47 protein-coding genes, 2 tRNA genes and 1 pseudogene (2 of these 50 running past the window's edge) are annotated in these 57671 nt (G+C 56.4%); 31 read left to right on the top strand and 19 right to left on the bottom strand.

The features are described 5' to 3' along the window. Nucleotides 1–648, bottom strand: the beginning of a protein-coding gene (fusA, locus tag ACYQ15_RS13275) for an elongation factor G (RefSeq protein ID WP_459937986.1). It extends 1416 nt beyond the left edge of the window; 648 of the gene's 2064 nt are visible here — the first part of the coding sequence; the start codon lies at nucleotides 646–648; its stop codon lies off the left edge, out of view. A 573-nt stretch (nucleotides 649–1221) separates the two neighbouring features. Here fusA and ACYQ15_RS13270 point away from each other — a divergent pair. Beyond that, nucleotides 1222–2175: a ParB/RepB/Spo0J family partition protein gene (locus ACYQ15_RS13270; RefSeq protein WP_459937985.1), complete on the top strand. Its 954-nt coding sequence runs from the start codon at nucleotides 1222–1224 to the stop codon at nucleotides 2173–2175. Nucleotides 2176–2226: 51 nt separating this feature from the next. Here ACYQ15_RS13270 and ACYQ15_RS13265 read toward each other — a convergent pair whose 3' ends face one another. After that, nucleotides 2227–2604, bottom strand: a complete 378-nt coding sequence (locus ACYQ15_RS13265) for a DVU0772 family protein (RefSeq protein WP_459937984.1) — start codon at nucleotides 2602–2604, stop codon at nucleotides 2227–2229. A gap of 395 nt (nucleotides 2605–2999) precedes the next feature. On the opposite strand from ACYQ15_RS13265, the gene ACYQ15_RS13260 reads away from it, so the two are divergent. The 5 genes from ACYQ15_RS13260 to ACYQ15_RS13240 all read left to right on the top strand — a co-directional run bounded on the left by ACYQ15_RS13260 (nucleotide 3000) and on the right by ACYQ15_RS13240 (nucleotide 8563). After that, a complete protein-coding gene (locus ACYQ15_RS13260) occupies nucleotides 3000–3533 on the top strand; it encodes a hypothetical protein (protein WP_459937983.1) in 534 nt (177 codons plus the stop codon). Between the two features lie 347 nt (nucleotides 3534–3880). Then, nucleotides 3881–4687: a patatin-like phospholipase family protein gene (locus tag ACYQ15_RS13255; RefSeq protein WP_459937982.1), complete on the top strand. Its 807-nt coding sequence runs from the start codon at nucleotides 3881–3883 to the stop codon at nucleotides 4685–4687. Nucleotides 4688–4750: 63 nt separating this feature from the next. Continuing rightward, nucleotides 4751–6607, top strand: a complete 1857-nt coding sequence (mutL, locus tag ACYQ15_RS13250; protein ID WP_459937981.1) for a DNA mismatch repair endonuclease MutL — start codon at nucleotides 4751–4753, stop codon at nucleotides 6605–6607. A gap of 4 nt (nucleotides 6608–6611) precedes the next feature. Then, nucleotides 6612–8036 carry an RtcB family protein gene (locus ACYQ15_RS13245; RefSeq protein WP_459937980.1) on the top strand — a complete coding sequence of 475 codons (1425 nt, stop codon included), beginning with the start codon at nucleotides 6612–6614 and terminating at the stop codon, nucleotides 8034–8036. A gap of 450 nt (nucleotides 8037–8486) precedes the next feature. Beyond that, a tRNA-Pro gene (locus tag ACYQ15_RS13240) sits at nucleotides 8487–8563 on the top strand. A gap of 124 nt (nucleotides 8564–8687) precedes the next feature. Here the strand turns inward: ACYQ15_RS13240 and ACYQ15_RS13235 are convergent. Then, nucleotides 8688–9170 carry a putative Ig domain-containing protein gene (locus ACYQ15_RS13235; RefSeq protein WP_459937979.1) on the bottom strand — a complete coding sequence of 161 codons (483 nt, stop codon included), beginning with the start codon at nucleotides 9168–9170 and terminating at the stop codon, nucleotides 8688–8690. Between the two features lie 60 nt (nucleotides 9171–9230). Between ACYQ15_RS13235 and ACYQ15_RS13230 the strand changes: the two genes are divergently transcribed. The 5 genes and pseudogenes from ACYQ15_RS13230 to ACYQ15_RS13210 form a co-directional block, all read left to right on the top strand. Next, nucleotides 9231–10493 carry a helix-turn-helix transcriptional regulator gene (locus ACYQ15_RS13230; RefSeq protein ID WP_459937978.1) on the top strand — a complete coding sequence of 421 codons (1263 nt, stop codon included), beginning with the start codon at nucleotides 9231–9233 and terminating at the stop codon, nucleotides 10491–10493. Between the two features lie 145 nt (nucleotides 10494–10638). Continuing rightward, nucleotides 10639–12069, top strand: a complete 1431-nt coding sequence (gene kamA, locus ACYQ15_RS13225; RefSeq protein WP_459937977.1) for a lysine 2,3-aminomutase — start codon at nucleotides 10639–10641, stop codon at nucleotides 12067–12069. Next, a complete protein-coding gene (ablB, locus tag ACYQ15_RS13220) occupies nucleotides 12059–12934 on the top strand; it encodes a putative beta-lysine N-acetyltransferase (protein WP_459937976.1) in 876 nt (291 codons plus the stop codon). The genes kamA and ablB overlap by 11 nt, the downstream gene beginning before the upstream one ends. A 49-nt stretch (nucleotides 12935–12983) precedes the next feature. Further along, nucleotides 12984–13190, top strand: coding sequence for a hypothetical protein (locus tag ACYQ15_RS13215; protein WP_459939585.1), 207 nt, complete (start codon nucleotides 12984–12986; stop codon nucleotides 13188–13190). Between the two features lie 186 nt (nucleotides 13191–13376). Further along, nucleotides 13377–13850: pseudogene (locus tag ACYQ15_RS13210) on the top strand (ATPase); the annotation flags it as partial. Nucleotides 13851–13878: 28 nt separating this feature from the next. Here ACYQ15_RS13210 and ACYQ15_RS13205 read toward each other — a convergent pair. Beyond that, nucleotides 13879–14055 carry a hypothetical protein gene (locus ACYQ15_RS13205; protein ID WP_459937975.1) on the bottom strand — a complete coding sequence of 59 codons (177 nt, stop codon included), beginning with the start codon at nucleotides 14053–14055 and terminating at the stop codon, nucleotides 13879–13881. A 31-nt stretch (nucleotides 14056–14086) separates the two neighbouring features. Here ACYQ15_RS13205 and ACYQ15_RS13200 point away from each other — a divergent pair, with 31 nt between their 5' ends. Beyond that, nucleotides 14087–14209, top strand: a complete 123-nt coding sequence (locus ACYQ15_RS13200) for a hypothetical protein (RefSeq protein ID WP_459937974.1) — start codon at nucleotides 14087–14089, stop codon at nucleotides 14207–14209. Nucleotides 14210–14789: 580 nt separating this feature from the next. On the opposite strand, the gene ACYQ15_RS13195 is transcribed toward ACYQ15_RS13200, so the two are convergent. The 3 genes from ACYQ15_RS13195 to ACYQ15_RS13185 form a co-directional block, all read right to left on the bottom strand. Then, nucleotides 14790–14882 (bottom strand) — tRNA-Ser (locus tag ACYQ15_RS13195). An 11-nt stretch (nucleotides 14883–14893) separates the two neighbouring features. After that, a complete protein-coding gene (locus tag ACYQ15_RS13190) occupies nucleotides 14894–15352 on the bottom strand; it encodes a nucleoside deaminase (protein WP_459937973.1) in 459 nt (152 codons plus the stop codon). A 116-nt stretch (nucleotides 15353–15468) separates the two neighbouring features. Next, nucleotides 15469–16281 carry a phosphoribosylformylglycinamidine synthase subunit PurQ gene (locus ACYQ15_RS13185; RefSeq protein ID WP_459937972.1) on the bottom strand — a complete coding sequence of 271 codons (813 nt, stop codon included), beginning with the start codon at nucleotides 16279–16281 and terminating at the stop codon, nucleotides 15469–15471. Between the two features lie 223 nt (nucleotides 16282–16504). Between ACYQ15_RS13185 and pyrG the strand changes: the two genes are divergently transcribed. Genes pyrG through ACYQ15_RS13160 form a run of 5 tightly spaced genes read left to right on the top strand, consistent with a single transcriptional unit; the run spans nucleotide 16505 to nucleotide 21675 of the window. Then, on the top strand, nucleotides 16505–18154 hold the full coding sequence (pyrG, locus tag ACYQ15_RS13180; protein WP_459937971.1) for a CTP synthase: 1650 nt from the start codon (nucleotides 16505–16507) through the stop codon (nucleotides 18152–18154). Further along, the gene (gene kdsA, locus ACYQ15_RS13175) at nucleotides 18147–18962 is read left to right on the top strand and encodes a 3-deoxy-8-phosphooctulonate synthase (RefSeq protein ID WP_459937970.1); all 816 of its coding nucleotides are present in this window, start codon (nucleotides 18147–18149) and stop codon (nucleotides 18960–18962) included. Before pyrG ends, kdsA begins: the two co-directional genes overlap by 8 nt. Further along, a complete protein-coding gene (locus tag ACYQ15_RS13170; RefSeq protein ID WP_459937969.1) occupies nucleotides 18952–19479 on the top strand; it encodes a KdsC family phosphatase in 528 nt (175 codons plus the stop codon). Before kdsA ends, ACYQ15_RS13170 begins: the two co-directional genes overlap by 11 nt. Beyond that, the gene (gene waaF / locus ACYQ15_RS13165) at nucleotides 19480–20580 is read left to right on the top strand and encodes a lipopolysaccharide heptosyltransferase II (protein WP_459937968.1); all 1101 of its coding nucleotides are present in this window, start codon (nucleotides 19480–19482) and stop codon (nucleotides 20578–20580) included. It begins immediately after the preceding gene. 3 nt (nucleotides 20581–20583) lie between these two features. After that, nucleotides 20584–21675 carry a glycosyltransferase family 4 protein gene (locus ACYQ15_RS13160; RefSeq protein WP_459937967.1) on the top strand — a complete coding sequence of 364 codons (1092 nt, stop codon included), beginning with the start codon at nucleotides 20584–20586 and terminating at the stop codon, nucleotides 21673–21675. On the opposite strand, the gene ACYQ15_RS13155 is transcribed toward ACYQ15_RS13160, so the two are convergent. Further along, nucleotides 21667–22407 (bottom strand): polysaccharide deacetylase family protein, encoded by a 741-nt coding sequence (locus ACYQ15_RS13155; protein WP_459937966.1) that lies wholly within the window; start codon nucleotides 22405–22407, stop codon nucleotides 21667–21669. The genes ACYQ15_RS13160 and ACYQ15_RS13155 overlap by 9 nt on opposite strands. Beyond that, entirely contained in the window at nucleotides 22382–23164 is a 783-nt protein-coding gene (locus ACYQ15_RS13150; protein ID WP_459937965.1) for a glycosyltransferase family 2 protein, read from the bottom strand. Before ACYQ15_RS13150 ends, ACYQ15_RS13155 begins: the two co-directional genes overlap by 26 nt. A gap of 61 nt (nucleotides 23165–23225) precedes the next feature. Here ACYQ15_RS13150 and ACYQ15_RS13145 point away from each other — a divergent pair, with 61 nt between their 5' ends. Beyond that, a complete protein-coding gene (locus ACYQ15_RS13145) occupies nucleotides 23226–24410 on the top strand; it encodes an SPL family radical SAM protein (RefSeq protein WP_459937964.1) in 1185 nt (394 codons plus the stop codon). Here the strand turns inward: ACYQ15_RS13145 and ACYQ15_RS13140 are convergent. The 7 genes from ACYQ15_RS13140 to ACYQ15_RS13110 form a co-directional block, all read right to left on the bottom strand. After that, nucleotides 24383–25126: a rhomboid family intramembrane serine protease gene (locus ACYQ15_RS13140; RefSeq protein ID WP_459937963.1), complete on the bottom strand. Its 744-nt coding sequence runs from the start codon at nucleotides 25124–25126 to the stop codon at nucleotides 24383–24385. The two genes, ACYQ15_RS13145 and ACYQ15_RS13140, sit on opposite strands and share 28 nt — an antisense overlap. A gap of 9 nt (nucleotides 25127–25135) precedes the next feature. Then, on the bottom strand, nucleotides 25136–26764 hold the full coding sequence (coaE, locus tag ACYQ15_RS13135; RefSeq protein ID WP_459937962.1) for a dephospho-CoA kinase: 1629 nt from the start codon (nucleotides 26762–26764) through the stop codon (nucleotides 25136–25138). A 283-nt stretch (nucleotides 26765–27047) separates the two neighbouring features. Then, a complete protein-coding gene (locus ACYQ15_RS13130) occupies nucleotides 27048–27779 on the bottom strand; it encodes an SIMPL domain-containing protein (RefSeq protein WP_459937961.1) in 732 nt (243 codons plus the stop codon). Nucleotides 27780–28103: 324 nt separating this feature from the next. Then, complete coding sequence (locus ACYQ15_RS13125; protein ID WP_459937960.1) at nucleotides 28104–29999, bottom strand: peptidylprolyl isomerase; 1896 nt, start codon at nucleotides 29997–29999, stop codon at nucleotides 28104–28106. Nucleotides 30000–30068: 69 nt separating this feature from the next. Then, nucleotides 30069–31997 carry an aconitate hydratase gene (locus ACYQ15_RS13120; protein ID WP_459937959.1) on the bottom strand — a complete coding sequence of 643 codons (1929 nt, stop codon included), beginning with the start codon at nucleotides 31995–31997 and terminating at the stop codon, nucleotides 30069–30071. An 18-nt stretch (nucleotides 31998–32015) separates the two neighbouring features. Beyond that, the gene (locus ACYQ15_RS13115; protein ID WP_459937958.1) at nucleotides 32016–32318 is read right to left on the bottom strand and encodes a hypothetical protein; all 303 of its coding nucleotides are present in this window, start codon (nucleotides 32316–32318) and stop codon (nucleotides 32016–32018) included. After that, nucleotides 32278–33951, bottom strand: a complete 1674-nt coding sequence (locus ACYQ15_RS13110) for a 3-phosphoshikimate 1-carboxyvinyltransferase (RefSeq protein ID WP_459937957.1) — start codon at nucleotides 33949–33951, stop codon at nucleotides 32278–32280. Before ACYQ15_RS13110 ends, ACYQ15_RS13115 begins: the two co-directional genes overlap by 41 nt. An 852-nt stretch (nucleotides 33952–34803) precedes the next feature. On the opposite strand from ACYQ15_RS13110, the gene sat reads away from it, so the two are divergent. From sat to lpxC, 10 genes are all read left to right on the top strand, one after another. Next, a complete protein-coding gene (gene sat, locus ACYQ15_RS13105) occupies nucleotides 34804–36090 on the top strand; it encodes a sulfate adenylyltransferase (RefSeq protein ID WP_459939584.1) in 1287 nt (428 codons plus the stop codon). Between the two features lie 99 nt (nucleotides 36091–36189). Continuing rightward, a complete protein-coding gene (gene aprB / locus ACYQ15_RS13100; protein WP_459937956.1) occupies nucleotides 36190–36693 on the top strand; it encodes an adenylyl-sulfate reductase subunit beta in 504 nt (167 codons plus the stop codon). Nucleotides 36694–36765: 72 nt separating this feature from the next. Then, a complete protein-coding gene (gene aprA / locus ACYQ15_RS13095) occupies nucleotides 36766–38748 on the top strand; it encodes an adenylyl-sulfate reductase subunit alpha (protein WP_459937955.1) in 1983 nt (660 codons plus the stop codon). Nucleotides 38749–38936: 188 nt separating this feature from the next. Beyond that, nucleotides 38937–40184: an FAD-dependent oxidoreductase gene (locus ACYQ15_RS13090; protein WP_459937954.1), complete on the top strand. Its 1248-nt coding sequence runs from the start codon at nucleotides 38937–38939 to the stop codon at nucleotides 40182–40184. 3 nt (nucleotides 40185–40187) lie between these two features. Further along, entirely contained in the window at nucleotides 40188–42473 is a 2286-nt protein-coding gene (locus tag ACYQ15_RS13085; RefSeq protein WP_459937953.1) for a hydrogenase iron-sulfur subunit, read from the top strand. Between the two features lie 13 nt (nucleotides 42474–42486). Further along, complete coding sequence (gene qmoC / locus ACYQ15_RS13080; protein WP_459937952.1) at nucleotides 42487–43662, top strand: quinone-interacting membrane-bound oxidoreductase complex subunit QmoC; 1176 nt, start codon at nucleotides 42487–42489, stop codon at nucleotides 43660–43662. A gap of 126 nt (nucleotides 43663–43788) precedes the next feature. Beyond that, nucleotides 43789–44004, top strand: coding sequence for a 50S ribosomal protein L31 (gene rpmE / locus ACYQ15_RS13075; RefSeq protein WP_459937951.1), 216 nt, complete (start codon nucleotides 43789–43791; stop codon nucleotides 44002–44004). 92 nt (nucleotides 44005–44096) lie between these two features. Next, the gene (prfA, locus tag ACYQ15_RS13070; protein WP_459937950.1) at nucleotides 44097–45176 is read left to right on the top strand and encodes a peptide chain release factor 1; all 1080 of its coding nucleotides are present in this window, start codon (nucleotides 44097–44099) and stop codon (nucleotides 45174–45176) included. 2 nt (nucleotides 45177–45178) lie between these two features. Next, entirely contained in the window at nucleotides 45179–46045 is an 867-nt protein-coding gene (prmC, locus tag ACYQ15_RS13065; RefSeq protein WP_459937949.1) for a peptide chain release factor N(5)-glutamine methyltransferase, read from the top strand. A gap of 698 nt (nucleotides 46046–46743) precedes the next feature. Next, a complete protein-coding gene (gene lpxC, locus ACYQ15_RS13060) occupies nucleotides 46744–47676 on the top strand; it encodes a UDP-3-O-acyl-N-acetylglucosamine deacetylase (RefSeq protein ID WP_459937948.1) in 933 nt (310 codons plus the stop codon). Nucleotides 47677–48140: 464 nt separating this feature from the next. On the opposite strand, the gene amrB is transcribed toward lpxC, so the two are convergent. Together amrB and ACYQ15_RS13050 are read right to left on the bottom strand one after the other, a co-directional pair. Continuing rightward, a complete protein-coding gene (amrB, locus tag ACYQ15_RS13055; protein WP_459937947.1) occupies nucleotides 48141–48947 on the bottom strand; it encodes an AmmeMemoRadiSam system protein B in 807 nt (268 codons plus the stop codon). 606 nt (nucleotides 48948–49553) lie between these two features. Continuing rightward, nucleotides 49554–51902, bottom strand: a complete 2349-nt coding sequence (locus ACYQ15_RS13050) for a DUF4214 domain-containing protein (RefSeq protein WP_459937946.1) — start codon at nucleotides 51900–51902, stop codon at nucleotides 49554–49556. A 1636-nt stretch (nucleotides 51903–53538) separates the two neighbouring features. Here ACYQ15_RS13050 and groES point away from each other — a divergent pair. The 3 genes from groES to ACYQ15_RS13035 all read left to right on the top strand — a co-directional run bounded on the left by groES (nucleotide 53539) and on the right by ACYQ15_RS13035 (nucleotide 56891). Next, nucleotides 53539–53829 (top strand): co-chaperone GroES, encoded by a 291-nt coding sequence (gene groES / locus ACYQ15_RS13045; RefSeq protein ID WP_092117065.1) that lies wholly within the window; start codon nucleotides 53539–53541, stop codon nucleotides 53827–53829. Nucleotides 53830–53887: 58 nt separating this feature from the next. Next, a complete protein-coding gene (gene groL, locus ACYQ15_RS13040) occupies nucleotides 53888–55534 on the top strand; it encodes a chaperonin GroEL (protein ID WP_459937945.1) in 1647 nt (548 codons plus the stop codon). Nucleotides 55535–55853: 319 nt separating this feature from the next. Then, nucleotides 55854–56891, top strand: a complete 1038-nt coding sequence (locus ACYQ15_RS13035; protein WP_459937944.1) for a GGDEF domain-containing protein — start codon at nucleotides 55854–55856, stop codon at nucleotides 56889–56891. Here ACYQ15_RS13035 and hflX read toward each other — a convergent pair whose 3' ends face one another. Further along, nucleotides 56892–57671, bottom strand: partial view of a GTPase HflX gene (gene hflX, locus ACYQ15_RS13030; protein WP_459937943.1) — the 3' portion only. Its footprint extends 729 nt past the window's final position; 780 of the gene's 1509 nt are visible here — the last part of the coding sequence; its start codon lies beyond the right edge, outside the window — the gene reads right to left on this strand; the stop codon is at nucleotides 56892–56894.

The raw sequence follows: 57671 nt of genomic DNA, 5'->3' as shown, positions 1-57671 counted from the left end.
TTCGGCGATGTTTTCCATCATGGTTTCCCGAAGGCTTTCCGCCTGATCCGCGGCCTCCGCGGGGATTTCACCGGGCTTGAGGTTGCCGGCATCGTCAAAAAACAGGGCCTTTCCGGCCAGAATGTCCACGACTCCGCGAAAATCGGATTCCGTTCCCAGGGGCAGGTGCAGCAGGACCGGCTTGATGCCGAGAATTTCCTGGAGACCGTCAAAGGCCATCTCAAAGTTGGCCCGATCCCGGTCCATCTTGTTGATGATCACCATTGCCGGAAGGTTAGCCTTTTTGACCTCCGACCAGAACCGTTTGGTCAGAGGCTTGACACCGTCCACGGCATCGATCACGAAGACCGCGCTGTCCGCGGCAGTCAGCAGGTAGGGCAGATCCCCGCAAAAATTGTTGTCTCCCGGCGTATCGATCAGGAAATGCGGATTCTTTTTCCATTGAAAGTGGCCGAAAGCCGGCTGGATGCTGCCCCGGCGCTTGATCTCCTCGGGCTCGTAGTCCAGGCTGGCGGTGCCTTCGTCAATCTTGCCCTGCCTGTTGACCACTCCGGTGTTGAAGAGCAACATCTCGGCCACGGAAGTCTTGCCGCAGCCTCCGTGCCCGACCAGGGCATATGTGCGTTGGGTGCTGAGTCTATCCTGCATTCGGCCTCCTTCAGGATTCGGTTGGTAAAGGTTGGAGAATCAGGGACCAGTCGTCCCTCACCTTCCAGAAGTGAAAAGTAATTTCCTTGTAACTACTCAGCAAACGCCTGATGTTGCCGAGCTTGGCATCGGAATCGGATTCGGTATTGGAAGCGAAGCCATATGGAGTTAACCGTTTCATTTCGAGACCGATTCCGACCCCGATTACAGGAGGAAGAACGTATGCTGAGTAGTCACTCTCCCTTTATCGCGGGTTAAGAGAACCCGGCTCTAGGGAAAATGTTGAAATCTCGGTAACTACTCAGCACTAACTCTGTGGTCACTCGCCAGAGCTGGATTCCGGCTTTCGCCGGAATGACGTATCACACCAGGTCCTTTCCAAGTTAAGTCATACCGGCGAAGGCCGGTATCCAGTCCGATTATTCTCGGATGAGCTGAGTAGTTACAAATCTCGAACCTACCCGGCTGGGCACGGGATTGCGACTGCCGGTCTTTTTTTATAGGGCAACAGCCCAGCATAAAGCGTATAATCTATAGAGACGGGGTTGGAAGAATGTCAAGGGAGGGGCGCAAATGGCAGGCTGCATAAGGGTTTACGCAACGGATCTGGACAGCTCCGGCGCTGCCTTGTTCTGGGCACGGCCTGCCGTCGAGGAACTCTCTTCCTCCTTGGGGGAAGTGGGGCAGCTGGACCCTGTTCTGGTCCGGCCGGGCGGCGATGGGTATCGGCTCCTTTCCGGTTACCAACGAACGGATGCCCTTTCCAGGATGGGCAAGCCCATTTCGGCGCACTGCCTGGACGGACCCGACGATCCGGTGGGGGAAGGGATGCTGTACCTGCACGCCAACCTCCACCGGGCCCTTGATGACGGCATGCGCATCATGGCGTTGCGCTACTTCCAACCCTGGCTGACACCTGACGACATGGGCAGACAAATCGCGTCCCTGCTCCGCCTCCAGCCCCGTTCCGGTGCATGGCAACGACATCTGGCCTGGCTGCGACTTCCCCGGGTGTGGGATGCCCATCTCCTGGCCGGCAATATTCCTCTGGCCGCCGGGCAGATCCTGGAACATCTCTCCCCGGCGGACCTGGACGCATTGGAACCCTGCTTCAGAACATTGAAGTGGTCCCAGGGGCGGGCTGTGCAATGGTTGACCTTTTTACGGGAAATCTCCCTGCGCGAGAAATGGACTGTTGAACAGATTCTGGAAAACACGTCCTCTGTCCGGACCCTGGAGGCAGGGCTCTCGCCCCAGGACACCCTCCAACGGCTGGTCTCCCAGGCCAGAAGACTGCGCTACCCCAACCTGAGCGAAATTGAAGGGCAATTTGAAGCCGTGACCAGGGAATTGCTGGGTTCTTCTCGATGGACCCTGACTCCCAGCCCGGACTTTGAATCCGATCAGGTTGAACTCCGCCTTCAGGCACGCAGCCCCCGTGAGATTCAAACCGCTGCTCAGGCGCTCCAAAAGGCAGCCGCATCAGACGCTCTCCCGCGGCTTTTTCGGCTGACCAGGCAAGGTTAGCCAAGTTCGAAGTTCGATGCCGGATTTCGGCATTTGCATATCTCTGATTCGCTAACTTCCTAGTTCCTTGGCCAGCCACTCCCGGACTTCAGGGCTCAATTCATGGATGCCTTTCAGGCCGCCGATGGATTCCAGATAGGATTTGGCCAGTGCTTCAGGCAGGCGCTTTTCGCACAAGGTCGTCGACCCGTAATTGTTCATTTTCATCAACACCACTTTGGGTTCTTCCCAGGTGTCGATTACGAAATAGATCGAGTATTCGTCCGATCCTCGTACCGGTTGCCGCATCGCGTCATGCCAGTTGTTGTTGCCCCATTCCAGAAACATGGTTACGGCATCCTCGTGGATCATGTCCCAGTTGACCTCGTTCAGCCATTGCTTGCAGGCATCAAGATCGCTCATCATCAGGTCTCCTTTCGGTTCATTCATTTGTAAGCTCGATAGAAATCATACCCCATCAGCCCAAACTCATGCCCAGCCGTATCTATTCAGCAAATCCGCGAAAAAGATCTGGATAGCGATAGCGCCGGCGTTCGCCGGTATGACTGTATAGATGCAGCTTGCCACGATAAGTCATTCCGGCGAAAGCCGGAATCCAGTGCAGGTGAATGACCACCCTCCGGATGAACTGAATAGTTACGCCCAGCCTTGGAAAAAAATCGTGTTTCAAGGGGCATTTTGGTCGGTCGAAACAGGACAGCCGGATTGTTGGCAGATGAAGTTCTGATAGCAATACCAATTGCTTTGTGTATCGAATCAGCTTCCTTGACAAGTGCCGACATTGGTTTCATATCGGATATGCATCAACAAATAAAGGAGTCCTCATGTCCGCAACGCACATTATTGCTGAAATTCCGGATTTTTACCGGATTATCCCCCTCAAGCAGCTTCGCCGCACTCCCGGCGTATCCTTTGACAATGTCCCCATGGAATTCTTGCCGCGCATCGACGCCATTGACCGGGTCATCCACGAGCAGGACGCGGTTTCTCCCGGCCCGGTGGAACAGGTTGCCCGGCCCTGGTACATGCATCCGTCCCAGGATGACAACCTGATTGTCCTGCAGGGAACCCGCCATGTGGATATCTACCTCAAGGCCCAGGGCTTATGCAGTTTCACCGTGACTCCCCATCAGATTTTGCAGGATGGCAAGGTTCTTTTCGATGGCCCGGCCATGCTTGTCTGGCCCCGATTCGTCTTTCATCGCATCATCAGTGGCCCCGAAGGCTCGGCTTCCTTGAATTTTGCCGTACACTCCCCGGATTTGGACATGCGCACGAATTTCAACATCTACGACCTGGACACTGAAACAGGCGCCTACCGCGTTATCCGCGAAGGTTTCCGGGACCAGAATCCGTAACGCAAACGAATGCTGTTGCCGAGTATGGCATCGGGGTCGGGATCGGGATCGGTATCGAAGCGAAGCCATGGGGAAGGGCATTCCATTTTTTCGATACCGATACCGATTCCGACCCCGACCCCGATTTCGATTTCGATTTCGATTGCCGGAGAAAGAACGCGTGCTGAATAGTTACGGAAAATACGGTGAAGGCCGGCGCTATCGTCACCCTGGTCTTTTCTCCTGCCCTGATGAGTAGCGACCATTTTTCCTTAACCTGACAACCTTGCACGTTCATGTCGATGTCATCATCTATATATAGCAATTCGGTACCAAACCTTTCTCTGGAGGATCTCCGTTCCGCGAAGTTGGGCCTTGTCCTTGGCGGCGGCGCGGCCAGGGGATTCGCGCATATCGGTTTTCTTCAGGAGCTGGACCGGGTCGGGCTCAGGCCCCACTGCATTGCCGGGTGCAGCATTGGAGCTTTTGTCGGCGCCGCCTATGCCGGCGGGGATTGGACCAGGTTTACGGACCATGTCCTGAAAATGCACCGCGCGGACTTGATGAGCATGGCGGACCCGGTTTTCCCACGCCATGGCCTCATGGACGGCGACAGGGTGGTGGAATTTCTATCCTCGTTCATGCGGGTTTCCAAATTGGAAGAGTGTGCTCCGGCCCTGGCTGTCAATGCCGCGGACGTGGCCACCGGCGAGGAAATCGTCTTCACTTCCGGTTCCATCATGTCCGCGGTACGGGCCAGCATCGCCCTGCCCGGCATGTTCACCCCGGCCAGGAATGGAGAACGTCTGCTCGTGGACGGCGGACTGATCAATCCGCTGCCGATAAATATCTGCCGCAGGATGAACGCGGACATTATCGTCGCCGTCGACCTCAACGCCCAGGTTCTCCAGGCCGATGTCCATCCCGAAGGGGCCAAGGACGTTGCGTCGGGAAAAATGCCCAACCTGTTCGCCCTGCTTTTCAACAGCATTTATATCATGCAGCGGACCATCAATCTGATGCGTCTGAAAAAAGAGCCGCCGGATTTCTTGATTCAACCTGAACTGCGTGATTACAGCCTGGTGGATTTTTTCAAGGGGCCGGGTTGCGCCGAAGCCGGGGCCCGGGCAGCCCAAAAATTCATTGCCGAACTTTCAGCTCCGCCCGGAGATTGATCTCCCCGTGGTCCTGCGCCACAATCATCTTTCCAAAACGTCTCCAACGTCCAGGATCGCGACATGCCGACACCCCCGTCCATCCGTATTCTCCCCTCAGCACTCCAGAACCAGATCGCCGCCGGCGAGGTGGTGGAGCGGCCGGCCAGCGTGCTCAAGGAACTCCTGGAAAATAGTCTGGATGCGAGAGCGACCCGCGTGCAGGCGGCGGTGGACCGCGGTGGCCAGGGCCTGATCCAGGTCCAGGACGACGGCGCAGGAATCCAACCCGACCAGCTTGAACTGGCCGTAACCCGCCACGCCACCAGCAAGATCGCCTCCAGCGATGATCTCTTTGCCCTGCACAGCTTCGGCTTCCGAGGTGAAGCCCTGCCCAGCATTGCTTCTGTATCCCGGCTGCGCCTGACGTCCATTCCCGCCGGAGCGGACATGGCCGCCTTCATCGAGGTGGACGCCGGGAGCATCGTTGACCGGGGCCCCGCGGCCCTGGCCCAGGGGACGCGGGTGGAGGTCCGGGATCTGTTTGTCAACGTTCCGGCCAGGTTGAAATTCCTGAAAACCACGGCCACCGAGGGCAAGCGCTGCCAGGACGTTTTCAGTCGCCTGGCTCTGGCCCACCTCGATGTTCACTTTGAATACAAGGTCGGCGACCGGATCGCCCTGGATCTGCGACCTGCCGCCGGACCGCGGGACAGGCTCGCCGCGCTCTGGCCGCCCGCAGTCACCGAAAATCTGCTGGACGTGGATTATTTTCACGACGGGCACCAACTCCAAGGGGTGATCAGCGCTCCTCACAGTGCCCAGGGCCAGGCGGACCGGATGCTGCTCTACGTCAACCAGCGCCCCGTGCAGGACAAACTCTTCCTGCGCGCGGTTCGGGACGCCTACCAGGGGCGTCTGCTGAGCCGGGAATATCCCCAGGTTGCGCTGTTTCTCCAGGTTCCGCCCCAGGAAGTGGACGTCAACGTCCACCCGGCCAAATCCGAAGTCCGATTCCGGGACCAGCAGGGCATCTTCGCCCTGATTCGCCGGGGAGTGGTCCAGGCCCTGGAAGGACTGGAAACACGCCGGTTCACCGCGTCATTGCCTCCTGACCCTCCCGTCGCTTCCAGTGCCGCTGCCGAGGCATATTTCGGCGAAAGCCGCCAATCAGAAACGCGACCGAAGTTCGCCACCCTGCGCGAGTACCGGAGGCAGTTCAACGCCGAACTCCCCAGCCCGTCCATATCCGGATCATCTGGCGCGAGTCTTGACGCGACTCCTGGCCCGACTCCCCGGCCACCTGTCGCGCCAAACACAGTTCACGCAGAGCTGGCCCCCCAACAGGAACCAATGACCAGGACGGAAGCGAACCCGGTTGGTCCCCGCAACGATATCGCCGGGATGAACTACCTGGGACAGGCGGCCGAGACATATCTGATTCTGGCTTCCCGTGACGGGCTGATGCTCGTGGACCAGCACGCGGCCCACGAGCGCGTTCTGTTCCACCGCCTGCGGCACAGCGCCCGACCTGTCCCCCGGAGTCTCCTCGCGCCCCTGGAGCTGTCCCTGCACCCATCGCAGCAAGAGCGGGCGGAACAGCTTTGGGCAACGCTGCACGACCTGGGTTTTCATTTGGAAAATCCCGGACCGGGCCGGCTCATTGTGCACGGGGTGCCGGAGCACATGCAGCCCGGCACCGGGCAGGAGTTCCTGCGGGATCTGCTCGACGGCCGTGACCGAGACCCGGATGCCGTTTGGTCCCTGATGGCCTGCAAAACCGCGATCACTGCCGGCCAGAAGCTGGAGCGGTCCGAGGCCCTGCATCTTCTGGACGCCTGGCTGCAATGTCCGGACAGATCCTTTTGTCCCCATGGCAGGCCCGTGATGGTTCGCCTGGAGAACAACGACCTGGAAAAAATGTTCAAACGCAGGGGGTGAAGCGATGGATACCGCCAACCTGATACAAATAACCCCATGGCTCTGGGAGCTGCCAAAGACAGCCGACATGCGTGTTCCAGCCCGGATTTACGGCGACCGCGCCCTCATCTCCGCCATGGACGACGCGGTCCTCCGGCAATTGACCAATGTGGCCGCCCTTCCGGGCATCGTCCGGGCGGCCCTGGCCATGCCCGACGCCCACAGCGGCTTCGGCTTTCCCATCGGCGGAGTGGCGGCTTTCGACCCGGACAAGGACGGCGTGATCTGCATGGGCGGGGTGGGGTACGACATCGCCTGCGGCGTGCGGGTGCTGCACACCGGCTTGTGCCGGGAGGAAATCCAGCCGCATCTGGAAGCGCTCATGGATCAGCTTCAGCTCCTGGTTCCGGCGGGCGTGGGCGGAACCGGCCGCCTGCAACTCAAGGCCGGGGAACTGGACCGCGTCCTGGTCCAGGGCGCGCGCTGGGCGGTCAAGCAGGGCTACGGCACCCGGGAGGATCTGGAACGCCTGGAGGATGGCGGCGCCATGCCCGGAGCCGTTCCCGAAACCGTCTCGGATCAGGCCAGGAAGCGGGAAAAACGCCAGCTGGGCACCCTGGGCGCCGGCAACCACTATCTGGAAATCCAGTGCGTGGAGGATGTACTGCATTCCTCCGCCGAGGTCCTGGGAGTGGACAAGGACGATGTGCTCATCTCCGTCCATTGCGGCTCCCGCGGCCTGGGTCACCAGATCGGAACCGACTACATCCGGATCCTGGGCGAGGCGGCCCGTCGGCATCGGATCCCCATCCCGGAAAAGGAACTGGTCTGCGCGCCGATCCATTCACCGGAAGGAGAGCGGTATTACCAGGCCATGGCCTGTGGCGCGAACTATGCCATGGCCAATCGGCAGGTGATCGTTCATCTCATTCGGGAGGCCTTCCAGCGAGTCCTGCCCGGGGCCCAGGTCCGCACTTTGTTCGAGGTCAACCACAACACCTGTCGCCGTGAAGATCACCCCGTGGACGGGCGCTCCAAACCTCTTTACGTCCATCGCAAGGGCGCCACCCGCGCCTTCGGCCCGGAAAGTCCGCAAATCCAGGAGCCCTTTCGCCGCACGGGACACCCCATCCTGGTCGGCGGGAGCATGGGCACGGATTCGTACATCCTGGCCGGTCGCACCACCAGCGAAGACGCCTTCGCCTCCACCTGCCACGGCTCCGGCCGCGCCCTGAGCCGCTCCCAGGCCCTGAAGCGCACCCCGGGGCGCGACATCCTGACCCAACTGACCTCCCAAGGCATCCTGATCCGCACCAACCACCTCAAAGGCCTCGCCGAAGAAGCCCCCGCCGCCTACAAAGACATCCACCAGGTGGTCGAAGCCTCCACCCAGGCCGGCCTGACCAACAAAATCGCCCGCCTCAGCCCCCTGGGCTGCCTCAAAGGCTAACCTCGACCAATATTGCCAATGAGTATCTATTCGACAAGATTCGAGAAGAAAACCAGGTGTATCTATTCAGCAAAATCCGCGAAAAAGATCTGGATACCGGCGTTCGCCGGTATGACTGTATAGATGCAGCTTGCCACGATAAGTCATTCCGGCGAACGCCGGAATCCAGTGCAGGTGAATGACCACCCTCCGGATGAACTGAATAGTTACAACCAGGTTAGCAATAGCGCCGGCGTTCGATGTTATGACTGATGCAGAACAGCTTGAAGCGACAAGTCTTTCCGGCGAACGCCGGAATCCAGTGCAGGTGAATGATCAACATGATGTTCTGAAAGTTACACCAATAACTGACAACCAACCATTACCAAAATACCCAACCCTCTGCCTACAAATTTTCTCATTCAAAGATTGACATTCCGTTAAAAGATAACGTAAAGAATCATCCTTTGTCGGGATGTAGCGCAGACTGGGAGCGCACCTGAATGGGGTTCAGGGGGTCGGAGGTTCAAATCCTCTCATCCCGACCAGAAATTTCAAGGGGTTACGATGCAAATCGTGACCCCTTTTTTTGTTGCCACTACGCAGTTGCCACTACGGCCCTAAAACATCAATAGGGTTTTCTGGTTCAGGTTTCTTCATGTGGGGCATCAACTATGGAGTCTGCACTTCCATGGTGATCCGTTTCGTGACCACGGCCCCGTTCCCATCCAGGACCTGGGCGATGAAACTCAGCTCTCGGGGCGTGGTGGACACCGGAGGCATTCCACTGACAACTCCGTCGGAGGCGAGTGTGAGCCATGCCGGCAGGTTGGAACCTGTGGCCACAGTAGAGAGATAGTCAGGCCTTCCTCCTGAAGCTGTCAGCAAGCTCGAATAGGGCACGAATTGCTCTGCAGCGGGCAGGGTGGTTGGAGTAGTGGTGATCATCGCAGTGGAATTGTCCACGGTCATGGTTACCGTGGCGGCGATGCTCGGTGTGAAGCTGGCCTGGATGATGTCAAGACCCGGAATTTCCAGCTTGGTAATCCGCAGTGATTTTCTCGTCAGGGCCGGTGGAGCGGTCGATTGCGGAGTCGTGCCCCGGACTGATTGCTGACAAAGGAAAAAGGTACCGGGAGTGAATTGCCTGTCCAAGCCGACTGTGACAATATGGGAAATTTCTTGACGGAACTGAAATCATTTTGACAGCCTGACATGCCCATATCGTCCAAAGAAACCGCAACCACCTCAAAAAAACGGCCTGCCCATGAGCCGGTACGGAATCTTTCCGCTGTTGTCCGGGCGTTCAAGGATTATGTTCTCTTTACGGACTACGCCGGCCGTATTCGCGAGATTCGGTCAGCGCATGGCGACAAATTTTCCGGTGAGGTTGTGGGCGAGATGTTTTGGGAGGTACTTGGCTTTCCGGTTCACGGTCTCGACCAGGCGCTGAAGCGGTTTGAGCCCGGCCAGGTCCATGAAATTGGCGCTCCCGACGGCAGGGGAACCTTTTCCCTGCGCATCATCACGTTGCCGGAAAGCGGCTCTCAGTCAGGCTATGTGATCATCGCCACGGACAATCGGCCCATCGTACAGCTCAAGGAGATGTACAAGGAGCGTATCGGGGACAATATCCAGGCCCTGGACAACTCCATTCGCCTTTTCGGAGCCATCTTCGACGGAGTCCAGGACGCCATGGTGCTCCTGGCCCAGGACCATGCGCTGCATGCCGCGAACCCCAAGGCAGTGGAACTGCTGGACCCGGAAGCCAGAGGGCTTATCGGCCGTTCAGTGCAGTCCCTGTTCTGCCCGAACGATCGGGCGCGCATTACGCAAAAGCTTTCCCGGCTCAAGGACGGCTCGCGCTGGACGTCGCGCAAGACCTGCCTGGACGCGCGAGGAGCGCCGTTGCCGGTGGAAATCAACCTCTGGCGGATCGACCTGCACGGTTTTGCCTTATATCATATGGTCCTGCGGGATTTATCCGCTCAGACGCTCCTGGAAAAGGGGCTGCGCCGCAAGCGGGCCGAGGTGGAGGGGATGAGCCTGGCGTTGCGCAATGTGGTGCGTTCCTCTGAAGAGGAAAAAGACAAGGCTCGTGGGGACATAATTCGTGAAATCCGCACGGACGTCCTGCCCGCGTTGGATCGCATGGCCCGGGAAAGTTCTCCCGAAATGCGCGACACGCTCAGACAGATGATCGAAGCGCGCATCGATGAAATATCTTCCGGCACCTCTCCCCGGAGTGCGGGCAGTGCCGGCGGCGCTTCCCGCCTGCTGCTCAAACTCACCCAGCGCGAAATCGAGATCTGCAATTTGATTCGCATGGGCAGCAGCACCAGGGATATCGCCGATTTTTTGAACACGTCCTTTGACACCGTTCAGACTCACCGCAAGAATATCCGCCGCAAAATAGGCCTCAAAGGTCGCAAAGTTTCGCTTTATTCCTTTCTGCATCAAAATAATCAAGAACACTGAGCAGCTACCCTTGAATCGGGTATCAAGAAATACCCGATATCTGCCCGTTTTCCCCCCTTGCCCTTCCTTCCCAGGCCTGTTTTATTCACACGGTTGTGAAAAGGCGCGTTAGGAACGTGACCTTGAACTGTAACCAGGGAGGAAAATGTATCAACTCAGCGAGCGACAACAGGCTGTCGCAAAACAGATGCTCAATGATTCGGCACTTGACGTATCCGCGAATAGTTCCCGAAATGCCCTCAACGTCATCGGGGCATATCCTGTAAATCGGAGCCTTGGAAAATCTTCCGACTGGAAATCCCAGTGGACTGACTGGAAGTGGCATATCCGAAACTCAATCAAGGATCTCGATACGTTTGAGAGCTTGTTGGGAGTGCGCTTTCCGGAACTGCAACGCCGGGCCTTTGTCCAGACCACGGACAAGTTCCCCATGTCCGTGACCCCATACTATCTCTCGCTCATCGATCCCAACGACTACGAAAACGATCCCGTTTTCCGGCAGGCGTTTCCCTCCTCCAAGGAGTTGCTGGTCGGTCGCCACGACATGACCGATCCGCTGCACGAGGATGAGGACAGTCCGGCGCCGGGCATCACCCATCGTTATCCGGACCGGGTGCTGTTTCACATCAGCAATGTTTGCTCCATGTATTGCCGCCACTGCACACGCAAGCGCAAGGTGGGAGACAACGACACGGTTGAGATGGCCGGCAAGAAAGAACTGCTCCAGGGGCTGGATTATATCCGCAAAACGCCACAGGTTCGAGACGTCCTGCTTTCCGGCGGAGATCCGTTGATGCTCTCCGACGAGCGCCTGGACTGGATCCTGGGGGAGTTGCGCCTGATCGACCATGTGGAAGTCGTGCGCATCGGCTCGCGCATGCCCGTGGTTCTGCCGTACAGGGTCACCGACGACCTGGTGCACATGCTCAAAAAGCACCATCCCCTCTGGCTGAACACGCATTTCAACCATCCCCGGGAAATGACCGCCTCATCCCGCGCCGCTCTGGCCCGTCTGGCCGATGCCGGGATTCCCCTTGGCAACCAAAGCGTCCTCCTGGCCGGCGTCAACGACTGCCAGCGGCTGATCCGCACCCTGAACCAAAAGCTGGTCAAGAACCGGGTCCGCCCGTATTACCTGTACCAATGCGATCTTGCCGAAGGGCTGGAGCACTTCAGGACCCCCGTGGGCAAGGGCATCGAGATCGTGGAAAGCCTGCGCGGCCACACCAGCGGATTTTCCGTGCCCACCTACGTCATCGACGCACCCGGCGGCGGCGGAAAGATCCCGGTCATGCCTAATTATGTCGTTTCCTGGGGCACGAACAAGGTCGTGCTGCGCAATTTCGAAGGCGTGATCACCACTTATGCCGAACCGGAAAGCTACGAGGCCCAGTACTGCGACCGCAAATGCGACGCCTGCAATCTTCAGCTCAAGGAAGACGACGGCATCGAACAGTGCGTGGGTATCGAGAAGCTGCTGGCGGACTGGGACGACACCTGCAGTCTGACCCCCAGTGACAATCCGCGCATGGAACGCCGCGACAGCATGACGGAGAGCAAGAACAATGTCGCCTAGTCTGTCGGCCGCGCAAGCCGTCGACAGTCTGGAACACATCGGCAACTCCCTGGTCCAGCACGGCCCGTTGAACGAGCGGGCCTACCTGATGCACCTGGCGCCTCGGGAAGAGACGACCATTCTTTCCAGGCTGGAAAAGCTGGCCCGGGATAACGGATACACCAAGATCTTCGCCAAGGTCCCGGAAAACGTCGCCCATCGGTTCGCGAGTGCCGGATATGTCGCCGAGGCGCATGTGCCCGGCTTGTTCAACGGCCGGGAAAGCGGCGTGTTCATGGGCCGCTATTTCGCGGACTGGCGCAAACATCCCTCCAATCTCGACGAACTGCGGGCCGTGCTGGCCGTTTCCCGAAAGAAGGCCGGACAGGGAAAGATTATTTCCCTGTCGCCGTTGCCCGAAAATGTTCGAATCGCGCGCATGCATCCCGATCAGGCCGATGCAATGGCAACGCTTTACCGATGCGTGTTCGACTCCTATCCGTTTCCGGTCTTCGACCCGGACTACCTGCGTCAGGCCATGGCCGGCAACGTGCGGTACTACGGCATCCTGATCCAGGGCCGCCTTGCGGCCCTGGCTTCAGCGGAGATGGACCCCGAAATCGGAGCCGCGGAAATGACCGATTTCGCCACCCTGGCGGAATACCGGGGCCGCAAGCTGGCTGAAATTCTCCTCAAGCACATGGGCGAACGAATGAGGGCGCAAGGCCTTGCCACGCTGTATACCATCGCCCGGGCCGGGTCCTACGGCATGAATATCACCTTTGCCCGGGCCGGCTACGCCTTCGGCGGTACACTGCCCAACAACACCCATATCGCCGGCGGATTGGAAAGCATGAACGTCTGGCACCTTGCGCTCGATCAATAGCACCTGTCCAGCTGAGGTCGCATGAAGCGAAGACCCCCCCACCAGCAACATCATGTTCAAAGCCGTTCCGTCCATGGATGCCCATCCGGTCCGACACTTCTTTGTCATGGGTGTACCCATCGTCATCAACACGAATGATCCCGCTTTTTCAACACGACCCTGGGCCGTGAATTACAAGGCATTTCAGACCATCTGTGATTTTCCAAAGAAGAGATCGACGCCGGTATTGCCAACGCCTTTGATCATGCTTTCCTGACGCCGAAAGAGAGGCTGATGTTCCAAAGATAGGAATTTGGTAACTGCTCAGCACAGAGTAATGCTGTTGTCGGGGTCGGAATCGGAATCGGGATCCGGATCTCGAACGGGATCGATAATGTTGGGATGTGTAAAATTCTAGCTGTTTCGATTCCGACTCCGATACTGACCCTGGAACGGAGCCGGCAAAACCACCTTTGCCGAGGAATTTCTTCCCAAGGAAGCCGGCTGTCCCGTATTCGTTAATGCCGACCTGATTGCGGCGGGCATCTCGCCGTTTGACCCCGAGCAGGCGGCTTTCAAGGCGGGCCGCCTGATGTTGAAAGAAATTCACAATCATGCGCGGCGCAAGGTGAGCTTTGCCTTTGAGACGACACTCAGCGGGCGGTGCTATGCACGAATGATTCCTGACTGGCGAGCGAGCGGCTTTGCGGTCAAGCTGTTCTTCCTGCGGCTGATGTATCCTGAACTGGCTATTGCACGGGTACGGCAACGGGTCCGAACAGGCGGACACAATGTTCCCGAATCAACGATCCGTCGCAGATTCCTGGCTGGCCTGAAGAATTTCGAAATAATCTACAAGCCGATTGTCAATGATTGGATACTGTATGACAATTCATTTGCAAGGCCGCGAATCATTGCTGAAGGAGTGAACCAATGAATGCAGAAGTGGTAGACATCAACCAGCCTCAAAGAAAGCGCGACCTGATTTCGTGAATTCCGAAATCGACATGCTGCGAGCGGCGCAACTGGCCCGGTGAAGAGCGCGTCAGGCCGGGATCGGTGTGATCGTGTTGAAAGACGTTGAGATTGTTGAAGAAATGCAGGGTCAGGAACCCGGTCAGGACAAAGGAATCGAATCGCAAGGACATTCATGATGGAAAGAGTTGCCATCTTATGGAACTGAAGCTTTACAACCGCCTCAAGCGCGAGCTGCTGAGCGAATTCTACCAGCGTGCCGAAGGGCATGACCGGAAGTACCAGAAACAGGTGGAATTCCTTCGCGTCCAGCCAGCATAGCGGCTTGCCGAAGCCGGTCGAGCGCAAAATTCAGCGTTGGCTGGCCGAGTACAACCGGCTTTTGGCGACCCGCCCGTTCCGACAGCGTTATTACCAGATCTTGGCCCTTTATTATACCGAACACATTCTCGCTCAAAAGCGGGCAAAGACAAGGATGAAGTATCGGACATCCGCAAGTTCGTCGTCTGGCTGGCCCATTTGGGGTAAGCGTCAAAACAGGTACTTCTTCCGCATGCGTTCCGATTCTGTCATAGGAATCCTCTCATCAACCTGTGAGGAGGATTCGAAATGGCAGCAGCTATCAATCGCAGAGCATCTAAACCCGAGAAGATCAATTTTTGGCTTGAACATGTAGCCAAATGGCGATCAAGCTATGCATCTGATTTCAACCCAAACCGGTGTGCTACCCCAAATTCCTGCTATAGTGGGCAACCGTTTCGCAGTTTTCGGCTTCGTCCACCATGATTGATCACTTTGATGTAGATTGCAGTCTTTAATAGACGGCTTGGCGCAGAAAACCCGCCAGATCCTGATAATTTTCAGTAATCGAGCGGGTTTATAAAACTGCATGATTGTCTTATGGCGGAGAGGGTGGGATTCGAACCCACGTGCCCCGGTTAAGGGACAAGGCGATTTCGAGTCGCCCCCGTTACGGCCACTTCGGTACCTCTCCGTATGGTGACTTCAAACAGAACTCGTCGGCTGCGTTTTATTTCTACGCTGAGTGAAGAATTCGCGCAACAGGGAAGCGCTTTCTTCGGCCAGGACGCCTTCACGAACCCAGAAGCGGTGGTTCAGCCAGTTCAGGTCGTTGACGTTGATCCGCGAAAGTACGGCTCCGGCCCTGGGATCTCGTGCTCCGAAGACCAGACCGGCCACCCGGGCCTGGACCATGGCTCCGAGGCACATCAGGCAGGGTTCCAAGGTCACCACGAGAACGCTGCCTGTCAGGCGGTGGTTTCCGGCGATTCGTGCAGCCTGGCGCAGGGCCAGGATTTCCGCGTGTCCGGAAGGATCGACGTCCGACTCTGTCCGGTTGTGGGCCGCTGCCAAAATGTCGCCGTTGGGGTCGAGGAGCAGGGCGCCCACCGGAACCTCGCCAATGTCCCGGGCCGTTCTTGCCTCGTCCAGGGCTTTGCGCATTGGCTCCGCCCATGGATCCTCGGAATGTTGGGCTGTCATCGGAATATCGCCGACCCTTGGAAGGGAGGTGCTCTACGAAATGGCTCGGGAGCTGTCAAGGAAGGTCCTCTCCATCATCACGCTCGCGTGCGCAGGTATTTGACGCCGTTGGCCAGCAACTCAATGCCCAGCGGGGCCTGATCTCCTCGCGTCCATGACGGGTGGTTGGTTGGATGGTTATAGGCCTCGGGATGGGGCATCAGTCCCAGGATGCGTCCAGACGGATCGGTCAGGCCGGCAATTCCGGAGGGCGAGCCATTTGGATTGTGGGGGTATTCCACGGTGGCTTCGCCGCTTTCCGGATGAATGTAGCTCAGGGCCACGAGAGCGCTTCGCTCAAGTTCGGTAAGGGTTTCCTCGTCTTTGGGCACAAGTTTGCCTTCCCCGTGCCGGACCGGGAGGTACATCCTGTCCAAACCCTTGGTGAAGACGCAGGGACTTTGGGTGTTGACCCGCAAATGCACCCAGCGGTCCTCGAACCGCGCGGAATTGTTGTGGCCTAGACTGACCTGGCGCTGAAAATCCTCGGTTCCCGTTCCAGGGAGCATGCCAAGTTTGACCAGCAGTTGGAATCCGTTGCAAATGCCCAGGATCAGGCCGCCTGCGTCAAAGAAGCGTTTGAGTTCGTCCACCAGGGGCGTGCCCGAGGAGGTCCGTGCATAGCGCCAGCGCAGGGCTGCGGCCTGGGCCGCTCCAAGGTCGTCGCCGTCCAGGAATCCGCCGGGAAATATCAAGAAGTTGAAGTCGCCCAGATGGACTTCTCCGGAAAGCAGTTCGGAAAAATGGACGACAACCGCCTCGTCCGCACCGGCCAGCATGGCTGCGTGGGCGGTTTCGCGCTGGCAATTGGTCCCGTAGCCCGCAAGCACCAGCACTCTGACCTTGCTCATGATTATGTCTCCATTTGTCGTGAATTCGTGAATTTTGATTGGCTTTGAAGCAACAACTCTCCGTGAAATTGAGGAGATAGATGCAACATGGCGCTACGTCAACAACGGCAATGGTAGCCTTTTACCTTTTTTTGGGGCAAAGTGCATCGTTTTTGGTAACGCACTTCTTCTTGTGTTTTCTCATCACGTTCAGCTTGCGACATCATTTTTAATAGGAGTCGGTATGAAAACCAAGTTCATATTCGTCACCGGCGGAGTTCTTTCCTCATTGGGAAAGGGGCTGGCGGCCGCTTCCATCGGAGCATTGCTGCAGGCCCGGGGGCTGAAGGTCACGATCCAGAAACTTGATCCGTATATCAATGTCGATCCCGGGACCATGAATCCGTTCCAGCACGGTGAGGTCTACGTGACCGATGACGGGGCGGAGACGGATCTGGATCTCGGACATTACGAGCGCTATCTGAACATTTCCATGTCCCAGCGCAACAACTATACGTCGGGAAGCATCTACAACTCCGTGATCACCAAGGAGCGGCGCGGCGATTACCTCGGCGGCACCGTTCAGGTCATCCCGCACATCACCGATGAAATCAAGAACGCCGTTCTCGGCGTGGCCCAGGACAACGAGGACGTGGCGATCATTGAGATCGGCGGCACAGTGGGCGACATCGAAAGCCTGCCGTTTCTGGAGGCCATCCGCCAACTGCGCTCCAACCTGGGCAAGGACAACGTCCTGTACATCCACCTGACCCTGGTGCCGTTGATGCGCGCCGCGGGCGAATTGAAAACCAAACCCACCCAACACAGCGTCAAGGAACTGCGCTCCATCGGCATTCAGCCGGATATCATCCTGTGTCGCAGCGAAGTGGATCTTGGCAAGGACATCAAGTCCAAGATCGCCCTGTTCTGCAACGTGGACGAGGACGCCGTGTTCACGGCCATCGACGTGAAGAGCATCTACGAGGTTCCCCTGGCCCTGTACGAAGAGGGGGTGGACCAGAAAATCGCCATCCTGCTCAGGCTGCCGGCCAAAAATCCGCATCTGCCGCTCTGGAAGGACCTGGTTGCCCGGCTCAAGGCTCCCAAGGACGAGGTGCGCATCGCCATTATCGGGAAATACGTGGATTTGCGGGAATCCTATAAAAGTCTGCACGAGGCCTTGATCCATGGCGGGGTGAGTCATAATGTCTCGGTTCATTTGGAATACATCAATTCCGAAGATGTGGATGCCGGAACCGTGGCCGATAAAATCGCCTCCCTGCACGGCGTGCTGGTGCCGGGGGGGTTCGGACACCGGGGTGTGGAGGGCAAGGTCGCTGCCATTCGCTATGCACGGGAGCAGCAGGTTCCTTTTTTCGGAATCTGTCTTGGCATGCAGTGCGCGGTGATCGAGTTCGCCCGCAACGTACTGAACCTTTCCGCGGCCAATTCCGAGGAGTTCGAGCCGCACACGCCGGATCCGGTCATCTATCTGATGTCCGAGTGGTATGACCACCGCCGGCAATGCCTGCAACAGCGCGACTCCACATGCGCCAAGGGCGGAACCATGCGCCTGGGAGCCTATCCCTGCCGCATCAAGCCGGAGACCAGGGCGTTCGCGGCCTATGAAACCGAATTGATTCAGGAGCGTCACCGGCATCGTTATGAATTCAATGCCCGGTACGCCGAAGAATTCGAAGCCAAGGGCATGGTCCTGAGCGGCCTGTCTCCGGACAATTCGCTGGTGGAAATCGTGGAACTGCCCAACCATCCATGGTTTCTCGGCTGTCAGTTCCACCCGGAGTTCAAGTCCCGTCCGCTGCAGCCCCATCCCTTGTTCCGGGACTTTATCGGCGCCTGCCTGAACTTCAAGAACAGGGCATTCCATGAGTGATTCACCATCGCTGTATCAACGATCCCAGTCCGACCCGTTCCTGATCGCCGGACCCTGTGTTCTGGAGAGCCTGGAGCTGGGCATGGAAGTGGCCAGGGCCTTGGCCGCGATTGCGGAGCGGGAACGGATTCTCGTGATCTTCAAGAGCTCCTTTGACAAGGCCAATCGCAGTTCCCTGGAATCCTTCCGCGGGCCGGGCCTGGAGCAAGGACTGGAGTGGCTGGCCCGGATCAAGGAAGAGACCGGGCTGCCCGTGATCACGGACATCCATGAGCCTCGGCAGGCCGAGGTGGCGGCCAAAGTGGCCGACGTGCTCCAGATCCCGGCCTTTCTCTGTCGTCAGACGGACCTGCTGCTGGCTGCCGGGGAAACTGGGCGGGTGGTGAACATCAAGAAAGGCCAGTTCGTGGCGCCGTGGGATTTGCGGCCGGCAGTGGCCAAGGTGCGCTCCACGGGCAATTCCATGATCTGGCTGACGGAGCGGGGCGCCAGCTTCGGGTACAACAATCTAGTGGTGGACTATCGCTCCTTCCCGCTGCTCGCGGAATTCGGCCATCCGGTTGTCTTCGACGCTACGCACTCGGTGCAGCTTCCCGGAGGCAAAGGCCATGCCTCGGACGGCCAACGCGAATTCGTGCCGGTCCTGGCCCGGGCCGCAGTGGCCGCGGGATGCACGGGAGTTTTTCTCGAAGTCCATCCCAGACCGGAACAGGCCTTGTGCGACGGGCCCAACAGCTGGCCCCTGGACAAGCTGCCCGCGCTGCTGACCGATCTGCTGCGCATCTGGAGGCTGCCCCGTGACTCCTGAAGACCGCGCCAAACGCATCGCGCTGATGATCCTGGACGTGGACGGCGTACTCACGGACGGCGGGCTGTACTACGACGACCGGGGCAGCGTGTCCAAGCGCTTCAACGTCCAGGACGGCCTGGGCATCAAGATGGCGCAGAGCGTGGGCCTGGAGTTTGCCGTGATTTCAGGATTGGACGCCACCTCGGTGGCTTCACGGGTCAAAGAACTGGACATCACGGAGTATCATCCCGGACACAAGATAAAAGTGCCCATCATCCGGGGCATCTGCGAGCGCAAACAACTGGAGCCGGACCAGATCGCCTATATCGGCGACGACTGGGTGGATGCCGCGGCCATGCGCATGGTCGGACTGCCCATGGCCGTGGCCAATGCCCAGCCGGAGATCAAGGATCTGGCGGTCTGGACCAGCAAGGCCGCCGGCGGCAACGGCGCTGTCCGCGAAGCCATCCGGTTCATCCTCACGGCGCAGGGCAAATATGCGGGTCTGTGGCAACATTGGCTCACTTCCGAATAAATGACATCTGACTCGCCTGCCTTTTCCTCCGCACCGGCTGTCGTCACTTCGCATCCCCCTCGATACCTTCTGATCGGCCCCTCCTGGGTCGGCGACATGGTCATGGCCCAGAGCCTGGTGCAGGAGCTGAAACGCCGGGACAAGGACTGCGAGGTGGATGTCCTGGCGCCTGCCTGGAGCGCGGCCTTGCTGGAACGCATGCCCGGAGTGCGCGATGTCGTAGCCATGCCCGTGGGACATGGCCGGTTGGCGCTCGGAACGCGTCGCGAGCTTGGTCGCAGCTTGCGCGGGAAGTATGACCAGGCCATTGTCCTGCCCAATTCCTTCAAGTCCGCCCTGATTCCCTTCTTTGCCTGTATCCCCAGGCGAACCGGCAATATCGGCGAGTGGCGCTTCGGACTGCTCAACGACGCGCGCAGGCTGGACAAATCCGCCCTGACCATGACCGTGCAGCGGTTCGTGGCTCTGGGACTTCCCCGGAACGCGGTCCTGCCGCCGGAGATTTCGCCGCCGAAGCTGCGGGGCGAGCCAAAAGACGGGCAAGCTGCACTGGCCGCTTTGGGATTGGATCTTGAACGTCCGATTCTGGTGCTGTGTCCGGGAGCGGAGTATGGTCCTGCCAAACGCTGGCCGGCCGAGCATTTTGCCGAAGTTGCCCGGGCCATGCACCAGCAGGGATGGACGGTCTGGGTGATGGGCTCCCAAAAGGATCAGGACGTGGCCGGGCAGGTCTGCGCTCAGTCCAACCTGCCGACGGAGCAATGCGTCAATCTGGCGGGGCGAACGACTTTGGGTCAGGCCGTGGACCTGCTTGCGCTGGCTTCGGCCGTGGTCAGCAACGATTCCGGGCTGATGCACGTGGCCGCGGCCCTGGATCGGCCTCTGGCTGCGGTCTACGGTTCTTCCGACCCGAAATTCACGCCGCCGTTGAGTGCGTCCTCGCGCATCGTCTCCCTGGGGCTGGAATGCAGTCCCTGCTTCAAGCGGCACTGTCCTCTCGGACATCTGGACTGTCTGCGGCGCATTGAGCCTGAGGCGGTCCTGCGAGCGCTGGCCAAAACAATAGTCAAGGGGCGTACGGAAGACGCCGGAAAACGCTGAACCATGGCCTCGCAGTCCAAACGAATCGCCTATATCATTCGCCGCCAATCTTCGGGAGGCGGCGCGGAAGCCGCTGCACGCCGCTTGGCCGAGCATCTCGCTCCTGACTGGGATGTGCATCGTCTCGGTGCCGGGTTGAATTTCGATGGACACGAGATTGCCGGCCTGAACGGGCCGGGCTGGTGGCGAGCATTGCGCTTCGCCGCCAGCGTCGACAGATTGCTGGACGGGAAGCCCGGAGTGACGCTCAATCTGGAACGGGGACCGGACTGCTCCATCTACCGGGCCGGAGACGGGGTGCATCTGCGCTGGAGAGCGCTTCGTTTCGGCTCCTTTCCGGCCTGGATGGCCAATCCCCTGCACTGGCTGTACCCCCGGCTGGAAGCCAAGACGATCCGTTCCGCCCGGTTTGTGGCCGCCAACTCGGAGATGGTCCGACGAGAAATGGAACGGTATCATCCTCAGGCCGCGCAAAATGTGCGGGTGATCCTCAACGGATTTGACCCGGAGGTTTTTTATCCGGATGCGACGGCGCCGGAACGACGCGCTGAACTGAGTCTGTCTGAAAAGTGCAAACTGTTTCTGTTCGTGGGGAGCGGATGGCGACGGAAGGGGCTGGCGCGGGCTTTGGAGTTGGTGGCCGAATACAACCGGACTTTGGGTCAGGACGAGCCTCTAGGAGTGCTTCTTGTGGTCGGCAAAGGACAGCCGAATCAGTTCAAGTCCACGCTGCGTCGAATCGACCTCGACGTCGGCCGGCATGTGCGTTTCCTCGGTCCTCGGACGGATCTGCGCCGCTTTTACCAGGCCGCGGACATCTTTCTCCTGCCCACGCTTTACGATCCCTTCTCCAATGCCTGCCTCGAAGCCCTGGCCTGCGGCTGCCCTGTGCTGACCACCGCGAACAACGGCGCCGCGGAGGTAATCGATCACGGCCGGACAGGATACATTTTGGGCGATGATCTGCATGATGCGATCCACTGGTGCCGGTCAGCGGCTGTCGATCCGCTCGAGATCGCCGCCGGCGTCTCCGGCTGGACCGCGGATCGGGAGACGAAGGCCTTCGCGGCGTTGATGGAAGAATGTCTACCGTAGCCGTAGGGTATTCCAATAGTACCTGAGCTTCGGCTTCCACAGACTACGGAGCGGCCCCATGTCGTCCTGAAGGTTGTCGCCCTGCAGGCGATAGAGCAGTCCGCCTGGGTTGCTCCAGCCCCGGTTCAGGGCTCCGCCGATACGCATGCGGTACGGATAGAGGCGTCGAGAGGTCCCCGCAACGGATTGATTCACGCGGCCCAGGGGAAAGACAAAGGTTCGCGGAAATGCTCCGATGTGGGCGGCGATGATCTTTCCGGCGCCGTGAATCTCGCGCTCCAAATCCAGGCCGGGGCGCGTGAGGTCCATATGTCCGGCGGAATGGCAGGCAACCTCGACGCCTCCGCTGGCGCACATTTCCCGCAGTTCCTTCCAGGTGCAGAAGCAGGCGGTATCCTGATAGTTCTTGCCCTCCCTGCCGTTGCGTGACGAGGTTTGCAGGCGCTGTTCCATGGGAACGGCCGTATCCTCGAGGATAAAGTCCGTGGAAACCGCGACAACGGCCTTCAGGCCCGTTTCCCGCAGCATGGGGTAAACAAAATGATAAAAACCGGCATGGGCGTCGTCGAAGGTCAGGCAGACGCTTAATCCGCTTTTGGGAAGGGGATCTCCGGGCAGGACAACGGGATGGTTGCGCCGGACGTACTCCAGGTGGGCGCGCATAACTTCCGGATCATTGGCATACTTGCCGCCGCCGGGAACCACGTCATGGTACATCAGGACGGCGAGCACGGCGCTGGTTGGCCTCGTAGAGTTTCAGGTATTTGTAGAAAGCGGTGTGGGCGTTGTAGGCGGAAATGAGCAGGCCCTCGTAGCCGTGGAACATGCCCCGCTTGATGATGTAGGACTTCAGAAAGGCAAAGGCGCCGTGGAGCACGGCCTTCAGGGGGCTGGAGCTTTTCCGGCCTGCATTCTGGAGAGCGAACTGGTCTGTGTAGCGCTGCATCTTGTCCAGAAAATCCGCTACGCAGGAATAGGAGTAATGGCGCACCGGGTGGTGCAGGCGAACCTCCCGCAGACCTTTGGTGATCACGCCCTCGTGCACGGCGGCGTCGGTGAATCTGGTCCGTCCCCGGTGAAAGAGCCGGACATGGCGGTCCGGATGCCAGCCGCAGCAGGTGATACGCTTGCCGTTGAAGTAGTTCTCCATGGGGAAGGAATAGACGCAGGAGGGATCAAGCGGCAGGGAAGCGATTTCCGCCGCCAGTTCCTCGGTCAGGATTTCATCACTGTCAATGGACAGAATCCAGTCATGGGCGGCCAGCTCCGCGGCCCGGTTGTGCAGCGGACCGAAGCCGGTGAAGGGTTCCCGGAACACGCGCACGTTGGGAAAGCCGGCGGCTATGGCCAAAGTGGCGTCGGTGGAGCCGTTGTCCAGGAGGACGACATCCGGAAAATCGGAAACGGCCTGAAGACATTCCTTCAGAAGCCTTTCGGCGTCTTTGGTCAGAATGGTGACGCTGATGTTAGACGTGGGATGTCTGGTCATAGTCGGGTGACGGATCATGCCGCGGGGGAACGAACAAGAAAGAAACGACATACTGCTATACATGAAAATGCACAATCACGATGATGAACCGCATCCCTTGCCGGAGCATCTGCGCAATCTGGAGCGGATCTGGATCGACGCATCGGTTCAGCACACTCCCATGGCGCAACGAGTCCTTGCCCGACTCGGCCATCTCCCGGTGGAAGTGTTCGAACCGGAGCAGCGTCCTCCCGCCCATGACCATGAGCAGGGCATTGTCTACCTGAAGCACTACAAGGGCCGGTTTCTGCGCACCTGCCCGGGAACAAGCCATTACCACTGTTGCGGCTACCGGATCGTGCACATCGGGGAAAACTGTCCTCTTTCATGCTCCTACTGCATTCTGCAGGCTTATTTTCAGGACCGGGTGCTCAAGGTGTGGGCCAATCAGGAGGACCTGTTCGAAGAACTGGAACGGGCTATTGCGGCGCATCCGCAGCGTCGCTGGCGGTTGGGCACCGGCGAATTCACGGACTCGCTGACCCTGGAACCGCTGACTGGATACAGTCGGGATCTGGTCGCCTTCCTGAACGACTATCCGCAAGTCTGCCTGGAACTGAAGTCCAAGGTGGTGGACCTGAGCTGGATGGACTGGGTGCGCCGGCCCGATCGCGTCCTGCCGGCGTGGTCCATGAACGCCCCGCACATCCAGGCCGGAGAAGAACACGGCAGCTCGACGCTGGAAGAACGGCTTCAGGCCGCACGGTACTGCGCCCGGGCCGGATTCCGGGTCTGCCTGCATTTTGATCCGGTGATACCGTGCCATGGCTGGGAACAAGGCTATGCCCGGACCGTGGAGATGATCGCGGACTATCTGCGCCCGGAGCAGGTGGCCTACATCAGCCTGGGCTCCCTGCGCTTCATGCCGGAGCTGAAGAGCCGGATCATGGCCAATCATCCCCGCTCCACCTATATCTATGCCGAGTTCATCACCGGGCTGGACGGCAAGCAGCGCCTGCTGCGACCGCTGCGGGTCCGTCAATTGCGCCATGTGGCGAGCCTGCTGGCACGGGCCGGTTTTGAGGGGCTCTATCTATGCATGGAATCCGACGAGGTCTGGCAGGCCGTGCTGGGATGCACGCCCAGGCAGCTGGGAGGGCTGGCTCGCTACCTCATGGCCCGCGCATTCAACGCGGAACCAGAAGTCGCGGCAAACGCCCGGGACGGCAGGGACCTCTGTCACTCGCTACGGCGGCTGAAGCTGTGATCCCTGAACCACTGCTCCAGGCTGGTGCAGTGGGTGCAGGCTCCCTGCTTCTGAAAGAGGCGGATCATGATCATGCCGGCGACGAAACCGCCGATGTGCGCCCACCAGGCAATGCCCTGGGCCCCCTCGTGCTGGATCGCGGCGGTGACTCCGGATATGACCTGGATCAGGATCCAGATCCCCAGAAAGACCACTGCCGGCACCTCGAAAAAATAGGGTATGAAAAAAATGGGGATGAAGGCCACGACCCGGGCATGGGGATACAGCAGCAGGTAGGCGCCCATGATGCCGGCGATGGCTCCGGATGCGCCAATGACCGGAATGGTCGAGCCAAGGTTGAAGACGAGGTGCACCAGGACTGCTCCCAGGCCGCAGAACAGGTAGAAGACGAGAAAACGGGCCGTGCCCATCACGTCTTCCACATTGTCTCCGAAGATCCAGAGCATCCACATGTTCAGGAAGAAATGCAGAAAACCGGCATGCAGGAACATGTGCGTGCCCAGGGTGATGAACCAGTTGGGGGCATAGCCGATCTCCGCCGCCCAGCCCGGGTCCGTGACCCGGGCCGGAATCATCCCGAAAACGTGGGTCATCATCAGCATTTCCCGATAGCTCATGGTCAGCATCAGGATAAAAATCGCGGTATTGGCGGAAATGATCAACCACATGCCGTAGGACGGTTTTGTATTCGGAATATTGTCTCGAAGCGGGATCATGCTTGTATCCTACGGTTTGGGATTCACCAGTCCGTCAATCCTGCTCAGCAGTCGACGTATCTTTTGGCGGCGCAGCCGGCGCAGGATGCCGGCCAAGGCAACGGCACGCCGCTCAAGTTCGTCAGGGGCGCCCGGATTGTCGACGATCAGATGACAGGCCCGCAGTTTCTTGGCTTCGGGCCATTGCCAGGATTCCACATCGGCCAGCAGTTCCTCGGTCCAGCCGCGCTTCTCACGGAGCCACGCCTTACGCTGTTGCGCATCACACGCCAAACCGACAAGAAGATCGAAGCCGGATGTCCAACCGGTTTCCAGCAGCAAGGGCACTTCAGCCACGGCAACCCGGGCGTTGCTGTGGTCCTTCCAGAAGCACTCCAGGCGATGCCTGGCCAGGGGGTGGATCATGGCCTCGAGTTCCTGGCGCAGCTGGGGCGTCTCGCGGAGAGCCTGCAACAAGGCCCCCTTGTCCACCGGGGAATTCCGGTCGGTAATGAATCGGTCGCCGAAACGCCGCCGGAGCAACTCCCATCCGTCCTGCCCCGGCTGGTACAATTCCGCGATGGCCTTGTCCGCGCTCCAGACCGGAATGCCCATTGCGGCCAGTTTCGTCAGAAGCAGGCTTTTGCCGCAGCCGGGCATGCCTGTCAGGCCGACCCGCTGGGAGGTTCTGGAACCCGCAAGCATGACCTTGGTCATGTCCTTGGGGGGCGCGAGTTGGAAACGCAGCGACTCGCTTGTTCGCGGATGCTCGAAACCCAGCTTCCAGGCATGGAGCATGGGCCGGGCGACGAGCTTGTCGAGGCCGGGTACATCCTTCTGCCACGTGCGGAAATGGCCCGGACAATAGGAAGCATCTCCCAGCAAGGGATGACCGGCATGCTGCATGTGCACCCGCACCTGGTGGGTCCGGCCGCTGAAGATGCGCACCTGGACGAGGCTGAAGCGGTCATGGGCGGCGGTCCAGAGGATCTTGTACTCGCTCTGGGCCGGTTTTCCTCCCTTGGGGATCACCGCCATTCTGGTTTTCCAGGTTGAATGGCGGCCGATGGGGGCGTCAATGAAGTCCTCGGCCAGTGGACGGCCGTGAACCAGGGCCAGGTAGGTCTTGTCGACGCGGCGATCAGCGAAAGAGGCGGCCAGCCGCAACCGGGTCGCTTCGTTCAGCGCCACGACCATCAATCCAGTAGTGTCCTTGTCCAGGCGGTGGACAATACCTGGTCTGGCGCCGGTCAGTTCGCTCAGTTCGGGAAAGTGGTGAATCAGGCGATGGACCAGCGTGCCCATGTCCAGCCCGGGTGCGGGATGAACGACCAGACCGGCGGGCTTGTTCAACACCACGAGATCGTCGTCGAGGTGCAGAATCCGCAGTTCCCGGTTCTCCGGTTGCAATTCGGTTTTGACGACCACCACTTCCAGTTCCAGCCGTTCCCCACAGGCCACCCGGCGGCTCGGTCGCGTGCATGCCTGCCCGTTGATCCTGGCGTGTCCCTCTCTGATCCAGGCCTGAACCTTGGCCCTGGCGATTTCCTGCTCGACAAGTTGATTCGTCCAGAACTGGTCCAGCCTCTGCCCCTGCGCCTCCAAGGAAGCTACGGCAATGATGGGGCTGGCGGCATGTTTGGCATCATCCAGGGGCATGGGCTGTGATCCTGATGAGAATAGAAGTTATTCCGTTACAAGCGACGGAAAGTGCGCTTAATAGCAGTCCCCGCAACAGCTGTACCTTCGGGCACGCGACATGATGAATACGGTTCAAGATCAAGCACGTCTTGGTTCCAGTTGAAACGCCGGCTACAGGTATGTTGAAGCGGGTGATGGAAAAAATGCACCCCAGGCGATTGATGTCGCCTGGGGTGTAAATAGGAACTGCGGCCCGTGTTGTAAACGGATGGTCGAGACCGAATGAAAGATGGTCCTTCTTCTACTCAGTGAGATAGTACTCAACGGTCGTCACAACGCGCAGGGTCTTGTTGATCTGTTTGTGCTCCATCGTGTTCGGGGCGTTGTCCCGGGGCAGGATCTGAAAAAGCCCTTGCGTTGCCCGGCGAATGCCTCCCAGGCGGCTGCCCGCATCGGCGGCGAACTGCTCTGCGGCAAGACGGGCGTTCACCGTGGCTTCAGCGATCATTGCAGGCTTGACGTCGTTGAGCCCGGTGAACAGATAGACCGGTCCGCCGGAACCGTATTCCGCACTCAAAACCACGCCGGCCTCCACCAGCTCACTGACGCGTTGGCTGGCGGAAGCGATGAGGTCCACGTTCTCCGTTCGGGCAACGAGGATCTGGGTCAGGATGAAGCGGGAATCCATGGGGCCGGAACGGTAGGCCTGGGCCATCAGGTCCGTCACTTCCAGGGATTGCAGTTCAATGGCGTTTTCGGGGAGGCCATGGCGGGCAAAAAACTGGACGACCTTTTCAGCGTCGGATCTCAGCTGCGCGTGCACTTCGGAGAGGTTGTCGCCGGTGGCCACGAAACGCAGAGGCCAGATGGCCAGGTTTGCCTGAACCTCAGTTTCGGCAAGCCCTCTAACCGTTACGAAGCGATCATTGAGGCGCCCTTCAATAAATCCCTGGCCGATAAAATATCCGCACAGAGTCAACCCCACGGCGATCAGCAACGCGGCAAGGAACAGCTTGAAAGGAGAATCGGACATGATCAGACTCCAGGAGATGGATTGTGCGGACTGCCTGTCTGCCGGCCGGCCGACGTGAATCACGATGAACAGTTTCTGCGTTTCACAAGCGCTGCCTGGTAACTACTCAGCTGAGGTCCAGGTTGCTTTGATTTTGCGGCCTCGCCAACTCCTTCGCCGGCTTCGTAACACCGAACCATTGCTTGAATAAACAACACTCGTGCTCCAGGAGTCCGGCAATGGTTCGGCGAACGAATCCTGGCTCAGTCAAACAGGCGAGATCGCAAAATCAAGGCAACCCGGACCGTTCATGCTTCAATTGCTGAATAGTTACGCTGCCTGAAGCTATCTGGCAGGGCTGATGATGTCCGGGCGCACGATTCTGATATCGGCCTTGTTTTGCAACTCCCCGACAAAGGCCTGCAGGAATTCGTTTCGCCTGGATTCAAGCAGGGACTCCCGCCACAGGCCCCCCTCATCGGCCCATTGCGCTTCCGTGGGTGGAAAACGTTCCTCAAGCCTGGCCACGATAAAGGCGTCCTGGACCTGATACACATCCGGCAGCCAGTCTCCCACGGCAGCGGCAAAAGCGTCCGCGGTCAGATCCTGGTTGAAGCCAAGTCCGGGAATGAATCCTTGCCGTCCAAAGGCGGAACTGGACTGCAAATCATCAAGAGAATAGGCTTCAGCGGTATCAGAGCGGATTTGATCAAGAACTCTTTCCGCTCTGCCCTGAGCCGCATCCTTGGCCAGTTCCAGGCGAAGCTGCGTGACGATGCGATCACGAACTTCTTCCAGGGTTCGCACTCGTTGTGGTTCAAAGTCGATTCGTTGCGCCAGCAGGTAGCCATCGGCCATCAGGATCGGCGTTTGGGTAATTTCCTGGTCATCGAGCCCAAACAGCACGGCCACTGCTTCGGGGTTCAGGTTCAGACCGGCGGGCGACTGCCCCATGGCGAAGAAATTCGATTCCTGGACCTCGAGGTTGAGCCGCTGGGCTATCTGGTCCAGCGGAGACCCGACAATCACCTGTTCCATGGCCACATCCAGGGCATCGGGCAGAACTTCCATGGCATGCTCTTCGGCCAGCCGGGTCCGAATGGTCTGCTCAACCTCTTCCAGGGGAACCGTGCTTTCCTCGCGACGTTCCTCAACCTGGATCAAATGCCACCCAAACGGGGTTCGCACCGGCGGACTGATTTGTCCGGCCTGGAGAGCGAAGGCCGCGTCTTCGAACTCGGGAACCATTTCCCCGCGTCCGAACCATCCCAGATCCCCGCCTTGAGCGGCGCTGGCATCCTGGGAATACTCCCGGGCCAGGTCCTCGAAGGTCTCATCGCCCTGGATCCGGACCAGCAGGGAGAGCAGCTGTTCCCGGGCTTGATCGTCGGCTTCGGGGGTGCCATCGGAAGGCGTGATCAGGATGTGTCTGGCCCATACCTGTTCAGGTCGAATGAATTCGTGTGCCCTGGCATTGTAGTAGTCCAGGATCTCTTCCTGGGTCACGGCTGTGGGATCGGCCAGGGCTGAAGGAGTGATGTTCAGGTAGGCGATGCGCATGCGCGCGGGAACCTGGAAGGCGTTCAAATTGGCCTGATAATGGGCTTCAACGGCTTCCTCGGAAATCTCAAACTGTTCCGCCAGCTCATGGTTCCAGGGAAACGAGAGATAGCTCAGCACGACCTCTTCCCGGGCAAAGGTGAAAATGTCGCGGACCTCCTGGTCGGAAACAGCGGCCGGTAGCGTAATGAATTCCTGAAGACGCTGAATCTTCAGATCCCGTCGAAAATCCGCCTCGAACTGGGCGGGAGTGAGATTGTAAGCCCGCAGGACTGCCCGGTAGGCAGCAGGGTCAAAGCGTTGCTCCTGGTCATGAAAAACCTCGAGGTCGTAGATGGCCTGGCGCAGTTCCTCGGTGGAAACGCTCAGATTCAGGCGTGCTGCCTCTTGTTCCATGAGCTTGGAGTTGACCATCTGGCCAAAAATCTGGCCGCGCATGTCCATGCGCTCCAACTCCTCGATATTGATCCCCGGGTTTTCCCGACGCAGATTCTCGACAGTCTGTCGGTAAACCCGCTGAAAATCCTCCAGGAAAAGCGGGCTGTCGTTGATTTCCGCCAGCACGTTGCCGCGTTCCGCGCGAAAACTGCCTACACCCCAGAATACAAAGACCAGGATAATGATTCCAAATATGACTTTTACGCCCCATGACTGGGCATTGCGACGAATGGCGTCAAGCATTGCTGCTCCTTGCTGGTTGAACCGCTTGCTGAAATTCGGTGTTTGAAAAGAAAAGGCAGGCGCATGAGATCATTGTTTGTGAACTCGTGCCATGTTCAGTAGACCGCCGGCAGTGATAATCTCAAGCTCCTTGGGGGTCAAATCGTGTCGAACCAGGATTTGCTCGCCATCCTGGAGCCGCAGGGGGATCTCCATTTGGGTGGCCAGCTCGTCCGTCTTCAGTTCGATGGCTCGGCCCACGGTGAGCCGGGCATGGTCCTCAGGATTCGCGAAAATCAGCGGCAGGATGCCGAAATTGATCAGGTTGGCCTTGTGGATCCGGGCAAAGGACTTGGCCAGGACGATGCGGACGCCAAGATGCCGAGGTCCCAGGGCCGCATGTTCGCGACTGGATCCCTGGCCGTAGTTTTCTCCGCCGACGATGACCCCCGCGGAAGCCTTTTCAGCCCTGACGACGAAATCCTGGTCCACGCGGTTGAAGATGAATTTGCTGATGGCCGGCAGGTTGGATCGCAGGGCCGTGACCGCGGCGCCGCCCGGAAGGATATGATCCGTGGTGACGTTGTCTCCCAGCACAATGAGCACCTGGGCCTCGATTTTCCGGGGAAGCGGAGAAAATTCCTCCAAGGGGACAATGTTCGGTCCGCAGCAGATCTCCACGTCGTGTGCCTGCTCCGGTGGAGGGGGCATGATGAAAAGGTGGCGGATGGAGGGAACGTCCTGGGGCAGAACCGGTTTTTCCGGCGCGTCTCCCCAGGTGGCCGGATCCGTGACCCGACCATGCAAGGCGGCCTGGGCCGCGGCTGCCGGTCCGACAAGATAGACCTGGGCGTCCTGGGTGCCGCTGCGTCCTTCAAAATTGCGGTTGAAGGTCCGCAAGCTGACTCCGGCGGAAGTGGGCGAGCCGCCCATGCCGATGCAGGGGCCGCATGCGCACTCCAGAAGTCTGGCGCCGCTGTCCAGCAGGCCTTCAAGCAGTCCCTCCCGGTTCAGGAGCTTGAGTACCTGCTTGGAACCGGGAGCAATGAAAAGATCAGTCGTATTGGAGACAAGTCGATTCCGCAGAACCAGTGCAGCGGTTTTCAAGTCCGTGTAGGAGGAGTTGGTGCAGGATCCGATGGCCACCTGGTCGACCGTCAGTCCGTCCAAATCGCGGATCGGTACGACAAGGTCCGGCATGTGCGGACGGGCAGCCATGGGTTCAATGGTATCCAGGTTGATCTCAAGCACCTGATCATACGTGGCATCCGAATCCGCGGCCAAGGGAATGAAATCCGCTGGACGATCCATTCGGGCCAGAAATTCACGCGTTTGTTCATCACTGGGAAAAACAGAACCGGTTGCGCCCAGTTCCGCGCCCATGTTGGTGATTGTGGCCCGTTCCGGAACGGTCAGGCCGGCCACGCCGGGTCCGGCATACTCCAGCACCGCGCCCACGCCGCCCTTGACCGTGAGCAGCTCCAGAATCTGTAAAATAATGTCCTTGGCTCCGGCCCAGCCTTGAAGACGGCCGGTAAGATGGATCTGGATCACCTTGGGCATGGGGATGGTGTAAGGTTGGCCGGCCATGGCCAAGGCCACGGACAGGCCGCCCGCGCCCATGGAAAGAGAGCCCACGCCGCCGGCCGTGGGGGTATGGCTGTCCGAGCCGATCAAGGTTTTTCCCGGCTTGGCAAAGTTCTCCAGATGCAATTGATGACAAATTCCCGTTCCAGGCGGCGAAAAGACGATTCCGTATCGTGCGGCCACGGATTGCAGGAAGCGGTGATCGTCGGGATTTTGAAAACCCATTTGCAATGTGTTGTGGTCCACATAGCTGACGGATAGTTCCGTTTGCACGCGATCCAGTCCCATGGCCATCCACTGCAGATAGGCCATGGTGCCGGTGGCGTCCTGGGTCAAGGTCTGGTCGATGCGCAGCGATATTTCATGGCCTGGGATCATTTCTCCGGATACGAGGTGATCGCGGATGATTTTCCGGGTCAGGTTCTCTCCCATGGTTTCCTCTTGATTTTTTTAAGAATTAGATCCTGGAGGGGTGTTGCTCAATTCGGCGGCAAGCCCGAATTTCCGGATACGATTGATTTTGTTGCGCCGACAATCCATCTCCACCTGCAGACGCAGTTTGTCCTGCTGCAACATGAAAATTTCCTTGGCGTGGATTATGCCCGCCGTGGTGTCTTCACTGAACATAAGTTCCTTGACCCTGGCGGCACAGGCTTGCTTTTGCGCCGCGAAATCCTGGATTTGTTTCTCCAGCGCGGCAATAGCCTCGAACTCAGATCTTGACTCGGCGCTTTCCTGTTCGTGATGATTCATTTGAGTGACTCTCGGATGATCTTGGGGATGGTTCTTCTGTTCGTTGTTTGGAAAGGGCAAGCACGCTTTGGTGAATGTCCCAGAATCCTGGCCAAAGTGCGGTCAATTCTCCTGGATTGGTGAGCCGCAACCCGGGAAACCGGAAGGAAATCATGGCCAGGGCCATGGCCCAGCGGGAATCTGGCGCTTCGAAAATGCCGTCGCCTCGATCAGCCGGTTGAGTTGATGGAACAAAACGGATGGAGTCTTGTTCGGGAATGCAGTCGCGCCCGGTCCAGAGGGACATTTCTTGAACGACGTCCAGATCAAGGGTTTCGGATCGGCCAAGGATGGTGCATCCTTTAGGAGCGCACAAAGCCAGCGTGACGGCCAGCGGCAGGGCCTGCTCCCGGCCCAGTGTGTCCAAAACCGGCGACTCAGGCCATGACTCCGGTGTGGTCCGGATATGATCGGGTTGTATCTCGACCTGTACGCCGCAGGAGCGCAACAACTCCAGATGATGAGCGGCGGACGGACCTTCGGGCCAAACGCCATGGAGAGACATTTTCTGACCTGTCAAGCGTGACCAGGCCAGGAGCATGCTGCTCAGGAAATAGTCCAGGGGAGCGCATGGCTGCTGCGGCAGACGGGGCATGGCGGCAGAGACGCGAATGCCTCTGGAAAGCCTGGCGAAGGGCACTCCAAAACTGGAGTAAAGCTGGAACATGGTTTCAAGCTCGGGTGTGGTAACGGGATGATCAGACCATGTCAGTTCCAGGCCCCGGGGAAAGAAAGGCGCTGCAGCCAGCAGGGCCAGGATCAAGTCCATCGGGGTTTCCGCGTCGACTTGCGCCTGCGATGGTTGGCCGCTGGATTCAAGGCGGACGGGAAGGCCGGGGGCATGCGGATTCAACTGGTGCAGCCTCGCTCCAAGCTGAGGCAGGACAGCCTGCCAAGGCTTGATCGAGAACATGTTCAGCGCTCCTGAACCGCTGAACTTCGCTATGCCCGGTCTGGCCATGGCCAGAGCCACCATCAGCGCCAAGGTAAACGTATTTTGGCCGGCATGGATGGTTTTCTGTTCAAACGACAACTCGGGCAAACGGTGAGGCGTATGGGAGACGGTCTCCTTTTCCCATGCCAATCCCGCGCCGGTCTGGTTGAGGGACTTGATCAACTCGATCAGACCGTCATTGAGTATGGCAGGGCGAATCTGGACTGGAGCATTGGTCACGGCAGCCCAGAAGGAAATGATTCTCGTGGAGAAGACGTCCGCGGGACCGGCAAGGGCAATCGCCTTGGCCGGAGCTATGGGGCGCAAGAGCCAAGTATTGCCTTTGCGGGAAAATTTCTGTTCAGAAAAGGCTTGGCCGAGATTGTTGAATTGCGATACAAGCTGGCGCCAGTGGCGAGAATGTCCGGCCTCTTCGGATTGCAGCACACCTTCCCAGACTTTCCAGATCGTTTTCTCAAAATCCTGACCGGTATCGCGACGTTTTCCATCTTTCCTGCGGGCGGCTATTTCAGCGAAAATCCGCGTTCTCCGGAGAACCGCGTCCGCCAGTCGGCGTTCCTCGCGCAGGAGCCGTTCTTCCAATGAAAAGAGTGATTCGGAGTCATCCGTTCTGGTCCCCGACGGCGAATGGTTGCTCATGATGTTCCTTTAGGTGTAAAATCAAAGTATTTATCTTTATTTGCACCAGGAAACAAGCCTTGTCCGGATGGTTGACTCCAGAACAATAAATTTTGCGAATAATCGTCATTAGACCAATCCCTCGCATCTGGTTTCTTTTGTGCATCTAATTTTCCGAAATTAATGATGATTAATGTCCTGCTCGCGCCATGTGAACACGTTTTGGGGATCCATGTCCTGGGAAAAGCACTCGACACGTCAGATGTGACGGCATGGCTCTGAATGTTTGTTTTTTCTTGTTAAGCTCGATATTTATCACAAAAACATCCTGCCATCGTCAAAGTTAAGGTAAATATTACCTGTTGCGGAAAGAAAAGGGGTTGAAAAAGAAAATATAATCGGGTAGGGAGGCACATCTGTAATGTAAATACCAAATCCAAATGTCCTTGGCAGCCAGGCGTCATGGCGAGTAACCGTTTGCGTGACGCCATTTTCATGTGCCGGACTTGTTTTCCTTCATTTTACGTTTTCTGCGACCCAAAGGGCATCTTCAGCGTGACGGCATTTTTTCGGGATTTTTTGGAATGAGCCAATTCCAACGGTACCCTGCTATCCAAAACAGTTTTCAGGCAATGATCTGCCTATTCGTCTTTTTTTCTTGTTTATTCAAGGGATTGACCCACCATTTGCCCGCAAAGGCTCAGGCGGTTAGTCATTGATTTTTCTGATCTTGACACTTTAAGACGAGCTTGTTAAATATTGCACAAGCTTTTTCAAGATGGAAAGGAAGTTGTTCGTGAGATGCCCACTTTCGCATCTCGGAAATAATCACCTTCAACCCAATACTGGAATAGGAGACGAAAAATGACGCAAATGACTGGTTTAGTGCCGCCGCATGGTGGCAAGGGACTTACCGAACGCCTGCTCCAGGGCGCGGAACTGGAAGCTGAGAAGAAAAAGGCCCAGGGACTGAAGAAAATCGAGTTGGCTCCTCGTGAAAAGGGCGACGTTCTGATGATGGGCATCGGCGCTTTCAGCCCCTTGACCGGTTTCATGGGCAAGGCTGACTGGAAGAGCGTTTGTGAAAAAATGCTGCTGTCCGACGGGACCTTCTGGCCCATTCCCGTGACCCTCTCCGTCTCCAAGGAAGATGCCGACGCCATCAAGGAAGGCGACGAGATTGCTTTGTACGATTCCAAGTACGATGAAATCCTGGCCACCATGAAGGTCGACGAGAAGTACGAAATGACCGAGGCCGACAAGAAGTTCGAGTGCGAGAAGATCTTCATGGGCGAAGGCACCAAGACCCCCGAAGATTTCTGGAAAGTGCACGGCGAAGATCCGCATCCGGGAGTGGACATGGTCATGGCGCAGAAGCCCGTGAACCTGGCCGGCAATATCAAGGTTCTCTCCGAGAGCCACTACCCCAAGACCTATGCCGGCGTGTACATGCGTCCGTCCGAATCCCGCAAGGCTTTCGAAGAGCGTGGGTGGAAGAAAGTCGCCGCCCTGCAGCTGCGCAACCCCATGCACCGCTCCCACGAATTCCTGGCCAAGATCGCCATTGAAGTCTGCGACGGCGTGTTCATTCACTCCCTGGTCGGCAATCTGAAGCCCGGCGACATCCCCGCCGAATGGCGCGTGAAATGCATCAACACTCTGATCGAAAACAACTTCGTGCCGAAGAACGTGGTTCACGGAGGGTATCCCATGGACATGCGTTACGCCGGTCCCCGGGAAGCCCTGCTGCACGCCACCTTCCGTCAGAATTTCGGCATCTCCGACATGATCATCGGTCGCGACCATGCCGGCGTGGGTGACTACTACGGCATGTTCGAAGCCCAGACCATCTTCGAGAAGATTCCCTACGCCACCGAAGCCTGCCCCACCCCCGGCCAGGCATTGCTCTGCAAGCCCATGAAGATCGACTGGACCTTCTACTGCTTCAAGTGCGACGGCATGGCCTCCCTGCGCACCTGCCCGCACAGCAAGGAAGACCGCGTAATTCTGAGCGGCACCAAGTTGCGCAAGCTGCTCTCCGAAGGCGGCGAGGTTCCGGATCACTTCGGCCGGGACGAGGTTCTCGTGATTCTGCGCGAGTACTACGCCAGCCTGACCGAAAAGGTCGAGATCAAGATGCACAAGGCCGCCGCCGGCTGATCCAGTTCATTCACTCAGCCATACAGCCGGGAACATGGTTCCCGGCTGTTCATATAGGCTTGATTGGTTTTAACACTACAACATTGAGGAGGACGTATTATGCCTACTTTTGTCAATCCGGAGAAATGTGACGGTTGCAAGGGTGGTGAGAAGACAGCATGTATGTACATCTGTCCGAACGACCTGATGATCCTGGATGCCCAGGAAATGAAAGCGTTCAACCAAGAGCCTGATGCCTGCTGGGAATGTTATTCCTGCGTGAAGATCTGCCCCCAGGGCGCCATTGAAGCCCGCCCCTACGCCGACTTCGCCCCCATGGGCGGCACCAGCATTCCGCTGCGTTCCGGCGATGCCATCATGTGGACCATCAAGTTCCGCAACGGCAACATCAAGCGTTTCAAGTTCCCCATCCGGACCACGGCTGAAGGTTCGATCAAGCCGTACGAGGGCAAGCCTGAAGTCGGCGATCTGGAAAACGAGCTGCTCTTCACCGAGACCGAGCTGAAGAAGCCCGGTGAAGCTGTGAACAAGCAGTACGAGTTCAAAGATGCCGAGCTGACCCAGTGCTGGTTCGAGCCGACCTGTGAGCCCGGCAATCGCTAAGCCGATTCGCTCCTGGTGTCGTGGTTTTCAGGAAAATTCGAACTTGAATAATTCTTTAAGGAGGTTTTGAAGATGACTGTAATTCCTTCCAAAATTGCCCCTCAAGGTGTACCGATTTCCGAACCGGAAGTTGTAGAAATCGAAAAAGACGTGCTGATTATCGGCGGCGGCATGGCTGCTTGCGGCACTGCCGTTGAGATCAAGCCCTGGGCCGACAAGCACAACGTGAGCTATATCCTGGTTGACAAGGCCGCTCTGGAGCGCTCCGGCGCTGTTGCCCAGGGCTTGTCCGCCATCAACACCTATCTTGGCGACAACTCCCCGGACGACTACGTACGCATGGTCCGTACCGACCTGATGGGCGTTGTCCGCGAAGACTTGATCTTCGACCTGGGCCGCCACGTTGACGATTCCGTGCACCTGTTCGAAGAGTGGGGCCTGCCCTGCTGGGTCAAGGAAGGCGAACACAACCTGGACGGCGCTCAGGCCAAGGCCAAGGGCCTGTCCCTGCGCACCGGCGCCAAGCCGGTTCGTTCCGGTAAGTGGCAGATCATGATCAACGGCGAATCCTACAAGGTTCTCGTTGCCGAAGCCGCCAAGAACGCCATTGGCCAGGACAACTACCTGGAGCGCATCTTCGTGGTGAAGCTGCTTTTGGACGCCAACACCCCGAATCGGGTTGCCGGCGCCGTGGGCTTCTCCCTGCGCGAAAACAAGGTCTACATCTTCAAGTGCAACGCCTGCCTCGTGGCCAGCGGCGGCGCGGTGAACGTGTACCGCCCCCGTTCCGTTGGTGAAGGAAAAGGCCGCGCCTGGTACCCTGTCTGGAACGCCGGTTCCGGCTACACCCTGGTCGCTCAGGCCGGCGGTGAAATGACCATGATGGAAAACCGGTTCTGCCCGGCTCGTTTCAAGGACGGTTACGGACCGGTCGGCGCCTGGTTCCTGCTGTTCAAGGCCAAGGCCGTCAACGCTTTGGGCGAAGACTACTGCGTGACCAACGACGACATGATCAAGTCCTATCGCGAGAAGGGTTATGCTCGTGGTCACATCATCCCCACCTGTCTGCGCAACCACATGATGCTGGAAGAAATGCAGGCCGGACGTGGTCCGATCTACATGGACACCGCCACTGCTCTGCAGACCACCTTCGCCACCCTGGACAAGAAGCAGCAGAAGCACCTTGAGTCCGAGGCCTGGGAAGACTTCCTCGACATGTGCGTGGGTCAGGCCAACCTGTGGGCCTGCTTGAACATTGAGCCTGAAAAGGTTGGTTCCGAAATCATGCCCACGGAACCCTACCTGTTGGGTTCGCACTCCGGTTGCTGCGGCATCTGGTGCTCCGGTCCGGACGAGGACTGGGTTCCTGACAGCTACAAGATCAAGGCCGACAACGGCAAGGTGTACAACCGCATGACCTCGGTCAACGGCCTGTTCATCGCCGGTGACTGCGTCGGCGCTTCCGGACACAAGTTCTCCTCCGGTTCCCATGCCGAGGGCCGCATTGCCGCCAAGCAGCTGGTGCGCTGGGTTGTGGACCACAGGGACTACAAGCCCACCATCAAGGAAACGGCTGATGACCTGAAGAAGATGATCTACAAGCCGTACTACAACTACGAAGCCGGCAAGGCTGCTTCCACGGATCCGGTCGTCAACCCGATGTACATTACTCCCCGCAACTTCATGGATCGTCTGATGAAGTGCACGGACGAGTACGGCGCCGGTACCTCCACCTACTACCGCACCTCCGCGAAGCTGTTGGAAACCGGCATGAAGCTTCTGGACATGCTGGATGAAGACTCCCACAAGCTGGCCGCCCGCGACCTGCACGAACTGCTGCGTTGCTGGGAGCAGTATCACCGCCTGTGGACCGTCCGTCTGCACATGCAGCACATTCAGTTCCGTACGGAAACCCGTTACCCCGGTTTCTACTATCGCACCGACTTCCCCGAGTTGAACGACGAAGAGTGGAAGTGCTTCACCAACTCCAAGTACGATCCGGTTGAAAAGAAGACCACCTTCTACAAGGTGCCTTTGATCCAGATCATTCCGTAAATCACGGATTCGAGCTGCGGGCCGCAAGGCCCGCAGCTTTCTCATTCTGTCTTACCGGCAAGTCGACTGCCTCTGGTTTCAATCTCGGTTTCAGGCATGAGCGTATCGCAACTTTCATGATTGAGGCCGAGGTTTAGGCTATTTATAGACCTGGTGCCCGGTGTCAGGCAAACTGTACGGAGGAAACTATGGAACATTCAGGAATACTTGTCGTGGGAGGCGGCTTCAGCGGAATTACCGCCGCGTTGGAAGCAGCCGAGGTTGGACATGAGGTGTTTATTGTTGAAAAAAATTCGTACCTGGGTGGACGAGTCTCCCAGTTGAATCAATATTTTCCCAAACTCTGTCCTCCTTCCTGCGGCCTGGAAATCAATTATCAGCGGATCAAGAACAATCCCAACGTCAAGTTTTTTACCATGGCCGAGGTCGGTGCAATCACGGGGTCTCCTGGAAACTATACTGCCACGATCAAGATCAAGCCTCGTTTCGTGAACAACAACTGTGTCGCTTGCAACAAGTGTACGGAAGTCTGTCCTGTGGAAACGGACGCTGAATTTGATTACGGCCTGCAGAAACGCAAGGCGATCTATCGGCCTCATCTTTCCTCCTTTCCGTTGCGTTATGTTGTTGATCCGGAAACGTGTCTCGGCAAGAGCTGTTCCAAGTGTGTTGAAGTATGTGCCTACGATGCCGTGGACCTGGATGAAAAGGATAAAGAGATCACCCTGAACGTCGGCGCGGTAATCTGGGCAACCGGATGGAAGCCATACGACGTGGAAAAGCTGGAAATTCTCGGCGGCGGTAAAATCAAGAACGTCATCACGAATATGCAGATGGAACGCCTGGCCAGTCCCAGCGGGCCGACCAACGGTCAGATCACGCGTCCTTCTGACGGCAAGGCACCCCAGCGCATTGCCTTTGTGCAGTGTGCCGGTTCCCGCGATGAAAGCCATCTCTCCTACTGTTCCTACATCTGCTGCATGGCGTCCTTGAAACAGGTTACCTATCTGCGTTCTCAGTACCCGGATGCGGAAATCGTGATCTACTACATCGACTTGCGGACGCCGGGTCGATACGACAAATTTTTGCAGAAGATCCGTGAGGACGAAAAGGTGCTCATGGTCAAGGGCAAAGTGGCGCAGGTGGTCGAAGACGGCGGCAGCGGGGATGTTCTGGTCACAGCCGAGGACATCGTCGGTGGTCTGAAAAAGGAAGAACGATACGACATGGTTGTCCTGGCGACCGGCATGCAGCCCAGCGTTGCCGGGCAAACCCTGCCCCTGGATCTCCAGCAGGATGACGAAGGGTTCTGCAACACCCTTGAAGCCGGCATCACTGCCGCGGGCTGTGCCAAGATGCCTCTGGACGTCATGCGATCGGCACAGACCGCGACCGGTGCGGCGCTGAAAGCAATTCAAACCGTGGTAGGGAGGTAAACAATGTCCAGCAAAATCGGTGTTTATATATGCGAAGGTTGCGACATTGGCCCTCAGTTGAATGCAGGGCAATTAGCTGAATTCGTGAAGAGTGAGTACGGCGGAAGCTGTCCGGTTGTGAAGACGTCGCCGGTATTGTGCAGCCAGGAAGGCAAGGCCCTGATCCAGTCCGACGTGGATGCGGATGCCATTGACAGCGTCGCTGTCTGTGCCTGTTCGCCCAGGGTGAAATGGGACATTTTCCGGTTTGGCGACAAAGCTGTCGTCGAACGTGTCAACCTGCGCGAGCAGTGTGTCTGGTCCTATATCAGACCCGAGGCTGACGCCACTGCTGAAGGCGAAATTCCGGAAACCCTGCGCATGATGGCCCAGGACTATATACGGATGGGCATTATCAAGCTCCAGAAGTACGTTGTGCCACAGGCGGAAATTCCGGAGGTCACCAAGTCGATTCTTGTTGTCGGAGGCGGCAATACAGGTCTGACCGCGGCGCTTGGCGGCGCAAATCTGGGATACGATGTCATTCTGGTGGAAAAAGAAGCCCAGCTGGGGGGATTCGCCGCAAAGATGTACAAGCAGGTTCCGTACTCTTACCCGTACACCCAGTCCATGCCCACCACCGTTGACAAGAAAATCAACGAGGTGATGGCCCATGAGAAGATCCGCGTCCTCACCAGTGCCACATTGAACAAGCTCGAAGGCGCCCCAGGCCAGTACACCGCGGTGATCGCCAACGGAAATGGTGAAGAGCGCCTGCCTGTCGGCTCAGTGGTTTTGGCTACTGGATGGAAACCCTATGATCCGGAAGCGCGGGTTGTTGAAGTTGAAGCGCCTTCGGAAGAAGCCAAGGACGACGTTGCAACGGAAGAAACTCCCGAGATCAAGAAAGGGGAGAATGTTCTCGCTCACATGGGTCTGGGAAGCTACACCAATGTCATCACCAACGTGGACATGGAGTTGATGGCCAAGAAGGGAGAGCTGTTGCGTCCTTCGGACGGACGCCCGGTCCAGTCCATTGCTTTTATTCAATGCGCCGGTCAGCGTTCCACCGAGGAAGGCCACCTGCCGTACTGTTCGTCCGTCTGCTGCATGGTGTCTTTGAAACAGGCCGGATACCTTCGCGAAAAGAACAAGGACGGCAAAGCGTTCATTATCTACAAGGACATGATCGTCCCAGGAGTGCAGGAGCTGTACTACAAGGCCGCCCAGGACGATCCCGGCATTTTCCTGACCAAGGGAGATGTGGCTGAAGTCAAGGAAGATGCCGACGGAGGCATCATTATCAAGGCCCAGAACACCCTGCTTGGTGAAGACCTTGAGATCAAGGTGGATGTTTTGGTACTGGCAACCGGCATGGTGCCCACCACCCTGGCCGATCCGGTGATCAACCTGGACTATCGCCAGGGACCTGCCTTCCCCGACCTGATGCTTTTCAACGGCTTTGCCGATTCGAACTACATCTGCTTTCCGTATGAGACCCGTCGCACCGGCGTCTACTCGGCCGGTTGCGTTCACCAGCCCATGCTGCTCGGCGCTGCCGAGGAAGACGCTTCGGGCGCAGTGCTCAAGGCGATCCAGTGCCTGGAGTCCATCAACCGCGGCATGGCTGTGCATCCCAGGTCCGGCGACATCTCCTTCCCCAAGTTCAACATGGTCCGCTGCACCCAGTGCAAACGGTGCACGGAAGAATGCCCCTTCGGCGCTCTGGACGATGATGAGAAGGGAACTCCGAAACCCAACCAGACACGCTGCCGGCGTTGCGGCACATGCATGGGCGCTTGCCCAGAGCGGGTCATCTCCTTTGAAGAGTACAACGTGGACATGATCGCTTCCATGATCAAGGAGAATGAGGTTCCCGACGACATCGACGAAGGCGGCCCGCGGGTCATCGTCTTCGTTTGCGAGAACGACGCCTATCCCGCCTTGGACATGGCGGCTTTCCAAGGCAAAAAGTGGTCGCCCTACGTCCGGTTCATCTCCGTGCGGTGTCTTGGTTCCATCAACAGCATCTGGATTGCCGACTCCATGTCCAAGGGCATTGACGGCGTTCTGCTGCTGGGCTGCAAGTACGGCGACGATTATCAGTGTCACTTTGCCAAGGGCAGCGAGCTTTGCAACAAGCGCATGGAAAACATCGCCGAGACTCTCGGCCGGTTGCAGCTGGAGCCGGAACGGGTGCAGCAGAAACAGGTTGCCATTGACGAGTATGACCTGATTCCCCAGATGATCGACGAGTTCATGAACCATATCATCGACGATATCGGCGCCAACCCCTACAAAGGCTTCTAGGAGGAGATTGAAGATGGCCCAAGTTAAACGCATTGATCCCGATCTGCGGTTTATCGAGGAAATGCAGGCTGCAGGCGGAGAATCACTGAAGAAATGTTATCAATGCGCCACGTGTTCCGTGGTCTGCCCGCTCTCGCCGGAAGACAATCCCTATCCGCGTAAAGAGATGATCTGGGCGCAATGGGGCTTGAAAGATAAGCTGGTTGGCGATCTGGACATGTGGCTCTGCCACAATTGCGGCACCTGCTCCGACCAGTGTCCCCGCGGCGCCAAACCCGCGGATCTGATGGCCGCTATGCGCAACATGGCTTATCAGAACATTGCGCAACCCACGATCATGGGCAAGTTCATGAGTTCGGCGAAATATTTACCCGTTCTGGCGGGCATCCCGGCTCTGATCTTTCTTCTGGCCTGGATAGCCTTCACCCCTGGCTTTCTTGGTTTCCCAGTTACCGCGGAAGGCGAAGTTCTGTACCGGCTGGTGTTCCCGCAAACCGCGTTCATTGACCCTCTGTTCGGGCTGATTGCCTTGGCTGTTGTGGTTATCTTCGTTCGCGGCATCCTGGCGCAAATAAAAACGTTCAATGATTCTCCACAGGCGCCCATCGGGGGTGTTCCCGTGAAAGATGTTCTTAAATCCTCATGGTTCGTGATCAAGGACGAGATCTTGTCGCACACCAGGTGGAAAGAATGCGGGAACGACAATACTGATCGGTATTTCGGCCATATGGGGATTTTCTTCGGGTTCGTCGGGCTGTTCATCGTCACTGCGTATGTCGGTGTTGCCTACTGGCTGGGTGTTTTTACCGGCTGGGATTTGATGACGCCCATGAGCTTGTGGAATCCCTTCAAGATTCTGGCGAACATCGCGTCCATTGCATTGATCGTCGGCTTGATTCTGGTGACCAAGCGCCGGCTGGACCTGGATGAGGGCAAGTTCAAGTCATCCTACTATGACTGGTATCTTCTCGGCGTGATCTGGGTTGTGACTCTTTCAGGCATGTTCAGCCAGCTGCTCCGCTTGGCCAATCTGCCCGGTGTCGCCTATCCAATGTACTACATTCACCTGGTGAGCATTTTCATGCTCTTTGCCTACCTGCCATGGTCCAAGTTGGCCCACATGGTGTATCGAACCATCGCACTCGGATATGCTCGACATATCGGCAGAGGTCCGAAGCCTCAAGTTTAACCTGTTCATTTTCCGTCTTAAAACCAGGGCCGAGCGGCCCTGGTTTTTTTTGTTCAACCTGCTCTTGTCAGTTCATCCGCGAGAGGATATTATACACGATTCAGCAAACGCATAAGGAGCCTTACCATGAAGAAAGAAATCCACCCCGAAATCAATAAGAAAAAGATCCATTGCGCCTGTGGCTTTGAAGTTGAGGCTTTGAGCACCCAACGCAATGATATCCAGGTCGAAATTTGTTCCAATTGCCACCCATTTTATACCGGAAAACAACGGTTCGTCGACACTGCCGGCCGTATTGACCGATTCAAGAAGAAGTACGCCGGCATGGCTGAAAAGAGCTAGGCAGCCGTTGATCTTCCATGGATCGATATTGCTGTTTACTTGCCAACCCTGTCTACTTCACGATGATGCCTGTGTCTTAGGGATGATTCACTATGTTCGCTAAACTTGAAAGCCTTCAGGACAAATACCAGGAACTGGAGCGGGAGCTCAGTTCCGCGGAGGTTTTCAATGATCAGTCCCGTTATCGTCAGCTGACGAAGCGCCATTCCGAATTGGGTGAAATTGTCTCCGTCTACCGTGACTACTCCCGCACCATGGCCGATTTGGAATCGAACAAGGAGCTCCTTGGCGACTCAGATCCTGAGATTCGAGAAATGGCTCGAGCTGAGTCGGAACTCCTTGATGCAAAAATTGAAGATCTGCAGCGGCAGCTGCAGATCCTTCTGCTTCCGAAAGATCCCCTTGACGAAAAGAACGTCATCCTTGAAATCCGGGCCGGAACCGGTGGTGATGAGGCTGCCCTGTTCGCTGCGGACCTCTTTCGGATGTACATGCGCTATGCCGAGCGCACTGGTCTGCGGACCGAGCTTATTCAAGCCAGTGAAAGCGGTACGGGCGGGTTCAAGGAAGTGATTGCGTCCATCTCCGGCGACAAGGCTTACAGTCGGCTGAAACATGAATCCGGAGTGCACCGCGTTCAACGCGTGCCGGCAACGGAATCCCAAGGCAGGATCCACACTTCCGCCGTGACCGTTGCCATCCTTCCGGAGGCCGAAGAAGTTGATGTTCATATCGACCCCAATGACGTTCGTACGGATGTCTATCGCTCATCCGGACCTGGCGGGCAAAGCGTCAACACCACGGATTCCGCCGTTCGAGTGACCCACATTCCCACAGGGCTTGTGGTGATCTGCCAGGATGAGAAGTCCCAGCACAAGAACCGGGCCAAGGCAATGACCGTACTCCGGTCCCGGCTGCTCAAGGCCAAGCAGGAGGAGCAGAAGCAATCCTACGACCAGAACCGGAAGAACCAGGTCGGCAGCGGGGACCGCTCCGAACGAATCCGGACTTACAACTACCCCCAAGGCCGGATCACCGACCATCGCATCAATCTGACGCTTTATCGACTGGAAGCTGTTGTTGAAGGAGAAATGGACGAACTGGTAAACGCGCTTGTCCAGCACTATCAAACCGAAGCCTTGAAGGCGGAAACCGAAGAAGTTGGACCTTGAGCATGTCCCCGACGCAGCTGACCCTGCGTGACATTTTGACAAAAAGCACGGATTTTTTAAGCCATAAACGGGTCGATTCGCCTCGATTAAGCGCGGAGCTGGTGGTAGCTCATGCTCTCGGAGTGAATCGACTCGATCTGTTTCTGGACCCGGACAAGCCACTCAGTGAAGACGAATTGGCCAAAATTCGACCGTTGCTCAAGAGACGCGGAACGGGTGAACCAATGGCCTACATTCTCGGAAACCGTGAATTTTACGGGCTGGATTTCCTCGTCACGAAAGACGTTCTCATTCCCCGTCCTGATACGGAATTGGGTGTCGACCTGGTCTTGAAAAACTTCCCCAAAGATCGCAATATTTATTTTGCGGATGTCGGTACCGGAAGCGGCGCTCTTGCCGTAACCCTGCTCACGAAATTTGCACATGGCCTGGCCATTGCCACGGACATGAGTTTCAGGGCTTTGGGCATAGCCAGATTAAATGCCGTGCGGCATGGCGTATCCCAGCGAATCATGACCGTCAAAGGCGACTTGCTGCGACATCTTGGCCCATCTTCCCTGGATTTTATCATCGCCAATCTGCCCTACATCGGAGAAGATGAAGCCCGGACGCTGAGTCCTGAAGTCATCGACTTTGAGCCCCGCCGGGCACTGATCGGGGGGCCGAAAGGGGACGAACTGTTTGCCCCGCTCCTGGATGATGCCATGGGGGTTTTGAAGAAAGGTGGATGTATTCTGTTGGAAACTGGTTCGACGCAGGCCAAGTCTGTTCAGGAGCAGATGCAACAGGTTTCCGCAAACTGGAAACAGATCCGGATTCATCAGGATCTTTCCGGATTGAACAGATTTGTAACTGCTTGGTGGGGCTAGTTTCTTCGCCTCCGGTGAGTTGATGTCCAGCTTGACTTGATTTCGCGGCCTTGCTGTTTTTTGGGTAAGGAATTGGCGAGCAACAGCGGGGTTCAGCGGTTTGCTGCATGCATCGTAACTACTCAGCTCATCCGAGAAAAATAGACTGGATACCGGCCTTCGCCGGTATGAGTTAACTTGGAAAGGAAGCGGTATGATGCGTCATTCCGGCGAAAGCCGGAATCCAGCTCTGGCGAGTGACCACAGAGTATGTGCTGAATAGTTACCATGCATAAGATGATTGACTCTGGGACACTCGAACATGGGAGTGGGCAAATACCTGCAGACCTGAGCAAGGCCCGGATGTCCTTCAGAGATCGTTTTAATGGTAAGCTACTCAATTCATCCGAGAAAAATCGGACTGGATACCGGCCTTCGCCGGTATGACTTAACTTTGAAAGGACGTGGTATGATACGTCATTCCGGCGAAAGCCGGAATCCAGCTTTTGAGTGATCAGAGTATGTGCTGAATAGTTACGTTTAATGTTGTTTTGTTCACGACACCCAGCGACCCATTGTTGTTCAAAAAAACACAAATTAGTTGTAAAAGCAACATTCCTCAGGTTGCTATGGCTTTAAATGTTCTTATCATTTCAATGGCTTGAAATCTTTTCCGCGTGGGCATTATCATTGCATGGCGGGTTTTATAAGGAGTCCGTATGACCTGCCAAAAAACAATCAAGCGTTCCATTCAGTGTTCGGGTATCGGTTTGCATAAAGGTCGCAAAGTCCGGCTGGTACTTCGTCCCGCAGCTGAAGATACGGGGATAGTGTTCGCCTTGCACGGCGTGGATGGTGTGCGCTTTCACAGTCCTACCGCGGATGCCGTGGTCGAGACGACCATGGCCACCACGCTTGGATTTGACGGGCATCGACTGGCCACGGTCGAACATCTTCTGGCAGCTGTACGGGGCCTGGAAATCGACAATTTGCACGTCGAGGTGGAAGGGGACGAAGTGCCGATCATGGACGGCAGTTCGGCATCCTTTATTTTTTTGTTGCGGGCAGCGGGCTTTCGCCGCCAAAGCAAACCCCGTCGCATTCTAACTTTAAAAAAGCCGATTCATTTTCAGCAGGATGGCAAATGGATCAAGGCAAGTCCCTCTGACCGGTTGACCGTCGACTACACCATCAATTTCAGTCATCCCCTGGTTGGAACACAAAAATTTTTCGTGGATTGCAATCCTGAGAATTTTACCCGGGATATCGCCAAGGCACGAACTTTCGGGTTCATGCGGGAAGTGGAATACCTGCGCCGTAACGGCTTGGCGCTTGGCGGATCACTGGATAATGCCGTTGTTCTGGACGAATACGGCGTCATCAATTCCGACGGATTACGTTTTCCGGATGAATTTGTGCGTCATAAGATCTTGGATTTCATCGGCGATCTCTTTGTTCTCGGAATGCCCATGAATGGCGACTTCGAGGTTTATTGCTCGGGACACGCATTGAACAACGCATTTGTCCGCTATCTGGTGGATAATCGGAACGAGTACCTGGAACTGGACGAGTCCGGTGAGCAGGCCATGGCAGAGGAAGCTTTTTTTCCATCTCCGGTGCAGGCTCCAGCTACATCCCAGATCTGGAATTGAATCATGTTGCCGAACAGGCAACGACCATTTCTTTCCTTAAACGTACATTCTCCTCCCGATGCCGGTGCTCAGCGGCGGGCTTTTGATTTTGCGGCTTCGAGTTTTTGATGGAGCCGGCACGTCAAATCAGAACCAGTCGCCTGAAGTACCTTTTCGGCAACTGTTCAGAATGCTGCTGTTGCCACGTTGATATCGGAGTCGGTATCGGTATCGGGATCGGGATCGGGATCGAAAGCAAAGCCATGTGCAGGCTCCTCAACGTTTGAAAAACGATTCCGATCCCGATTCCGATTGTTGGAGGCAGATCGCACAACGTGTGCTGAGTAGTTGCAATCATTATATGATGCCGTAAAACAGCTCGAAGGAGTATGCTAGCTAGGCCGCAATGCCACGGGGCGTTCTTGGCAGTATCGTAACAAGCTTCCTTCTTTCCCGCACAAGTCGAGTGGTGTCGGGGTTGCCAATCAGGTGATCACGACACCCGCATATCCCACGACCTGAGAAAATTCCCCACTCACATCTCCCGATGTTCCATAGGCGATAATTTTGGCCTTGGATCCGCCCATGCTGTTGACCATGGCCATACCAATGGTCATCGGCAACACGCCGCACATACTGATATTCCCAGATCGAACGGTTGAATAAAATTTTGCAGGATCCAGTTCCAGAATTGCGTTCAAGGCAAGATTATCCTTGAGTTTAGCCTGTTCCGCGGAAATGAAGTGGCTCATGTCCGAGCTGACCACAATCATGACCGGAGCAGGCCATTGACTGAGCACGTCAGCCAAGTCCTGACCAATCGCCAGCAGATTGTCCAGCTTGGGAGCGGAAACGGCCAGGGGGACAATCCGGATATCGGGTTTCAAGACAAAGAGAAAAGGCAAGATCACTTCCAGGGAATGCTCCTGGTAATGCGCTTGGTAGTCGGCTGTTGTCGCAGGGATGCTGTCGAGAATGGATTGGGCGAGCTGGGTGTCCACATCCAGATGCGCGCCGGGAAGGAGCCAGCGCCCAGAAGGCCATACGGCAAAGGAAGCTCCCATGCCCGTATGATTCGGCCCCAAAAGCAAAACTGTTTCTGGTAAGGATACGGACGACAATGTCTTCCCGGCTATTGCCCCGGAATAGGAGTAACCGGCATGCGGAACCATGGCCAGAAGCGCCTGCTCTCTCTGGATACTCCCGGAGTCAAGATAACCGCGGACTTCCGATTCCCATGCCGATCTTGTGCCGGGGTAGAATCTCCCCGCAACGATATGTGGTCGATCCATAAAACAATCCTTTGTTTTTGTGAGCACGTTGAAGAATTTGATCGTAATGCTCAATAAATAGCTGCAGGCATGGTTTGGATGCCCGCCTTCGCGAGCATGACGTCTTGAAAAGCGTTTTCTCAATCAAATCGTTCCTGAGAAAGCGGGAATCAAGTGTCCAGGTGACACGCAGGCTGCGCCTGACCTTTTAGTGCAGTTACATCAGATGCGTAGAAAACTTCCTGGTTAATCAGGATCATTAGTAACTCCTCAGCAAGATCGAATAGGGGAGGATCGGTGCGTATTCCAAAGCCGACCAAGGAGTCGAGAGTTTAAAAATGAAACAAGCGGACCGCAGTTGAATTTACGATTTTTTTTATTAAATCTTCTCGAAATTGCCAGATGAAGTCAAAGATATTTCGACTGGAAAGGGCGTCAGCCTGATGATTCTAAAAAGTGAATCAGAATATTACAAGAAACGTGGGTAGTTTTCAGACATGCACTTCCCCCACCTCCATCATCGAAAAAAGGCTGGGCTGCGATCATAACCGGCCATTTCCATCCCTCAAAACAAAAAAGGCCTCCACATGGGAGGCCTTAATTTTCTTATCGTGTAAAATTCGTCAATTACAGCATCTGATCCACTCTGGCCTTGGCCATGTCCACCGTCGCCGAATCACTTGTTACCTTTTCTAGAGCCTGCCTGGCCAGATCAAGATCGCTGTTCTGCCACGTCCGCCCGCTAGCCCCAAAACGCTGGGCAAAATACTCGGCCACCTGCACCTTATTCCGAATTGTGTGCCAGTCCGTGCTGTCCGCCTGGATGGCCGCGTAGATCATGTTGCCGATGACTGCGCCGGGGCTTGTCCGTCCCAAGCGTAACTCATTAACCCAGTACTGAGCGCCCGTATCGCTGGAAGGCACTTGCCGGTTCAGGAGATTTTCGTATACGGACAGAACAAAATCCAGCCGTTCCATGTCTGAGGCGTTAAACGGAGAGGCGAAATATGAGTACATGGCCTTAGCCTCAGCGGACAAGGCGAAGTTCTCGGCTACTGCCGGAATGTCCAACACACCTTCGGATACGCGGTCCATCCAATAGGTCAAGCCGGCAGGATCGGCGGCTCGGTTCCAGTAGGCCACATAAAAGGCAATGATCCATTGCCTGTCATCGGAAATTTCTTGACTGTCCGGCAGTCCTGACCGCGGAGTGATCAGGCGGCCGTCAGGCAGTCTAAGCGGCTGGTAGAGATCGTCGGATACCAAGGTGAAGCGTGCCTCTTCATTTAGTCGGATCGGCTGTTCTCCGTAATTGACCAAGTCAGTGTCGGTGCCAGCCACTAGATGAAACGTTCCACTTCCAGTTCCAATGATTCGGACTTCGTACTGTCCTGTAGGCACGGATACAAAGTTTACGAACGTACCGTCATCGTTGTTCACATGCGAGGACTCTGCACCAGGAATCTCGTTGACAACACTCCCGTTTGGAAGGCGGCCCACGCGTCGACCACTAGAGTCAATAATGACTGGTAATGCTGGAGAGTACGTCAATAATCTGGTTTTTCCGGAGCCTTTGAGAATATCTGGCAATTCAGAATGACCGGTAGGGTAGTATCCCCCATCACTGCCTGTTGTCGGATACTCTCCTGGCCAAGGGTTGCCGATTCTCCAGTCCAGAAGAGGATCAGCAAAAAAGGTGAAAGCCCACGCAGTGGCTCTCCATGCCTCCTTTTTTTGATTATACCATGGTTCCAGGACAAATCCAGAAACCCAGTCGGTTCCGTGAGGATAGATAGCTACAGCCACATGGATCAAGCTTGTTCCATCGCTGATTGGACCATAATCCACGCCAGCCATCATCAAACGACGTTCTTTTTGGACACTGAATCGAAAAGAATTGAGGAATCTCAGAGTGAGCATCGCTTGCGATGAGCAGGTGAACTGATTGAAATTAGCATATCCTTCTCGCCACGACATCAAGTTGACCTTTGGCCCCTTGGGCCACCAAAGGCTCTTGATCCGTGGATCACTGTCGACACCGTTAGGCTGCCCTGGATTGTTGGTCATCCATTCCTGAATGATCCTGGTGATGTTTTCTTGGACTTGAGCAGGGGAAACATTGTACTTGGATAGGGTAACGCTACGTGAGACTTCAGCCCGTTCTCCTTCAGCCGTTGCCTGTGCCACGATGCGCCAATCGCCAACACTCGCACAAGCAGTGAAGAAGGCTCTCCATTCAGCATGGCCGAGAGCATCAGTGACCAAAGTTTGCTGGCCATACTCCTTTCCGTTCGGACTGAAGATCCTTAAATATACCGCTGCCCCTGAAACTTCGGCTTTTCCCTTAAATACCTGTGCAACAATTTCCAAATCATCGCCCTGTCTGAATTCCTGACCATCTTGCAGGCTAATAATTACATCCAGTCCGTCACCATCAGCGTAGGTAAAATTCCTCCTGCCTATTTCTGTGCCATCAATCAAAACAACCTGAAGGTATTCGCCTTGATCGAGAAGATTAGCGCGAATATCCTTAGTACCCTGGTTATAGACGTGGTTTCTGGAACCAACACTGTACTCAATCACCCCTGACCATGTTTCGCTGTGAACAAGTCTGTTGTCACGAGTACTGTAGAACCTGCTTTCAATTTGGAATGGAATACTCACATCCTCAGTAATGCATCTAAAAATACCATCATTTGAAGAAGCGGCATTTCTGAGCACAGTGGAAAAGAAAAAACGTCCTACGAACAAATCGTCGCCTTCATGAAACCTTAGGACAAACCCTGTCGTGTTTTGAACAGGATCAACTTGACTGAGTCCCAGATCCCAGAACCCAATATTTTGCGGACATCCAGAAAAATGCTGCCCTTTTGCCGTCGCGGTAAATCCAAGAAGCAGTATACCTGTGAGAATTGCGAAAATCAGGGAATTCATCATCATTTTTTTTGATAACACACCAATTTTTGAAGTATCCATGCGTGCCCTCCCCGTTAAACAGTTAATCGAGACTTTCTCGCAAATAGGCTCAGACCAACATTCTTGTCACCAGATATCGAAGTACCTTTGAGTAGACCCTTTTTCATGTTTATGCTCAAATCTTCGTTTTTAGAGGGGCTCCTTATTGCTTCAAACCACAAGATCATCAGATTTTCAGCCGACTCTCTTCCGTTTGTCCTTTGCTATTGTTCCGCGGCTGAAAGATTGATCAAGGCCTAAAGACAATACCTATCAGGAAGGTGAGGATTGTCATAAATCTGTTTTTCATGTCGTGCTCAGACTCAATGGTTGATATGCGTTGATTTAACTTTGATATTTAACCAAAGGCCCGCCTCAGCCGAACAAGCCGAAGCGGGCAAAGTGGATTCCATTTCAACGGCAGAAACCAGCATGAAGGGTTATAATTTGAAGATAGTGCGGAGGAAGACAAATTAGGGTCCAGATTTTGGCTAGTTGTGTGAGGTTCACCCGTTAGAGCAGCTTCCTGTTATATTATTTGCTATCTTCCATGGGAAATTGTGTCAAGACCAATCTGGAATAGCGCGAATCGGACTACCAATCTTCCAAGTCTTTCAAATTCAATGACACAGAAGGTTCTCTGCCAGACGCTGCTTGGCTAAAGATCAAAGAACGGAACTGCAATTTCAAAATGATTACGGTAGATATCAGAGTGAGTTAGGGGGTTCGGAATGTTTCATAGTACAGATGGCTACTTCTCGGCATCGTTATGGATGCTACCAAAAAGAAGGCCGCCCTCATGCTAGACTAGCCATGGTCTTGAGCAAAAGTCAGGAGCGTCAGTGGGATTCCATGGAACAGAGGTTTCTGATCAGAGACCTGACGAGCCGATTCGAATGGATCATAAAAATCAACCAATTGTGGGATCCTGACAAAAGACTGTGCTGCTGTGTCGTCAACTTGGTGAACGATGGCTGGCTTGGTCCGGCAGTCAATCAAGCGAAAGCAGGGTGAAATAGCGTAGCATTTCTGGCAGTTAGCTGTGAAAAAGGTAACTGCTAAATAAGGCAGGGCACCAACCACCGCGGATCCGTGCTGCCTGGATACCGGCCTGCCCCGGTATGACGGAATGGAGTGCCTCGATAGCGAGTTCTCTCGGTCGTCACCCCGGCGCAGGCCGGGGTCCAGGTGTTTTTGTGTGGGTCAGTGGCCCGGAGTTATTGAGCAGTTACAGAAAAAGTGACATGCGGCCGTTCGCCCTCGAATCCTTTTGCAGAAACAGATCAGAGTTTGCCTGACGATGAGGATACTCATGTAGGAGTTAAGCTGTTTTGCAATCGAGATTTCTCGACGCAAAGTCATAAATTTGATGCTTCGCGAGTTGCGCGGCACGTGAAATTCACCGGCTTACTCCCATGAGAAAGTACGGTGTTCACTAGTCCTGATTTTATAATCGCAGTAAAATTTACAATTTGAATAAAAAAAATTGTTTTCATGACCATTTCTTATTTAACACACTCAAACAGAAAAAATTGTCTATTTTTGAGAAAATTCAAGGTTTGCAATTTTTGAGCATCCCGTTGATAAGCACCCCTGCTAGCACTCGCCGTTTGTGAGTGCTAGCAAAAAAACTACAAAAAAACTTTTGGAGGAAAAGATGAAATTGAAACCATTGAATGATCGTGTGCTGGTAAAGCGGCTTGAGGGTGAGGAAGTTACCAAGGGCGGCATTATCATCCCTGATTCCGCCAAGGAAAAGCCCATGAAGGGTGAAGTCATCGCCGTGGGCCCGGGAAAAGTCGGCGACGACGGGACGCGCACCAAGGTGGCGGTGGAAGCGGGCGACAAGGTGCTTTTCAACAAGTATGCCGGAACTGAAATGAAGGTGGACGGCGAAGAGTTCCTGGTCATGCGAGAGGACGACATTCTCGCGATTATCGAAGAGTAGTACCCGCTGACTAACCTGTCAGTCACGTTAACGATCAACCATCGCAAGGAGAAAGATTATGGCTTCTAAAGAGATATTGTTTGACACCAAGGCACGTGAAAAACTGAAGAAGGGTGTTGACACCCTGGCAAACGCAGTCAAGGTGACTCTCGGCCCCAAGGGTCGCAACGTGGTCATCGAGAAATCCTTCGGCTCGCCGATCATCACCAAGGACGGCGTTACCGTGGCCAAGGAAATCGAACTTGCGGACAAGTTCGAGAACATGGGCGCACAGATGGTCAAGGAAGTGGCCAGCAAGACCAGTGATGTCGCCGGGGACGGAACCACTACGGCTACCATTCTGGCTCAGGCCATTTTCACCGACGGTGTAAAGCTTGTCACCGCCGGCCGCAATCCCATGGCCATCAAGCGCGGCATCGACAAGGCCGTTGAGGCCGTCACCGCTGACCTGGTCAACCAGACCAAGCCCACCCGTGACCAAAAGGAAATCGCCCAGGTCGGCACCATTTCCGCGAACAACGACCCGACCATCGGCAACATCATTGCCGAAGCCATGAACAAGGTCGGCAAGGAAGGCGTGATCACCGTTGAGGAGGCCAAAGGCCTGGAAACAACCCTGGACGTAGTCGAGGGCATGCAGTTTGATCGCGGATACCTCTCCCCCTATTTTGTGACCGACCCGGAAAAGATGCTCTGCGAATTGGACGAGCCCCTGATCCTGATCTGCGAGAAGAAGATCTCCAGCATGAAAGACATGCTGCCCGTTCTGGAACAGGTCGCCAAAATGTCCAAGCCGCTGCTGATCATCTCTGAAGATGTGGAAGGCGAAGCCTTGGCTACCCTGGTCGTGAACAAGCTGCGCGGCACGTTGCAGGTTTCCGCCGTCAAGGCCCCTGGCTTTGGCGAGCGTCGCAAGGCCATGCTGCAGGACATCGCTATTCTGACCGGCGGTCAGATGGTTTCCGAAGACCTGGGCATCAAGCTGGAAAACATCTCCCTGAACGATCTGGGCAAGGCCAAGCGGATCGTTATCAACAAGGAAAATACGACCATCATCGACGGCGCCGGCGATCCCGAGCAGATCAAGGCCCGTGTGAAGCAGATCCGCAGCGAGATTGACGAAACCACTTCCGATTACGATCGCGAGAAGCTGCAGGAGCGTCTGGCCAAGATCGTCGGCGGAGTGGCGGTGATCAACGTCGGCGCCGCAACGGAAACCGAGATGAAGGAAAAGAAGGCCCGCGTTGAGGATGCGCTCAATGCAACCCGCGCTGCCGTGGAAGAAGGCATCGTGCCCGGCGGTGGAGTGGCCTTTGTGCGTTCCGTGAAGAGCCTGGAAGGCATCAAGACCGTTGACGACGACGAAGCTGCCGGCGTGACGCTGGTTCGCCGGGCCATTGAAGAGCCCCTGCGGATGATCTCGGCCAATGCCGGTTTCGAAGGCTCCATCGTTGTGGAAAAGGTCAAGGACGGCAAGGACGGATATGGCTTCAACGCCGCCACCGGCGTCTATGAAGATCTGATTTCCGCCGGCGTCATTGATCCGAAGAAGGTTACTCGTATTGCCCTCCAGAATGCCGCTTCCGTGGCCGGCCTGCTGCTGACCACCGAGTGCGCCGTGGCTGAAAAGCCCGAGCCGAAGAAAGATATGCCCATGCCCGGCGGTGGTATGGGTGGAATGGGCGGAATGGGCGGAATGTACTAATCCACTCAGATTGTTGCGCTCCAAAGGCCGGACATTGTCCGGCCTTTTTTTTGTCGTGCAACGAATCGCCTGTGGGCGTCATTGCAAATTCGCGGTTCGCGATGTCTTCGGTTCTGCTTTCTGGGTGCGCTGATGATTATAATCTTGCACAGATTGTCATTTATGGGTAACTCGGGTGAGGGCGCAGCTGGATACCTTGTGTTGACTCCATGCGGCCATGATTCGTTGAATGGGCCTGCAAGGAGCATGCACGAAAGGAACCAGCCCCTGTGACACAGTGAATCATGATCAAACGTACATAACCAACGGGGTGTGCGCGATGAAACGGTGCTTTGAAGATCTTTGCGCGACCATGGACAAGTTGGGTGTTCCCCGGGAGTCCAAGTGGCGGGGATTGATTTTATACATGCGCAGCATCCGGGATTACGAGTTTCTGACCACCGAACAACGTGAGCGGACACAGGACCTGGTCATGCAGGTCCTGCGCAGGAAGGACTTTTCGGATGCGGCGTTTCAAAAGTTGTTGCGGGACAACGAAGCAATCATCAATGATCGATGGCGGCACAAGCTGACGGAGACCCTCCAGGATACAGCCCGGTTGATGAAACAGTTTCAGACCTTGTTGCAGCGCAGAAAAAATGATGTCCAGGATCTTGAAGTCCTGACCCTGGAAACCATTCAAAGTGATCAACCGATGGAGAAGATGGTCAACGAGATTCAGAACGGATTCCATAAGATTGAAGGCATGTTGCAGAGTGATCTGGAATCCATTGTGACCATGAGCATGACCGATGAGCTGACGAAACTGTATAATCGAAGAGCCCTGGACTCCTTTATGCACCGCGCGCTTAAAAAGTCGGTATCCTGTCAGACGCCCTTGGCCATGGTTTTTCTGGATATCGACAACTTCAAGCAGTTCAATGACAAATACGGGCATCTGGTTGGAGATCAGGCTCTTATAACCGTCGCGGGCCTGCTCAAGGCATGTGTTGACGACCAGGAAAAGGGAGTCGGCTGCACCATTTTTCCCGCGCGCTTCGGCGGTGAGGAGTTTGCGGTGGTCATGCCTGGGGCTTCAGGTTTGGAGGCCGTGAGTTTTGCCGAAAAGGTCCGTAACCGGATTAAAGATTACAACTTCCTGATCCGCAACGGCAGTGGTGAAGTGGTTTACTCGGGAGTGAAAATAACCATCAGCGCCGGCGTGGCTGAATTGCACGCCGACTGCGGACAAAGCCCCAGCAGTGGCACGTTGATGGAGGCCGCGGACCGGGCATTGTATCAGGCAAAGAAAAATGGCAGGAACCAGGTAGTGTTGTACCAGGGCGATGGAGTCTCAGAAACGCATACGGATCATTGATCAGGCAAGGGAGGCAGGAAGGGCGGCCATGATACGCTGGACAAGATTTTCCAGCCCCTCTCCGGTTTGAACGGATATTCCGATCCCTTCCGGAAAGATCTGCCCAAGCCGTACCCGGTCCTCGACAGACAGGAGATCGAGCTTGTTCAGCAGCAACAAGGTTGGGACTTCCTGAAGGTTCATTTCTTCCAGTATGTTCCGGACATCCTGGACCTGACGTTCCAGTTCAGGGTGGGCGGCATCCGCAACATGTAAAAACAAATCGGCCTCGTCCAATTCTTCCAAAGTCGCCCGAAAGGCTTCCTTGAGTTCCGGAGGCAGACGACGGATGAAACCCACGGTGTCCGTGATGATCACTTCCCGTTGCTGCGGAAACCTTACCCGGCGACTGGTGGGATCCAGCGTGGCAAACAGCTTGTTTTCCGCGAGTACCTCACTGGCCGTGAGAACGTTCAGCAAGCTGGATTTGCCCGTGTTGGTGTATCCGACCATGGCCACGATGGGCAGCCCCACCTTTTGGCGACGGACCCTGGTGGCTGCACGCTGTCGGCGCAATTCTTCCAGATCCTGTTTTATTCTCGCTATGCGCTGGCGAATTTTCCGACGATCCAATTCCAGCTTCGTCTCCCCCGGACCACGACCCCCGATACCGCCTGCCAAACGGCTCATGGCCCTGTCCTGACGCACCAGGCGGGGCATGGTATAGCGCAACTGGGCCATCTCTACCTGCAATTTTCCGGCTCTTGTCTTCGCGTGCTGGGCAAAAATGTCCAGGATCAA

This window comes from Desulfonatronum parangueonense (assembly GCF_054656975.1).
Note: the sequence above shows the minus strand (reverse complement) of the source record. Positions and strands in the feature narration are given on the sequence as shown.

Coding starts and splice junctions, on each gene's coding strand:
- ACYQ15_RS13270 (WP_459937985.1), top strand. CDS start 1,222: ATGGCAGGCTGCATAAGGGTTTACGCAACGGATCTGGACAGCTCCGGC.
- ACYQ15_RS13265 (WP_459937984.1), bottom strand. CDS start 2,604: ATGAATGAACCGAAAGGAGACCTGATGATGAGCGATCTTGATGCCTGC.
- ACYQ15_RS13260 (WP_459937983.1), top strand. CDS start 3,000: ATGTCCGCAACGCACATTATTGCTGAAATTCCGGATTTTTACCGGATT.
- mutL (WP_459937981.1), top strand. CDS start 4,751: ATGCCGACACCCCCGTCCATCCGTATTCTCCCCTCAGCACTCCAGAAC.
- ACYQ15_RS13245 (WP_459937980.1), top strand. CDS start 6,612: ATGGATACCGCCAACCTGATACAAATAACCCCATGGCTCTGGGAGCTG.
- ACYQ15_RS13230 (WP_459937978.1), top strand. CDS start 9,231: ATGCCCATATCGTCCAAAGAAACCGCAACCACCTCAAAAAAACGGCCT.
- kamA (WP_459937977.1), top strand. CDS start 10,639: ATGTATCAACTCAGCGAGCGACAACAGGCTGTCGCAAAACAGATGCTC.
- ablB (WP_459937976.1), top strand. CDS start 12,059: ATGTCGCCTAGTCTGTCGGCCGCGCAAGCCGTCGACAGTCTGGAACAC.
- ACYQ15_RS13200 (WP_459937974.1), top strand. CDS start 14,087: ATGGAACTGAAGCTTTACAACCGCCTCAAGCGCGAGCTGCTGAGCGAA.
- ACYQ15_RS13190 (WP_459937973.1), bottom strand. CDS start 15,352: ATGCGCAAAGCCCTGGACGAGGCAAGAACGGCCCGGGACATTGGCGAG.
- ACYQ15_RS13185 (WP_459937972.1), bottom strand. CDS start 16,281: ATGAGCAAGGTCAGAGTGCTGGTGCTTGCGGGCTACGGGACCAATTGC.
- pyrG (WP_459937971.1), top strand. CDS start 16,505: ATGAAAACCAAGTTCATATTCGTCACCGGCGGAGTTCTTTCCTCATTG.
- kdsA (WP_459937970.1), top strand. CDS start 18,147: ATGAGTGATTCACCATCGCTGTATCAACGATCCCAGTCCGACCCGTTC.
- waaF (WP_459937968.1), top strand. CDS start 19,480: ATGACATCTGACTCGCCTGCCTTTTCCTCCGCACCGGCTGTCGTCACT.
- ACYQ15_RS13160 (WP_459937967.1), top strand. CDS start 20,584: ATGGCCTCGCAGTCCAAACGAATCGCCTATATCATTCGCCGCCAATCT.
- ACYQ15_RS13150 (WP_459937965.1), bottom strand. CDS start 23,164: ATGACCAGACATCCCACGTCTAACATCAGCGTCACCATTCTGACCAAA.
- ACYQ15_RS13145 (WP_459937964.1), top strand. CDS start 23,226: ATGAAAATGCACAATCACGATGATGAACCGCATCCCTTGCCGGAGCAT.
- ACYQ15_RS13140 (WP_459937963.1), bottom strand. CDS start 25,126: ATGATCCCGCTTCGAGACAATATTCCGAATACAAAACCGTCCTACGGC.
- coaE (WP_459937962.1), bottom strand. CDS start 26,764: ATGCCCCTGGATGATGCCAAACATGCCGCCAGCCCCATCATTGCCGTA.
- ACYQ15_RS13130 (WP_459937961.1), bottom strand. CDS start 27,779: ATGTCCGATTCTCCTTTCAAGCTGTTCCTTGCCGCGTTGCTGATCGCC.
- ACYQ15_RS13125 (WP_459937960.1), bottom strand. CDS start 29,999: ATGCTTGACGCCATTCGTCGCAATGCCCAGTCATGGGGCGTAAAAGTC.
- ACYQ15_RS13120 (WP_459937959.1), bottom strand. CDS start 31,997: ATGGGAGAGAACCTGACCCGGAAAATCATCCGCGATCACCTCGTATCC.
- ACYQ15_RS13115 (WP_459937958.1), bottom strand. CDS start 32,318: ATGAATCATCACGAACAGGAAAGCGCCGAGTCAAGATCTGAGTTCGAG.
- ACYQ15_RS13110 (WP_459937957.1), bottom strand. CDS start 33,951: ATGAGCAACCATTCGCCGTCGGGGACCAGAACGGATGACTCCGAATCA.
- sat (WP_459939584.1), top strand. CDS start 34,804: ATGACTGGTTTAGTGCCGCCGCATGGTGGCAAGGGACTTACCGAACGC.
- aprB (WP_459937956.1), top strand. CDS start 36,190: ATGCCTACTTTTGTCAATCCGGAGAAATGTGACGGTTGCAAGGGTGGT.
- aprA (WP_459937955.1), top strand. CDS start 36,766: ATGACTGTAATTCCTTCCAAAATTGCCCCTCAAGGTGTACCGATTTCC.
- ACYQ15_RS13090 (WP_459937954.1), top strand. CDS start 38,937: ATGGAACATTCAGGAATACTTGTCGTGGGAGGCGGCTTCAGCGGAATT.
- ACYQ15_RS13085 (WP_459937953.1), top strand. CDS start 40,188: ATGTCCAGCAAAATCGGTGTTTATATATGCGAAGGTTGCGACATTGGC.
- qmoC (WP_459937952.1), top strand. CDS start 42,487: ATGGCCCAAGTTAAACGCATTGATCCCGATCTGCGGTTTATCGAGGAA.
- rpmE (WP_459937951.1), top strand. CDS start 43,789: ATGAAGAAAGAAATCCACCCCGAAATCAATAAGAAAAAGATCCATTGC.
- prfA (WP_459937950.1), top strand. CDS start 44,097: ATGTTCGCTAAACTTGAAAGCCTTCAGGACAAATACCAGGAACTGGAG.
- prmC (WP_459937949.1), top strand. CDS start 45,179: ATGTCCCCGACGCAGCTGACCCTGCGTGACATTTTGACAAAAAGCACG.
- lpxC (WP_459937948.1), top strand. CDS start 46,744: ATGACCTGCCAAAAAACAATCAAGCGTTCCATTCAGTGTTCGGGTATC.
- amrB (WP_459937947.1), bottom strand. CDS start 48,947: ATGGATCGACCACATATCGTTGCGGGGAGATTCTACCCCGGCACAAGA.
- ACYQ15_RS13050 (WP_459937946.1), bottom strand. CDS start 51,902: ATGGATACTTCAAAAATTGGTGTGTTATCAAAAAAAATGATGATGAAT.
- groES (WP_092117065.1), top strand. CDS start 53,539: ATGAAATTGAAACCATTGAATGATCGTGTGCTGGTAAAGCGGCTTGAG.
- groL (WP_459937945.1), top strand. CDS start 53,888: ATGGCTTCTAAAGAGATATTGTTTGACACCAAGGCACGTGAAAAACTG.
- ACYQ15_RS13035 (WP_459937944.1), top strand. CDS start 55,854: ATGAAACGGTGCTTTGAAGATCTTTGCGCGACCATGGACAAGTTGGGT.